This is a genomic window from Mesorhizobium sp. M1050 (assembly GCF_040318715.1).
GTDB lineage: Bacteria > Pseudomonadota > Alphaproteobacteria > Rhizobiales > Rhizobiaceae > Mesorhizobium.
The window spans coordinates 1-55,997 of the sequence record NZ_JAMYMV010000039.1 but is presented as its reverse complement, the minus strand read 5'-3'; the positions used below and the strand labels follow the sequence as shown (position 1 = coordinate 55,997).

The following is a 55,997-nucleotide window of genomic DNA, read 5'->3' as shown; positions in this document are numbered from 1 at the left end:
AGCGGCAGTGGGGGTTGCGATTTTCCGGCCAGGCCGGATTTGTCCGCCTTGGCGCAGGACGTTCTGTGGTCGCCTGACGTCGACCCAGCTGTGGTTTCTCTCGTGCCGGCGCTGGAATTCCTGTCGTCCTTGCGATCGGCGCCTTTGACCGGCCTGGGCGTGCTCCACGACAGCCCGGAAGGACGCCACACTGTCCATAGTGCAGGTGTCGCGACCCAACTTCTCCTTCTGCCCGGCAGTGACCCGCACGGCCACCTCGCGGCGCTGGTCCCCTTGGATGCAGAAACGTTGGGACGGATCGAAGCACTCACCCGTTTCTGGCGTTCCTTGCAGGGGCGCCCCACACCTTCGGACACGCGGATGACCCCGCAGCAGCGCCGCCGCTTTCGACTGATGATACAGGCCGCTGACGGCCACTCGAATGGCGCTAGCTACCGCGACATTGCGATCGCCCTTTACGGGTTTAAGCGCGTCGCCGCCGATCCTTGGAAAACCTCCGCGCTGCGCGATGCGGTGATCGGTCTCGTCGAAGGCGCCACCGCCATGATCGGCGGCGGCTATTTGCAAATCCTGCGTCATCGCCGTCGATCCTAGCGGGTCTGGCCGCGCAAAAGGGGTGGAGTTTTAGCCCCCCTCAACTTCCCCATCCCTGACGAAGCTTACTCTCCGCCACCGTGGTCTCCGTCCACCGCTGAACGCCAGCGGCTGCCCAAAACCCCACGGAGGCTCGACCCATGCGACCCGATATCGCCGTTTTGCCGCCGCGCTTCCTGCGCACCAAGGAAGCCGCGGATTTCCTCAGCCTGTCCGCCCGCACGCTCGAAAAGCACCGGACCTATGGCACCGGTCCTTCCTACCGCAAGCTCGGCGGCCGTGTCGTCTATGCCGTCGACGATCTTCAGGTTTGGGCCGAACGCGGCGCTGTCACCTCTACATCCGATCCGCGTGGGTCGGTCCTGCCCGCCAAGCGTCACACGCCGACGCCGCCGGCGCATGGCGGACGATACGCACGCTGACCGCGCGCGGATTTCCAGATGGTGGCGCGAAACCAAACCCTTTCGGAGCGCGGGCAGCTCGACCTGTTCCGGGCGCTGCCTGGCGACTTCGCCCCACGAGACGCGCAGGATCTCATGGCCTATCCGTTCTTCGCCCTTTCCAAGACCCATCGCATCACCCCGATCGATTTTGCGGCCGGCAACGTCACGATCCGGGTCGAGGCCGTACCCGATCACGGCATGGCGACCATCTGGGACGCCGACATCCTCATCTGGGCCGCCAGCCAGATCGTCGAGGCGCGTGACAGCGGGCTTCGCACTTCGCGGCTGATGGCCACCACGCCCTATGAGATCCTCACCTTCGTCGGCCGAGGCAAGAGCCTGCGCGACTATCAGCGCCTGAAGGCGGCGCTTGACCGGCTGCAGTCGACCACCGTCTCGACGACCATCCGTCAGCCCGCTGAAGGCCGGCGTCACCGCTTTTCATGGATCAATGAGTGGCAGGAGCGCATCGACCGCCATGGTAAACCCGCGGGGATCGAGTTGATCGTCCCCGACTGGTTCTACCAGGCGGTCCTCGATGATGCGCTCGTGCTGACGATTGATCGCACCTATTTCGACCTGACTGGCGGGCTGGAGCGCTGGCTCTATCGGCTGGTGCGCAAGCATGGCGGACGCCAGCGCGACGGCTGGCGCTTCGACTTTCGTCACCTTCACCAGAAATCCGGCAGCCTGTCGCCCTACAAGCGCTTTGCCTTCGAGCTGCGCGACATCATCCGCCGCCAGCCGCTGCCCGGCTACACCCTTGCGCTGGAAGTGGAGATTGGCGGCCGGGTTCTGCTTGCCTTCGAGCGGATCGGCTCCTGTGGAAAGCCTGTGCTATCGGGAACCGGACCTATCGTGCCATCGGGAACCGCAGGCTCGTGCTATCAGGAACCAAAACGGAGCCTAACCCTAGGAAAGCAAAGCCGAAATCGCGCCCTTAACTTAGAATCTAACCAAGATTCTAACTTTGAAGAGCGCGCGCGCAATGTGCAGAGGCTCATCCGACGAACCAGCGACGCACTCAGCATAGACACCGACAAGACCTCGAATGGGCCATCGGTTTCTGGCGGCAGCAGCACGGCAACCATCGGCTCCGAAGTCCCGAATCCGCCTCTTGATCCGCGCCCGGGAGCCACCCGATGATCGCCGCACTGCTCAATCAAAAGAGCCGTGTCGGCAAGGCAACTTTGACGCTGCATCTCGCCGGTGAATTGACCTCCAAGGGAAATCAGTTCGCGACCTTGGTCGTGCGCCCGACCACCGACATGACGACTCAGGAGCGCGACCGCATCGCCGCCTTCGAGCACGACGTCATCGTCGCCAACACTCGGCGCGAGATGCTCGTCCCAGCAACATTAGGAGAACCCTCATGACTGGCATCGCGGCTCCCCGCATGCGCGGCACGTTCCCGGCCACGCACCACGCTACCGACAATCTCATCCATGTCGAACTGACCTGGGTCGAGAAGAGGATTGAGAACTGGATACGGTTCGGCACGCACGCCCACGAACAGATCATCGATCGTCGCCGGCGCATCCTGTCCTATCGTCCCGGCGCGGTCTTCGCCTTCGTGCGCTGGGCGGCGAACGATTTTGGAACGATCATCTCACGTGTCGACATCGTGCGTGCGGTCGCGTCTGGCGAACACTATCAGACACTGCCCTTCGTGCGCCCCGGAGGCGACATCCTCCTGAAGGTCGAGAGCTGGCCCAAGGTCGAACGCGTGCTGCAGGCGATCGACGCCATCCAGCGCCTCGACATCGAGCCTGAGTTGGTGTCGCCCGATCATTGGCGGCACATCCACAACCGGATAACCGCCGGCCACGCGCCGCGCAGCTACACACTCGACCAACATCGCGCGTTCCTGCTGCGCAAGAGGACCGAGCCGTGACGCGCGCCGGGATCATCCTCGCTAGCGTTCTCGCAACCATGGGCGTCGGTTATCCCGGCCTCACTTCGATGCCCGCGAAGCTCATCTGGAATGCGTCAGCTAGCGCACCGATCGGCTTCTACACGATCGACTTCGACGGACCCTTCGAGGTCACCGATCTTGTCGCCGTCGACGCGCCCGAACCACTCGCGGCGTTCCTCTCTGATCGCGGCTATCTGCCGAGGGGCGTGCCACTCTTGAAGCGCATCCTTGGCGTTTCCGGGCAATTTGTCTGTCGCTCGAACCTCACCATCACTGTCGACGGTGTCGAGGCGGGCGCGGCGCTCGAGCGTGATCGGGCCGGCCGTGACCTGCCGGTCTGGCAGGGCTGCCGCCGCATTCCGACCGGCGAGGTCTTCCTGATGAACTGGCAGGTCCGCGACAGCCTCGACGGACGTTACTTCGGCCTCCTTTCCACCAGCCAGATCATCGGCCGTGCCGTCCCGTTGTGGACAGACGAGGAGGGCAACGGACGCTTCGAATGGCGCGCGCCAACGCGGTGAGCGCGCGACCGGCGGCGCGCGTCGTGCCGCCAGCCTTCATCACCGCACCACTGAAAACAGGAGCCTGACATGCAACAGATCGGGGAATTCACGCGCCAGAAGACTGGCTATAGCGGGCGGATCCACACGCTCAGCCTCAACCTGGATATCGCCATTGTGGCGGCAGAGGCGAGCGAAACGGAGAATGCGCCTGACTACCGCGTTCACGCCGGAAACGACGACGGCCCCGAGATTGGTGCCGGCTGGAAACGCTCCAGCGAAAAGGCCGGAGACTATGTCTCGATCCAGCTCGACGACCCGACCTTCGCGCAGCCGATACGCGCGAACCTCTTTCGCAATGGCGACGACAAAACCTCCTGGTCGCTGCACTGGGCGCGACCGCGCGACCGTAGCGAGAAGGATTGAACGATGCGCGCTCGCCGTCCGTCGACGAGCCATCGCGGTGCGCCCGGGCCGCTTCGCGCTGCCCGGCGCATGGCTCTGCTCCTCCTCTGCGGCCTGACCGTCGCGACCGTCATGCCGGCGGCGACAGTGGCGCAGGACTTGGCCGTCCCAAGCCCGTCCCAACGCGATCCGTTCGGCGCGCATATCGCAGAAGCCTCGCACCGCTTCGGCGTTCCAAACGCATTGATACGCGCCATCATGCGCAAGGAGAGTGCGGGCGATGTGCGCGCCGTCTCCAGCGCAGGCGCCCGCGGCTTGATGCAGATCATGCCCGGCACATGGGATGATCTGCGCGCCCGCTGGTCGCTTGGCCGCGATCCGTTCGATCCCCGGGACAACATCCTGGCAGGAACGGCGTATCTGCGCGAACTGCACGATCGCTTCGGCTCACCGGGGTTTCTGGCGGCCTACAACGCGGGACCTGCGCGCTACCAAGCCTACCTCACTGGGCGTCAATTACCGGCCGAGACCCGCGCCTATGTCGCAGCACTTGCCCCCCTGTTCGGTGAAAGCGAGGGTATGCGCCCTTTCGCAGTCACGTCTGTCGAGGCCATTTCGTGGAAGCACGGCTCGCTCTTCGTCGGTCAGCCGGATCGCATACAAGCTGTCGCTCACGTGCCGACCGAGCGACCACCAAATAACGCGAGCTCCGCATCCACCGTGCGCGATGTCTCCGCCATCGTGCCGCTGTCCGAAGGCCTCTTCGTGGCGCGAGCGGGCGAAGGGATCCAGCCATGAGCGCGCATGGTCGTCTTCGCGCAACCGCAAGCTCCAGCGCACCGTGGCGTGGGTGGAGGCGGAAGGTGGGCAGAACAACCGGAAGATGGCTAGATAAAAGGCCGCGAGGTGCGGCGTCGATCGGTTGTGTTGTTTCAAGAGGTTATGCAGGAGTTCCGCGAGGTGCGAAGATCTGCCGCACCTCGCCGGAGCACTGTTTTCGCTGTGATTTCCATGCCTTGATACGATGTGCAGATCTTCGCCATGAACGGTGAGGATGGTTTCCGAATCCGCCCCGGCCGCATCCGCTCGTCTGGAACCCAGCGCGCCAGGCCCTTCATCGCGCAGGCGCTTGCCGCCGCTCAGAAGGCCGGCGCCCGCATCTCTCGCTCCGGCCGGATCAGTCCGGGCAATCGCTCGACGTTCGGGCGTGGCCGCTCGGCGAGCGTGCGCGCCAATCGTCTCCTCACCGGCCCCTCGCGAACCGTGATCATCAAGACACGGCTGGTGCGCCATCACGCGCGCGGCGCGCCGCTTGCGGCCCATCTCACCTATCTGCGCCGCGAGGGCGTCACCCGTGACGGGGAGAAGACAAGGCTGTTCGGGCCGGAGACCGGTGAGGTGGATGGGGGTGCTTTCGCCGAGTGGTGCGGCGATGATCGCCACCACTTTCGCTTCATCGTCTCGCCGGAAGATGCTGTAGACATGGCGGACCTCAAAGCCTTCGCCCGCGATCTAATGGGCCAGATGGAAAAGGACCTCGGCACAAAGCTCGATTGGGCCGGCGTCGATCACTGGAACACCGACAACCCGCACCTTCACATCATCCTGCGCGGTCGCACTGATGACGGGCAGGATCTCGTGATCTCCCGCGATTACATCAAGGAGGGAATGCGCGCCCGCGCCGCCGATCTCGTTACCCAGGAACTCGGCCCGCGCACAGATCTCGACATCCGCCGCAATCTGCAGCGCCAGGTCGAGGCCGAACGCTGGACCCAGCTTGACCGGCAGCTTGTTCGCGATGGCCGCGACACAGCCGTTGTCGATCTTGCGTCCCCGACGAACGCCCAGCCCGACGAGTATCACGTGCTGAAGGTCGGGCGGGTGCGCAAGCTCCAAACCCTCGGCCTTGCCGAACAGGTCGGCCCGGGCCAGTGGATCATCGACGACAAGGCCGAGGCGACGCTGCGCGAGCTTGGCGAACGCGGTGACATCATCAAGCGGATCGCCCTGACCGAAAAGGGCATCGAGCGCGGCTCGGCGACCTATGTGCTGGCGGCGGAGCGCCTCGACACACCGATCGTGGGTCGGCTGGTCGACCGCGGTCTCGATGATGAGCTGAAGGGCAGCGCCTACGCCGTGGTCGATGGCACCGACGGTCGCACACATCACATCAAGCTGTCCGATCTCGATGCCGCCGGCGACAGCGCTCCGGGTTCGATCGTCGAGCTGCGCAAGTTCCATGACGCGCAGGGACATTCGCGCGCAGCACTTGCCGTCCGTTCCGATCTCGATATTGAGCGGCAGGTTTCCGCCGCCGGCGCGACCTGGCTTGACCGTCAGAATATCGCCCGCGAACCGATTGCGCTGTCGGAAGGCGGCTTCGGCGCCGAGGTGCGGCAGGCAATGCAGCGCCGCGCCGACCACCTCGTCGAACAGGGCCTCGGCGAGCGGCAGGGCCAACGCATCAGCTTTACGCGCAATCTGATCGACACGCTGCGTCGCCGCGAGTTGGAGGCGCTCAGTGAAAAGCTCTCGGCCGAAACCGGCCAGCCTTTCAACCGCACCCGCGGCGGCGAATATGTCACGGGTTCCTACCGGCAGCGCTTCACGCTCGCGTCGGGCCGCTTCGCCATGATCGATGACGGCCTCGGTTTCCAGCTGGTGCCTTGGACGCCGTCTCTCGAAAAGCATCTTGGCCGCCACGTCTCTGGCGTTGCTCGCAATGACGGCGGCATCGACTGGAGCTTCGGCCGCAAGCGAGGCCTCGGCCTCTAACCTCACGTTGAAGAAAGGACCGTGACTATGTCCGCCACCAAGATTCTCTGGGGCCAGATCCTCGCGGTCTTGATGATCGTGCTGATCACCACCTGGAGCGCGACGGAGTGGGTGGCCTGGCGCCTGGATTTCCAGCCCGAGCTCGGCAGGCCATGGTTCCATGTCCTGGGTTTTCCGTTCTACCTTCCGCCGTCCTTCTTCTGGTGGTGGTATGGCTTCGATGCTTACGCGCCGTCGATCTTCGTGGAGGGAGCCTTTATCGCGGCGTCGGGCGGTTTCGCGTCCGTCGCCGTCGCCATCGGCATGTCGGTATGGCGGGCTCGCGAGGCCAAGAAGGTCGAGACCTACGGCTCCGCCCGCTGGGCAGACAAGCAGGAGGTCAAGGCATCTGGCCTTCTCGGCTCCGATGGAGTGGTGCTTGGGCGGTTTGACGGCGCCTATCTGCGCCACGACGGACCGGAGCACGTGCTGTGCTTCGCGCCCACACGTTCGGGCAAGGGTGTCGGCCTCGTCGTCCCGTCACTGCTGACCTGGCCGGGCTCAGCCGTCGTTCACGATATCAAGGGCGAGAATTGGCAGCTCACCGCGGGCTTCCGCGCCAGGCATGGCCGTGTCTTGCTGTTCGATCCAACCAATTCGAGATCCTCGTCCTACAACCCGCTGCTTGAGGTGCGTCGCGGCGAATGGGAGGTCCGCGATGTTCAAAACATCGCCGATATCCTGGTCGATCCTGAAGGCTCGCTCGAGCGGCGAAATCATTGGGAGAAAACCAGCCATGCCCTTCTGGTCGGCGCGATCCTGCATGTCCTCTACGCCGAGCACGACAAGACGCTTGCCGGCGTTGCCGGTTTCCTCTCCGATCCAAAGCGTCCGATCGAATCGACGCTGTCCGCGATGATGAAAACTGCGCATCTGGGTGAAGCGGGTCCGCACCCGGTCATCGCCAGCGCCGCGCGGGAGCTCTTGAACAAATCAGACAACGAGCGCTCGGGCGTGCTGTCCACCGCCATGTCGTTCCTCGGCCTCTATCGCGATCCTGTCGTGGCCGAGGTCACGCGCCGCTGCGACTGGCGCATCACCGACCTTGTCGACGACGACCATCCGACGACACTCTACCTCGTCGTACCGCCGTCCGACATCAACCGGACCAAGCCGCTCATTCGCCTGATCCTCAATCAGATCGGTCGCCGCTTGACTGAAGATCTGCAGGTGAGGGCCAAAGGGCACCGGCTGCTCCTGATGCTCGACGAGTTCCCGGCGCTTGGCCGCCTCGACTTTTTTGAGTCGGCGCTCGCCTTCATGGCCGGCTACGGCCTGAAAAGCTTCCTGATCGCTCAATCCCTCAATCAGATCGAGAGGGCGTACGGCGCCAACAACTCGATCCTCGACAACTGTCATGTCCGGGTAAGCTTTGCCACCAATGACGAGCGCACCGCCAAGCGCGTGTCGGACGCGCTGGGAACAGCGACCGAGATGAGGGCCATGAGGAACTATGCCGGCCACCGGCTGTCGCCGTGGCTCGGTCATCTCATGGTGTCCCGTTCGGAGACGGCTCGGCCTCTGCTGACGCCTGGTGAAGTGATGCAGCTGCCGGCCACCGACGAGATTGTCATGGTTTCGGGTGCGCCGCCGATCCGTGCCAAAAAGGCGCGCTATCATGAGGATGTTCGTTTCCGGGAACGTATCCTGCCGCCGCCGGTGCTGACGGCGGCGGCGGAGGAGGGGAGGCCCGACGACTGGACCAGACTGCCTCTGCCTTCGCGTCCGCAGATTGGTGAAGCCACGTCGGCGCCGTCGGCCACGGATGACGACACAACTGATTCCGAGCGTCGTCGACAACCTGAGCTCAGTCGCGTCGAGCAGGTCGTGAAGCCTTCGACCGAGAACGAATTCGAGATCGATCACCTGGATGACGTGGAGGACGAGGTTGCCCGCAACCGTCGACTGACGCGCCTCATGCAGGGCATTGCGCGGCAGGCGTCGCTCGACCCCGGCGACGGCGTGGATATGTGAGGCTCCCATGATAAAGGCACCCCGCAAACAACGCCTGTCCGTCTATCTCGATCCGAAGGTCATGAGCAGGCTGGCCGAACATGCGGCGCGACGAGATCTTTCACGATCACTCGTTGCCGAGGCGGCCATCGAGTCGTTCCTCTCGCCCGATGCCGCCGAGCGCCAGGAGGCGGCGATCACCAAGCGGCTCGATCAACTCGATCGCCGTACGGCACGCCAGGAGCGCGATCTCGGGATTGCCGTGGAGACGCTCGCTGTTTTCGTCCGCTTCTGGCTGGCGACAACACCAGCGTTGCCCGAGCCCGCGGCACAGGCAGCCCACGCCAAGGCTGGCGAGCGCTATGATGCCTTCGTCACCGCGCTCGGCCGGCGCCTGGCGAAAGGTCCAAAGCTTCGGCAGGAGATCTCCGAGGACATCGATGGCGGTCTGGACACAAACCAGCCCGGCACGCCCGCGCGCTAAATGGACTGGCGGACCGAGATTTCGCAAGCATCAATATGTAAAATATATCAAAGCGTTGGAACGATATGTTGTCATGGAACGTGCGTTGCCAACCTGTCGGGTTTGGCAGACGAGAACTAGACAGCCGCAGGGTGGGGTCGCTGATACGGGAACCATGTTGGGCGCGAAATCCGCAAATTAAGATCCGTGATTGCATGAGGGACCACCCCTTCATGAGCTTCTATGATCACTTGGAAGAAACAGCCGTCTGAGCCGAACCAGTCATTTTCAGTGGCTAGGCGGTGACAGGATTTTTCGTTGAAAATTATAGTCTGTATGCTATAAGGCAAAGGGCGAATGAGAAACCAAAAGCCCACGGTATGGATGGGGTCGTCGAAGGACGACCTGCGCGAGTTTCCGGTCGAGGTTCGCCGGTTGATGGGTGTCGCAATCAACGACGCCCAGAATGGTGAGGAGCACCCGGCTGTCAAAGCCCTGAAAGGGTTTGGGGGCCGCAGCATCCTTGAGGTGGTCGACGACTTCGACGGAGATACCTACCGGGCCGTCTACACAGTCCGTTTCGCTGGTGTGATCTACGTGCTTCATTGTTTCCAGAAGAAGTCGAGGAAGGGCAGGGAGACGCCCAAGCACGAAATCGATCTCGTGACAGTGCGATTGAAGGCGGCCGAGGCGCACTATCGCGAAAACTATGGGAAGGGAACAAAGTTATGACAGAAGACATCACCGCCGAAGTGAGCAGCGGCAATGTGTTTGCGGACCTCGGCTTTGACAATCCCGAAGAGGAATTGCTCAAGGCCAAGCTGGCCCGCGAGATCCGCGCCATTATCAAGCGCCGGCGCCTGACCCAGGCGAAGTCGGCTGAACTGCTCGGAATGAAGCAGCCCGACGTCTCCGCGATCACCACCGGGCGGACGGGTAAGTTTTCGATAGACAGGCTGGTTCGCTGTCTGGACCGGCTCGACTACAAGGTCGACGTGGTGGTTCGCCACAAGCCTCGCCGGTCAACTCGTGCTGAAGCCGCGTGATCTGACGGCTTTGCCGACGAGCGCACAATTGATTATCCAGGTTCGGATGGGCGCCACCGCAACCAGGACGGTAGGATTAGCGAAAAGCACGGGAACACGAAGGCGGACACCCTTCGTCAGACCTACGGCGACAATTTCCCAGCTGGGCTTCGCAGCGACTCGAAGCTATCGACGGTGTTGCAGCGCGCCAGCGTCGGGTCTCTAAGCCCCGTACCTAAGGCGCGCGCTTAGACCTCAATCCAAGCGTAGGCGGCACCAAAGATCCCGAGCGTCAGAGCAATAAACCAAGCCCATCCCTTCAACGAGGCGCGCACGTCTTCACGCTTTGCGCCTTTTTCGTTGTCGTAGTCGTCCATAATCAGCCTCCATGTTTTCGATCATAGGGTTGGTACAAAATCAAGAGACGCTGGGCAACCCTCGTAGCTGTCGCAGCGGATTCGCCTGATATGCGCAGTCTAATACGTGGATTACGGGTCCCGGCCTGTCGAGGACCATATAGATAATCGCCGTACCTAAAGCAGAACTAATAATCGCCGACTTGCGCCGTTTACGTCGGCACCGCCAATCTCCTGTATTTGCACGCTAAGCCACTACGCCTCGACATAGGTGTTGAAACCTCTCGAGATACGGCTCTCTTAATCATCCCCGTCCAGGGGCCGCCAATGTTCCCCCGGATCGAAACGGGGACAGGATGGCAGCTTCGCCTCACAATTCAGAAGGTCTGGCTCGCGGCGCACGCATGTTGCGCACAGCGCTCGGACCCGCGATCGCCCGCTATCTCGACGACGCCGGCATCGTCGAGGTGATGCTCAATCCCGATGGGCGTTTGTGGATAGATCGCCTGTCCGAGGGATTGTCCGACACAGGAGAGCGCCTGTCGGCTGCGGACGGCGAACGCATCGTTCGCCTCGTCGCTCATCATGTCGGTGCCGAAGTCCATGCCGGCGCCCCACGCATCTCGGCCGAGTTGCCCGAGACGGGGGAGAGGTTTGAGGGGCTCCTTCCTCCTGTCGTCGCAGCGCCCGCCTTCGCGATCCGTAAGCCCGCCGTCGCCATCTTCACCCTTGAGGACTATGTCGCGGCCGGGATCATGTCGGTGTGCCAAGCGGACACGCTGCGCCAGGGCGTTGCCAACCGCGCCAACATTCTCGTTGCAGGCGGCACATCCACCGGCAAGACCACGTTGATCAACGCGCTGCTCGCTGAAGTGGCCAAGACCGCCGATCGCGTCGTCATCATCGAGGATACGCGCGAACTGCAATGCGCCGCCCCAAATCTCGTGGCAATGCGCACGAAAGACGGTGTCGCGTCGCTCTCCGATCTCGTTCGTTCGTCGCTGCGCCTGCGCCCCGACCGCATTCCGGTCGGCGAGGTGCGCGGAGCCGAGGCACTCGAGTTGCTCAAGGCCTGGGGCACCGGCCACCCCGGCGGCCTCGGCACGATCCACGCCGGCAGCGCCCTCGGCGCGCTCCGACGCATGGAGCAACTCATCCAGGAAGCCGTCGTCACGGTCCCGCGCGCTCTGATCGCCGAGACGATCGACCTGGTTGCCGTCCTTTCCGGCCGCGGTTCCGCGCGCCGGCTGTCCGAGCTCGCTTGTGTCGATGGCCTGCGCCCGGACGGTGATTACCGGGTCGCGCCAGCCGTCCTCGCAAGCGGCGACAGCCCGACCTTGCTCATCCAAAGCCCTGAAGGAGAAAATCCATGATCCAACGCCTGCGCCTCGCGCGCCATCGTCTCGCCATGACCGTTTCGGGTGCCACGCTCCTCCTGGTGATGGCCGCGCCCGCCCATGCCTCCGGCTCGTCGATGCCGTGGGAACAGCCACTGCAACAGATCCTCCAGTCGATCGAAGGCCCGGTCGCCAAGATCATGGCGGTGATCATCATCATCGTCACCGGCCTGACGCTCGCCTTCGGCGACACGTCGGGCGGCTTCCGCCGGCTCATCCAGATCGTGTTCGGCCTGTCCATCGCTTTCGCGGCGTCGAGCTTCTTCCTGTCGTTCTTCTCGTTCGGCGGCGGAGCGCTGGTCTGATGGGGGGCGCTGTCGAACAGGGCGGCCCAATGCCGGACTACGCAGTGCCGGGTTATGCGGTCCTCGTGCACCGGGCGCTGACCGAGCCGATCCTGCTCGGTGGCGCCCCGCGTGCCATTGCCATCATGAACGGGACGCTCGCCGGCGCCGTGGGGCTGGGGCTGCGTCTGTGGCTCGTCGGCATCGCCATCTGGGCCATCGGCCATGTCGCCGCCGTCTGGGCCGCCAAGCGCGATCCGCTTTTCGTCGACGTCGTTCGCCGGCATCTGCGCATCCCTGCGCATCTCACGGTCTGAGCGAGGTCGCGCCAATGATGAACCTTGCCGAATACCGCAACCGTAGCAGCCGGCTCGCCGACTTCCTGCCCTGGGTGGCATTGGTCGGCGCCGGCGTTGTCCTCAACAAGGACGGCAGCTTCCAGCGCACCGCGCGCTTTCGCGGTCCTGATCTCGACAGCGCCGTTCCGGCCGAACTGGTTGCCGTCGCCGGCCGGCTCAACAATGCCTTCCGCCGTCTCGGCTCCGGTTGGGCGATCTTCGCCGAAGCGCAGCGCCATGCCTCGACCCGCTATCCCGACAGCAGCTTTCCGGATGCGGCCTCCACGCTGGTCGATGCCGAGCGAAAGGCGGGCTTCGAGGAGGCCGGCGCGCATTTCGAGTCCAGCTACTTCCTGACGCTCACCTATCTTGCGCCCGCCGAAGACGCCGCGCGAGCGGAAAGCTGGCTATACGAAGGGCGCGCGAAGAAGGGGCTCGACCCCCATGAGGTGCTGGCCGGGTTCGCCGACCGCAGTGATCGCGTCCTGCGCCTCGTCGAAGCCTTCATGCCGGAGTGCCGCTGGCTCGATGACGCCGAGACGCTGACCTATCTGCATGATTGCGTCTCGACCAATCGCCACCGTGTCCGCGTTCCCGAAACGCCGATGTATCTCGACGCCATGCTGGCCGACCAGCCGCTGACCGGGGGGCTCGTGCCGCGGCTCGGCGCCTCGCATCTGCGCATTCTCACGGTCACGGGTTTCCCGACCGCGACCACGCCGGGTCTGCTCGACGAACTGAACCGGCTGGCGTTCCCGTATCGCTGGTCGACCCGCGCGATCCTGCTCGACAAGACCGATGCCACCAGGCTGCTGACAAAGATCCGGCGTCAATGGTTCGCCAAGCGCAAATCGATCGCGGCGATCCTCAAGGAGGTGATGACCAACGAGGCGTCCGTCCTCGTCGACACCGACGCCGCAAACAAGGCCGCCGATGCCGACATGGCGCTGCAGGAGCTCGGCGCCGACTATGCCGGCATGGCCTATGTCACCGCGACGGTGACGGTGTGGGACGATGACCCCGGCATCGCCGACGAAAAACTTGCGCCTGGTCGAAAAGGTCATCCAGGGCCGCGATTTTACCGCGATTATCGAAACCATCAACGCCGTCGGCGCGTGGCTCGGCAGCCTGCCGGGTCATGTTTACGCCAATGTCCGTCAACCTCCCATCTCCACGCTCAATCTCGCCCACATCATTCCGCTTTCCGCGGTGTGGGCGGGGCCGGAACGGGACGAGCATTTTGCAGCGCCCCCTCTGCTCTTCGGCAAGACCGAAGGCTCGACCCCGTTCCGGCTTTCGCTTCACGTCAGTGACGTCGGCCATACGCTGATCGTCGGCCCGACCGGCGCGGGCAAGTCCGTGCTTTTGGCACTGATGGCGCTGCAGTTCCGCCGCTATGCAGGGTCACAGGTTTTCGCCTTCGATTTCGGCGGTTCGATCCGCGCGGCCGCACTCGCCATGGGCGGCGACTGGCATGATCTCGGCGGCGAACTCAGCGATGGGGCGATCGATAGCGTCAGCCTTCAGCCGTTCGCCCGCATTCATGATGTCCCCGAGCGCGCCTGGGCCGCCGACTGGATCGTCGCGATCCTGACGCGCGAGAATGTGACGATCACGCCTGAGGTCAAGGAGCATATCTGGACGGCGTTGAGCTCTCTGGCGTCGGCGCCTGTCGAGGAGCGCACCATCACCGGCCTGGTCGTGCTGCTTCAATCAAATGATCTCAAGCAGGCACTGCGCCCTTACTGCGTAGGTGGTCCATACGGACGCTTGCTTGATGCCGAGCGCGAACATCTCGGATCGGCCTCGGTTCAGGCATTCGAGACCGAAGGGCTGATCGGAACGGGCGCCGCTCCCGCGGTCCTGTCCTATCTCTTCCATCGCATCGAGGACCGGCTCGATGGCTCGCCAACCCTCCTCATCATCGACGAAGGCTGGCTTGCGCTGGACGATGAGGGTTTTGCCGGCCAGCTCCGCGAATGGCTGAAGACGCTGCGCAAGAAGAACGCCAGCGTCATCTTCGCCACGCAGTCCCTCAGCGACATCGATGGTTCGGCAATCGCGCCCGCGATCATCGAGAGCTGCCAGACTCGGCTTCTCCTGCCGAACGAGCGCGCCATCGAGCCGCAGATCACCGCGATCTATCGCCGCTTCGGCCTCAACGATCGGCAGATCGAGATCATCGCGCGGGCGATTCCGAAGCGCGACTACTACTGCCAGTCCCGTCGCGGCAACCGGCTGTTCGAGCTCGGTCTGTCGGATGTGGCACTCGCGCTTTGCGCTGTATCCGCGAAGACCGACCAGACGGCGATCGCCCGCATCTTCGCGGAACACGGCCGCGACGGTTTCCTCGCTGCCTGGCTCAACCACCGTGGCGTCGGCTGGGCCGCTGAACTCGTTCCCGCCCTAACCAGCCCCGCCCTCACCAACAAGGAGAAGTTCCCATGAAACTGCGTCGCTCCCTTGGCATGCGGCTCGCTGCCGCACTGCTTGTCGCGCCCGCCGCGCTCTCGCCCATGCTGGCGACACCCGCGCAGGCCTTGATCGTTTTCGATCCGTCGAACTATTCGCAAAACGTCCTGACCGCAGGGCGCTCGCTCGAGCAGATCACCAACCAGATCACTTCGCTTCAGAACGAAGCGCAGATGCTCATCAACCAGGCCCGCAATCTCGCAAGCCTGCCGTTCTCCTCACTGCAAGAGCTCCAGCAGTCCGTGCAGCGTACGCAGCAATTGCTCGGTCAGGCGCAGAACGTTGCCTATGACGTCCAGCAGATCGATCAGGCGTTCCAGCAGAAATACGGCAACGTCTCGATGTCGGCTTCGGACCAGCAACTTGTCGCCGAAGCGCGCTCGCGCTGGGGCAACACGGTTGGTGGCCTTCAGGATGCCATGCGGGTGCAGGCGGGCGTCGTCGGCAACATTGACACCAATCGCAGTGAGATGTCGGCGCTGGTCGGCCAGAGCCAGGGTGCGACCGGAGCGCTTCAGGCAACACAGGCCGGCAACCAGCTCCTCGCGCTTCAGGCGCAGCAACTCGCCGATCTCACCGCGGTCGTCGCCGCGAACGGTCGGGCGCAGGCGTTGCAATCGGCCGAGCAGGCCACCGCCGCGGACCAGGGCCGGGAGCAGCGCCGCCGCTTCCTGACCCAGGGCTCGGGCTACCAGCCCGGCAGTGCGCAGATGTTCTATGCCAAGAACTGAGGCCGGCGCGATGGAAGGCAAGCTCCTCGCTCGCATCGGCGCAGTCGTCTTCATCGCTGTCGCTTTGACAGTGACCGCAATCGAGATGAGCAGCAAGGACGATGAGCCTGACGCCCTGGCGACGCGGGACCGTTCCATCGCGTCACAAGATCCGCTCGCGGCCGAATTGTGTCGCTGTTCCGGGATCGGCGAGGCCGGTCCTCGCGATCCTGGTTGTCTGAAAGCCTGGGCAGAAAGCCGGCGCTGGTTTCTCGGTCAACGTGACTCGGCAACCGCGCCTGCTCCGGAGGCGCCGACAACGCTGTTTCCGAATGTTGCGGCGTCGGCTAACCGGAAAGAAGGGAAGCGGCCGGATGTGACCGCTCCCGCGATACAGATTGAGCCGCCCCGGCCGGAGGCTCGCTGACATGGGCGGCATGGGCGTCATCGACCATTTCCTCGAAGTCTTCACGCGCTACATCGACAGCGGCTTCGGCCTGCTCGGCGGCGAGGTCGGCTTCATCGCCACGACCCTGATCGTCATCGACGTGACGTTGGCGGCACTCTTCTGGTCCTGGGGTGCCGACGACGACATCATGGCGCGCCTCGTCAAGAAGACGCTGTTCGTCGGCGTCTTCGCCTACCTCATCTCCAACTGGAACAATCTCGCCCGCATCGTCTTTGAAAGCTTCGCCGGGCTTGGCCTGAAGGCCTCGGGTACGGGTTTTACCGTCAACGATCTCATGCGCCCGGGCAAGGTGGCGCAGACCGGGCTCGATGCCGGCCGGCCGTTGCTGGACTCGATCTCGAACCTGATGGGTTATTGGTCCTTCTTCGAGAACTTCATCCAGATCGCCTGCATGTTCTTCGCCTGGGCGCTGGTGCTGCTGGCCTTCTTCATCCTGGCAATCCAGCTTTTCGTCACGCTGATCGAGTTCAAGCTGACGACGCTCGCCGGTTTCGTGCTGATTCCCTTCGGTCTGTTCGGCAAATCCGCGTTCATAGCCGAGCGGGTGCTCGGCAACGTCATCTCGTCCGGCATCAAGGTGCTGGTGCTCGCCGTCATCATCGGCATCGGCTCGACGCTCTTTTCCGAGTTCACTTCGGGATTCGGTGGGACCACGCCGTCGATCGACGATGCCATGGCGATCGTGCTGGCCGCGCTGTCGCTGCTCGGCCTTGGCATATTCGGACCTGGCATTGCCAATGGTCTCGTCTCCGGCGGCCCGCAGCTCGGCGCGGGTGCGGCGGTCGGCACCGGGCTCGCCGCCGGCGGCATGGTCGCAGTGGGCGCAGCGGCCGGCGGCGCCGTCCTATCCGGCGGCGCGGCTGTCGGCGGCGGTGCGGCAGCGGCGGCCCGTGGCGGTGCCGCAACGGCGGGCAGGGCATCCACAGCCTACGGCCTCGGCGCGGCCGGACAGTCAGGCCTTTCCAGCGTCGCATCCGGGCTCGGCGGTGTCATCAGCGCCGGCGCCCAAGGGGCCATCTCACCGTTGAAGCGCGCGGCCGATCATGCAGCAGGCAGCGTGAAGCAGAGCTACCAGTCCGGCGCTCGCGCTGCCTTCGAGACGACGGGCGGATCCTCCACCGCCGGCACTATCGGCGCGAACGCCGGCGAAGCCGGCTCCGCTCCCGTCGCGTCCTACGCCACCGAAAGTCAGCCCGCCTGGGCGAAGCGCATGAAGCGCTCGCAACAGATGACCCATGGCGTCCAGGCCGCCGCCCACGCCGTTCGCAGTGGTGACAGCCATGGCAGCGGCTCCTCGATCAACCTCTCTGAAAGAGACTGACCATGTTCAAACGACCGTCCACGCACTATGGCAAATCCCCACAACCCGAGACGCCCTACCAACGCGCTGCCCAGGTCTGGGACGAGCGCATCGGTTCGGCTCGCGTGCAGGCGCGCAATTGGCGCACCATGGCCTTCGGTTGCCTGGCGCTCGCCGCGGGCTTCTCCGCCGCACTCATCTGGCAAACCGCCAATGGCTCGATCGTGCCCTGGGTGGTGCAGGTCGATCGTCTCGGCCAGGCGCAGGCTGTGGGGCCTGCCGTCGCCGACTATCAGCCGAATGATCCCCAGATTGCCTTCTACCTGGCGCACTTCGTCGAGCAGGTCAGGTCGATTCCCGCCGATCCGGTCATCGTGCGGCAGAACTGGCTGCGCGCCTATGACCTCGCGACGCAGGGCGGGGCGCTGGCTCTCAACGACTATGCGCGCGCCAATGACCCGTTCACCAAGGTCGGTAAACAGCAGGTCGCCGTCGACGTGTCGTCGGTCATCCGCGCATCGCCGGCAAGCTTCCGCATCGCCTGGGTCGAACGCCGCTATGAGGATGGCTCACTCGCTTCTACGGAGCGCTGGTCCGCCATTCTCACCATTGTCGTGCAGCAACCGCGCGACGCCGACACGCTGAGGAAGAATCCACTCGGCATCTACATCAACGCCATCAACTGGTCGAAGGAGCTTGGACAATGACGCCCACAGCCTGCAAAGCCGCCCCCTGGAAAGCAGGGCGTCAGGCATTCCTCATCCGCGCAATACCGGCTTTCCGCAAGACAGCCTTCCCGGCATTCCTGCTTTGCACTTCGGTGGTTAGTGGGTGCGCCACCAGGGAGAAGCCGCCGGAGATATCATATGACGATCCGATCCCGGCCGTGCAGGCGGTCGATCCGCCCCCGCCCGTCAAGGTGGTGGAACTGTCAAAGCCGCTGCCGCTTCCCGGCCAGCTGAAGCCGGTCGGCAAGGAGGCAAAGCCGGAGCCGGAACCGACCGATCCGACCGCGCGCGTGAACCTGGCCAATGCGGCCGCGCGGGTCCAGCCTGTGCGCAATGGCTTCATCAACTCGATGCAGGTCTATCCGTTCGTTGATGGTGCGCTTTTTCAGGTCTATGCATCGCCGGGGCAGATCACCGACATCGCGCTCCAGTCCGGCGAGCAGCTCGTCGGCTCCGGTCCCGTTGCCGCCGGCGACAACGTGCGCTGGATCATCGGCGATACCGAGAGCGGAGCGGGCGGGGCCAAGCAGGTCCACATCCTCGTCAAGCCGACGCGCGCCGACCTGATAACCAATCTCGTCATCAATACCGATCGGCGCACCTATCACATGGAACTGCGCTCGACGCCGTCGACCTATATGGCGTCGGTTGCCTGGCAATACCCGCAAGACCAACTCATCGCCTTGCGCAGGCAGAACCAGCAGGCTGAGGCTGCACAGCCGGTCTCGACAGGCATCGATCTTTCTCGCGTCAATTTCCGCTACCAGGTGACTGGCGACCGCGCACCGTGGCGGCCGCTGCGCGCCTTCGACGATGGCAAGCAGGTGTTCATCGAGTTCCCGCGGGGCATCGGCCAGGGCGAGATGCCGCCACTTTTCGTGGTCGGGCCGGAAGGCGACACGTCCGAACTGGTCAACTATCGCGTGCGCGGCAACTACATGATCGTCGACCGGCTGTTTACCGCCGCCGAGTTGCGCTTCGGCGCAGGCAAGAACCAGCAGCGCATCCGGGTCTCTCGTACTGATGGGGCAAGGAGCAGTCGATTTTCATGGATGCGTGGCGCTGGTGAGACCCCGCCAGCGACGTTCCTTCGAACAGACAGGGGAGGGCCGTCATCATGAGCGACAGATTGGATCCCGGGAAGCAAGAAGGCCGGGGGCCGGCGGATGACGCCCGGCCGGAGGCGTCGGTCGAGGATGAGGCCCGGCCGTTGACAGGCGATCCGGCCGCGGCCATGCGGCTGCGCGCCGAGCCGCCGCGCGTAACACGTCTGTCCCGCAAGGCGCTGGCCGGACTGGGGCTCGCCGCTAGCCTCGGTGTCGGCGGTGCGCTGATTTACGCGCTTCAGAACCGTCAGCAAGGCCAGGATCAGGAGCTGTATTCAACCGACAATCGTTCGACCCCCGATGGGCTCGCCGGCCTGCCAAAGGACTATGCCGGCGTTCCAAAGCTTGGCCCACCGCTTCCCGGCGATCTTGGCCGCCCGATCCTCGCAGCGCAGAATGGCGGCCCCTCGCTATCGACAGGTCCCGTTGGACCGGACCAGGAGGAGCAGCGCCGGGAACAGGAACTGGAATCGGCAAGAACCGCGCGTCTGTTCGCGTCCACTCAAACGCGGCCTGCAAGTGACGCGGCGGCCGCTCAGCCTGGAACAGGCACGACAGGCACCATCCCACAGACCGACCTCGCCAGCCTTGGCCTCGCGCCGCAACCTGCGACGCCCTCGGCGCAGGATCGCCAACTCGCGTTCCTCAATCAGCCGCCGGACAAGCGCACCGTCTCGTCGGATCGTGTCGCGCCGCCGGCGTCGAAGAACGTCCTGCAGGCGGGCGCCGTCATCGCGGCCGCCCTCATCACCGGCATTCGTTCCGACCTGCCGGGTCAGATCACCGCGCAGGTAACGGAGAATGTCTATGACAGCCCCACCGGCCACATCCTTCTCGTTCCGCAGGGCACGCGGCTCATCGGCCAGTATGACAATGGTGTCGGCTTCGGCCAGCGTCGCGTGTTGCTGGTATGGACCAGACTGATTTTTCCTAACGGCCGCTCCATCGTTCTGGAACGCGAGCCTGGCGCGGACGCCGAGGGCTATGCTGGCCTCGAGGACGGCGTCGATTATCACTGGGGCGAACTGTTCAAGGCTGCAGCACTTTCCACGGTCCTCAGCATCGGCGCGCAGGCAGGCTCATCAGGCCAGGAGAGCGACATCGTGCGCGCTCTGCGCCAGGGTGCGTCCGACAGCATCAGCCAGACAGGCCAGCAGATCGTCCAGCGACAGCTCAATATAGCGCCGACACTCATCATCCGACCGGGATACCCGGTGCGCGTCATCGTCACGCGCGATCTCGTGCTCGAACCTTACGGAGGCTGAAATGGCGAAGCTGAAACTGGGGCCAATCGCTGACGACAAGCCGGTCAAGGTCATGGTGGAACTCCCCGCGTCACTGCATCGCGACCTGGCCGCTTATGCCGAGATACTCGGCCGCGAAGCGGGGCAACGGCCCGCCGATGCGCCGCGCCTCATCGTCGCGATGTTGGCGCGGTTCATTGCGACGGATCGGGGCTTTGCCAGAGCAAAGCGTTCGGAGGGTGGTTGAGGGCCGGACGACTGAAGTCGAACCGCGTTAGTCGCGCCTCCGAGTCATGGCGTGACTTCAGAAATCGCGCCGCGGCGTCCCGAACTTCCTGCATTGAAAGGGGTAGGCCCGGGTCGCGTTACTGCCACCATGTTTCTTGCGGTCCCTACCAGCCGCAAAAGCGCGCGCTTTGGGTTCGATTCCAGCCACACTGCCTTGATCGAACTGACGCTGCTCTGGCCACTGATCGGTTTCCAAACCATGGCGTCGATGGCGACTGTCCTGGCAAAACCCTCGCCCGCCAGAGTCACGCCTTGACCGAGTTGCACCTTGAGGATGACCGTTGCTTCGCTGGCGCGACATATCTGGACAGTGGGGCCACCATTCGCAGCGATATGCTCCAGCAAACGCAGATCCCGGGAGGATCCGCCTGAAACCAGTAGACACGTACCTGCAAGATCTGCCCATGTAACCGCAGCCCTTTCAGCAAGCGGATGGCGGCAGGGCAGGAGAACGAACAAGCGCTCGTGCGCAAATATCTCGCTACGGCATAAGGCGGCGTTCTCAAGCCCGTGCGTGAAGACGATGTCGAGGCGCCGGCGGCGTATAGCCGCCAGGCACTGTTCGAGTGGAACGTCTTCGATCACGACGCACACGTCCGGATGCAAATGGCCAAAACGATCGATGAGACGTGCCACGAACGTGCGCCCCATCTGGGCGCATAACCCTATTCTGATCGTTTTGGCATCCTGGTGACCGCGACTACCTGCAGCCAATGCATCCTGCAAGCCTTCATAATGGGCCCGGACAAGATCGACCCAGGCCCGGCCTGCCTCGGTCAGCCGAACGCCATGGACGTCGCGGTCAAATAACTGCATGTCCAGCAATTGCTCGAGAGCGACGATGTTGCGGCTGACACAGGACTCCCTCACTCTGAGAACTCTTGCGGCCTGCCTGAGGCTACCATGATCGACAGCTGCGAAGACATGGTCCAAACGGCGGAGCGTGTTGTCGACCTGTCCCAAAGCGCAGGAGCCTATTCCTGCGCGGCGGGGACGCTAACGGGCAGGGGCGGACACAAGCTCGTTTCGTAGACGTACTCGTGCGGAATGGCCGGAGTGGCCATCTGGGAGAGGTACCGGTTTAGGTTTTCCTCGCTATTGCTCGCCGCGAGGCTGCAGAAATTTCCGCTGTTCCACGTCAGGGCGCAGTAGGTGAAATGCGCGCGTATTGCGTCAGCCATCTCTGCCAAAGTCACCTCATTGCCGAACATCGTGTCCAGAACGAGGGTTTGCTTCTTCTCGATTTCGTCTGGGGGAAAATAGCGCGCCTTGAAGCCGAAATCCTTCTGGTATTCGCGACGCCTGTAGTCCGGCTCCTCGGTTGCCCGGAACTTCTCGACGAAGACGAAGATTCCGTCTGCCTTGAGGTGCTGGGTCACGAACTCGATCTGTCCCGATCGATTGGGCGAGTACATCTGAAAGGTCGTATCTTCGAGAATAATGTCGAACCCGTGAGCGAAATTTGCCAGTCGCGGATCCGAGCCCAGGACGTCCTTGGTCAATTTGTGGAAGGGGCCGATGAAGAAGTCGGCGTGCGGCGGTTGGCCATAGGCCATGAAGCATTTGTAATTCTCCGCGTTCGGGCTGCACGACAGGGAGCGTACCTGTCCATCGGACAGTTCCGACAGTGTTCTCGCCATCGTGCCTTCCGCTGTTCCAAGGCTGTATAGCGAAAGCGGCGCGCCACGGTGCCGTGCGTATTTCAGCACTGCGTAGGCCATCCGGCACTCTTCCTCCAATCTATAAGGAATGCTGCCGTGATAGTGCTGGTCGAAAAAACCTTGTCGTGCCGCGTGCAGGCTGACCAGGTCGCGCAGCAGTTCATCGCTCGGAAGAAGGCGGGCGTCGGCGACGGGCTTGCGGATTGGCATCCCGCTCTTGCCAGCGGCGATCGCGGCGAAAAAGCCAGCCAGTCCGTTGATCCGTGGGCCATGGTCGCACTCAGCCAGAAAGTCGTTGAGTCCACGCATCGCAGTATGCCTCCAGCACCGTTCCATTGGTGAGATGCCGATACGTCGACGGGGGAAATTCCACTAAGATAAGTGTGGTCTAATATTTCGCCGGGCTCAAGTATTGGCTAAGCCAACTGGTAGGCATGCCGGATACAGGCGGCTTTCACTCGTTTGCCATTTTTTCGCTAAAGTCACATCTTCTACCAATCCAGAGTTATTTGCGTGTTGTTCAGCAACTCATGGTTCGCCACATCATGCGACGACTGGCCACTCGCCAGTAAGGAGGCTGTGGATACGTGAATACTCTTGCGCTCGACCCGACCGAGAACCGCCGTTCACGGCATCAGTCGCTTGCCCACAAATATGAGAATTGGGGGAGCGTGCGGGCGGACGTGGTCAAAAGAACCGGGCTTGAGCGCCAGGAGACAAGAATCCTCCAGCCAAACCATGTGTTCTTGATGAACCTGAAGGGCACGGCGTGCCGCGGAGAAGACATTGTGGATGGGCGCCGGATTGCCTTTTTGCCGCGCCGGGCCGGTTCGACAATCTTCATGCCCGCCGGCAGTGATTGGAGTGGGTGGGACGAGGGGGACGCGACCGCTTCCTACCTCCTGGTGTCGATTGAAAAAGGGTTCGCCGACGATGTGTTTGCGGGAATGGCTCGCCATCGCCCGGCAGTGCTGCCGCCTTCGATCGGATTTCGGGACGGCACTGTAGAGTTGGCGTTGCAGAGGATTGCCTTGGAGCTCAAGCAGCCTGACCCCATCAGCGCAACGATGGTGGAGTGCCAGGCCACGCAATTGCTCGGGCAAATGTTCAGGTTGAACGGCTTCCATCAGGAGCCGGCAAAAGGCGGTTTGTCATCGTTCGATCTCAAGCGGGCGGTGGACATGATCGAGACGTTGTCGGACGGCAGACCTACGCTCGCCGATCTGGCAAAAGAAATTGGGGTTAGCCGGTTCCATTTCTGGAGGGCGTTCAAGCAGTCGACAGGCATGACGCCGCATGCATTCATTGCGCAGCGACGGTTGGAGCAGTCCGCGGACATGCTGCGATCGACCAATCTGTCGGCGACGGAAATCGCGATGGAATGTGGTTTCGGCAGCTCGAGCCATTTCACGACCGCCTTTAAGCGGGCTTTCGGCGCAGGCCCCACGGAATTCCGTCGTAAGTGCAGAATCTAGGTCGCCGCCTGTCGGTTCTCAGCAAGTATCGGAAAACCCCAACGTCACAGTAAAGCAGGCTTGGCGGAAGAAGGTATCCATCGGCGGTCAGCCCGGGATACGCCGCTCATGTCAAACCTGGTTCGAAATCATCATGCCAAAGGACGGGCCGGCCGGTCCAATCTATGCCTCGGGTTCCTGGCCAGCACGCTATCGGCGGCCGTTGCCCGAAACGGCTTCTACATCGCCTCCGCCTGGATTCTCGTCGAGCGAGGATACGGAACCGCCGGCGTGGCGACGTTCCTTGCGATCGTCAGCGTTGTCGAATTCATCGCGAGCCCTTTGGCCGGCGCAGCGGCGGATCGATTTGACAGGCGATGCTTGAACGTTGCGGCAGACCTCAGCCGCTTTCTCGTTATGCTGGCTACCGCTTGCGCGCTCCTCTACATGGACGTGTTTCTGATCATCTGCCTGTCAGCGGCCCTCTTTTCGTTTTGCGACCGTGTCGCGCTAACGAGCTCTCAATCAATGATCCCCGTGATAGCTGACGGCCGCGATCTTGTAGCCACGAATTCCGCCGTCTTCTTCGTCATGCAGTTCGGCAACCTCGGCGCAGCTCTGCTTGCAGGGCCTTTGCTGCATGAGCGCTCCCCAGTCCTGCCATTCACCGTTCTTGCTGCCTTCTTCCTGTTTTCAGCGGGCTGCCTGACCATGATGCGGCTGGAACCGGTTTCGCGCGATGTCCGCATCGCCAAAATCCCTGCAGCCCAAATCGATCCGAGCCTGCGTCGTCTCAATGTCGTCTACACGCTTCTCTATACAAGCGCGGTGCTTGTCAGCGTCATGGGATCGAGCTTCGTCTTCCAGGAGCAGAAGGGTACGGCCGTGGATTTCGGCTACCTCGAGGCTGCATGGTCGGCGGGCTCACTGATCGGTGCGGTCTCTCTATTCCGGATTGAAAGAGCGATGAGTAGCAACGCGCGGCATCTCATGCTTTTGGGCTTAACGGCGCTGGTCCTCATGGCGCTGACATCTCTGCGCACGCCCTGGACAGCAATCCTTTTTGCAGCACTCGGATTTCTATACAATCTTGGACGCGTCAGCGTTGAAGTCACATTGCAGTCGCGTGTGTCGGTCTATCTGTTGGGCCGGGCAAAAGGCATTATGCACAGTGTGGCCGTGGCGCTCGGATTAATCGTCTTCGGCGTTGCCGCCGCTGTAGGAGATCGAGCATTTCCCTCGACGATTTTCTTCGGCTTCGGAGTGGTGCTCCTCATCAGTGTTTCGTGTTTGAGCGTCGGTGTAATTCAGACACAAGAAAAAGGTGAATCGTGAGGTGGAAGAGCTTACAGCAGGCGTAGATGCGAAACAGGCAGTCCTGGGGTCGCTGACGGCACTCTACCCCTGGATGAGCCCATACCATTCCCGGCCGATCCGCGATTATGCGTTTCGCGTGTTTACAGCGCCGGCTTCGGTTCCCATGCCAGAAATCCGGCTGCGAGCCTTCACCAAACTCCTCGACATCATCAGGAAGGCAGCGACACGAAACGGGTTGTCTGCCAATACGGCCTTGGAAATCTGCAGGGATTTCGAAAGGCGCCGCGTGTTGCAGACAGGCCCTCATTTGTTTCTCCTCATGGAGCCGGAAGCCTATTACACGCATATCTTCAGCCTCCTTGGTCTCTCGGCGCATGGCTGTTCGACCTATGTTTCCTACGCCGTCTCGACGGTGAACCTTGTTGAAAAGCCACGCAAGGGACCAGGCTGGCTCACCGTTGGCGGGAAGCCGGTCAACGTCTTCGGCCTCAGCCGCAGCCGGATGATCGGATACAGCCTGCTAGCCGGGCCGGGACCCTATAGGTTCGAGTTGTTGCCGAGGGAGCCGAACACTGAGGGCGACGCGGTCACGCTGCTTCGTAGCCTTCTGCCGAAGACGCAATTCGAGCGGCCCTCGCACGCCATCAAGGCAGCCAATCTCATCCTTTGGCCAAAAATGTTCGGAGGCCGCTTTGCGTTCCTGCAGATCGACGACGAGGATATCGCCGACCTGGTGGCCGACCATCTGTCGGACGAAAATTCCTGGCTACGCATGAGACTGCTGGAAGAACCGAAGTTCGCCTCCAATATCCTTGCCGTTCTCGACGGACTTGCGTCCGGCCCCTGGAGTGGCTGGCTCGCGCGCGGTACCGATTTCTTCTGGCTCTATGAAAATGGAAAACGCCTTCCGCTGCGTCTGATCGCGGGAGAACTCATCGATCCTGCGACCGGTATGAAGGTGGCGTGCTTCACAGCCCCCGACATCATCGAGCGGCTGGAAAACCGCAGCCTTATCCCGAATCTCCTGCTGATGTTTCTCGTGTTGTCGATCCTGCCCGGCGTGCGCGCGCTTGGAGGCAGCTATCAGCCGATCTACTATCCTCTGATGCGTTATGTCGTCTGCCGAGCGCTCGAGGCCGCAGGCGTGGATGAAGATCTTCGCCAGGCTCTCGCAACCGACGACGTACCGGGTGCTTGGGGACATCGGGTAATCGAGTGTGATGATGATCCGCTCGAGCTATTCCTAAATGGCAGGAACGGTGGATTGAGTGATCTTATCGGCCGTCTGGGCGACATTTCCTTCGCCGAGGCATGTGGAAGCATGAAAGGCTTCGTGACGGACCCGTCGTGGCATGGACTTCACAAACGACTTCGGAACGGGCTGATTGCGCCGACCGATGCGGAGTGGGCTTTTTCCTGAAACGTCTTATGCACTTCCAGTAACTGGCAGTTGTATGCCGGTGCGAATGGCTGCTTCGCGCCAATGTGGGTCGTTGAGCAGGCCATAGCCGCATCCCAAAAGCGGAAATCCGGGCGAACAGGCGAGAAGGCGCGTTGCGCCAGAGGCGGCCATTGGTTGTCACTTGCGGAACGACCGCTTTCTCCCCGTTGCGGCGATTTCGAGATAAGTCGGTGGCTTGGCTGCTTTGTGCCGACGGTTCGATGGGCCGTGTCGTGCGAAAGAGACCAGCGTGCATCCGACGCTAGCTTGGCCGATCGATCCACCGCACGATTTCATAGGCAGGCATCGGGCGGCGAAAACCCTTCAGCGTCAGTTCGCCAACAAGAACGGATTCGACCAGCGACTCGACAACTCCGAGGACCCGTTGGCTAACAAGAATCTGGCGCGATTTGGCCTCCTCGCACAATCGGGCGGCATGGTTCGACACAGTGCCGATGACGGCATAGTCCGAGCGCTGATCAAAACCGATGCGCCCGATGGTTGCGTGGCCCCTGGCAATGCCGATCCCAAAGCCAAGCAAATAGTCCCGCTTCCGCCATCGCTCCGAATGCTCGTCAATCGCGTCGCGCATCGCCGCAGCCATAGACACGGCCCTCTCGGAATGGTCGGCGCACGGGAGTGGATCGTTGAAAACCACGACGATACCGTCGCCCACGAACCGCTCCAAAGTCCCTTCGTAGCGCACGATCTGTTCGCCGAGACAGGCGTGATACTCGGCAAGAACTGTCATGACTTCTTCGGGTTCGGCGGTCTCTGCGAAAGCAGTAAAGCCGCGCAAATCGCAAAAGACAACGGTCACCTCGCGACGGTGACTTTGCAGAAGCGCGTCTCCATTGCCCGCCGCAACGATGAGGTCGGCGACCTGCTCGGGCAGGAATCGCCTGAGCCGCGCCATCCGCTCGAGCTCCGTCACCTGGTCAGCCACAGTTTGCTCCAGCGAGCGGTTCCAATCGGAAAGCTGCGCGGCCTGATCCTGAAGCAGTTGGGCCTGGGTTGCGACGGTGTCGTGAAGCGCCTTCTGGCGCAGCATCGAGCGCACCCGCGCCAACAGCGCCCTGTGCTCGAAGGGCTTTGTCAGGTAGTCGTCACCCCCAGCGTCCAGCCCCTCGACAACATCACGCGTATCGGCCTTCGCGGTGACGAGGATGACCGGAATCGCCTGCAGGGAGATATCCTGCTTGAGCAGGCGCACCACACTGATGCCGTCCAGCTTCGGCATCATGATGTCGAGCAGGATCAGATCCGGCGTGAGTTCGCGAGCTTTCGCAAGGCCCTCTTCACCATCTGCGGCGGTCGCCACTTCGTAGCCATTCGCCTCGAGGCGCATGCGCAGGATCTCGAGGTTTTCCGGAGTATCGTCGACCGCGAGAATGCGGGGCGGATTATGCAAGACCTTGTCTCCTTCAGGACAGGAACTGCCGAACCTTTGCGAGCAGCTCGCGCGGACTGAAGGGCTTGGCAATGTAGCCATCGCAGCCTGCAGCAAGGGCTTTGGCCTCATCGCCCGACAGCGCGTAGGAGGTGACGGCGATGATGGGGATGTGCCGCAGCGTTGGGTCGGCCTTGATGCGGCGGGCAGCTTCATACCCGTCGATCACCGGCAGCTGAATGTCCATGAGGATCAGGTCTGGCTTCTCGGCCGCGGCAGCAGCGACGCCGGCGGCGCCGTCCGCCGCCTCGATCAACTCGTATTCGGTGGTGCCGATGAGGTCACGGATGATCTGGCGGTTGTCCTCGGTGTCTTCCACCATCAGGATTCGTTTGCTCATGCGGCCCTCACGTCCTCTTGAACCCGGATCGGTATCTTCAGGCGGAATGTCGACCCTGACCCTAGGACGGACTCGACGTCTATGCTTCCGCCATGCATTTCCACGATACGCTTCGAGATCGCCAGGCCAAGACCTGTGCCACCCTTCTGCCTGGTGCTGCTGTTGTCGACCTGCTGGAATTCCTCGAAGATGAGAGCCTGGTCCTTTGACGCGATGCCGGGACCGGTGTCTCGGACGGTGATCTCGAAATGTCCGTCTACCGCATCGGCAAGAATGTCGACCGCACCCGTTTCGGTGAATTTGACGGCATTGCCTACAAGATTGAGCAGGACCTGCGTCAAACGGCGTTCGTCCCCGCGGCCGATTGGAAGGTTCTCGGCAACAGTCGTTGAAAGCTCAAGACCCTTCGCTCGTGCCAGCGGCTCGACAGCCGTAACGGTCGATCGAACAATCTGCGCGACGGAGTACTCCTCGATCGCTAGCGTGAGCTGGCCTGCTTCGATTTTGGACAGGTCGAGTACGTCGTTGATGAGCCCGAGGAGGTGACGGCCGTTTGCCTGCACGCGCGCGACGGTCGTCTTTGCCTTGTCCGGGAGTTCGCCGTAGATGCCGTCGACCAGCAGTTCTGTGAAGCCCAAGACAGAATTGAGCGGTGTCCTGAGCTCGTGACTCATATTCGCGAGGAACTGGGACTTGTGGCGGCTGGCTGCCTCCAGCTCCCGGCCTTTCTCCTCGATCTCGCTGAACAGCTTGGCATTCTGGATCGCGAGCACCGATTGGGCAGCGAAGGTCTCCAGCAGGTGGACGACTTGCTCATGGAAGGCACCTGGCTTGTGGCGCCTGACGACCAGTGCACCTACGATCTTGTTGGGCCTCAGCAGCGGGACGATCAGGATACCGCGATATCCGGCGTCGACGACCGTCTTTCTTACAACGAAGGACGAGGTCTCCTGGCTCAGGTCGGGAAACTGCACCGGCATGCAACGCCCGGGTGCGTCGCCGATCCCCATGTCGGCCAGCCCGATCGTCTGGTGTGAGACTGCGGCGATAAGCTCATCGCTCATACCGAAGTTTGCGCGCGGACGGAATTGCTGCCGCGTGCTGCTGAACACGTAGATGGTACCAGCATCCGTTTCCGACAACTGGACCGCCTTGGCAACGATCGTCTTCAGCACCGTGTCGAGATCCAGCGTCGAATTGACCGCCTTGCTCACCTCACCAAGCGCCTCGAGCTCACCAACAGACGCGGCAAGCTCGCGCGTTCGTGACTGCACCGCCTCGAAGAGCCGCGCATTCTCGATGGCGATCACCGCCTGGTCGGCGAATGTCTCGACGAGCGCGATCTCCTTGGGATTGAAAGATTGCGGCTCAACCCTCGTCATGACGAATACGCCAACGAGATCACCTTCCCGCAACAGCGGGGCAGCGAGGACGGTGCGGAATCCGCCTGCCTCAGCGATCAGCGCCACGCGGTAGTCCGGATCAGCGGTCACGTCTTCGATTTGCACGATCCGCCGTTCTTCGATTACGCGCCCTACGGCGGAGCCCCGGCCTGCGGCAAGCGCTGGAAGTGGATTGGCGTCGACATAGGCGCGGAAACTGGGCGGGTAGCCATGCGTCGACACATAGCGGAATACGCCATCCAGCAACTGCACGATACCACCCTTGTCGGCACGGCAGAGCCTGACAGCCGATTCCACCAACGTATCGAGCACGACCTGCAGATCGAAGGTAGAGCGGCTGATGACCTTCAGAACGTCTGCGGTGGCTGTCTGCTGCTGAAGGGCTTCGTCGAGCTGCTGGGTGCGCGTCTCAATCTCCTGATACAGGCGCCCCAGCTGGTCGGAGGTCCGGTTCACGTTAGCGGCGAGCACTCCAAGTTCGTCGCGATTGGCGACGGCAACTTGTTGGGCGAAGTCGCCAGCCGCTATCTGACTGAGACGCGCTTCGATCTTCTTGACTGGTTCGATCAACGACCAGGAGATGATGTAGCCGAGCCCCAACGCCAGCAGGATACTGCCCACCGCAAACGAGACCACGATCAGTCTGGACGTGCCGTACGCACCCTCGGTCGTTTCGATGGCCGCCACCATGTCGGCTTCGGCGATGTTGACCAGCTGGTTTGTCAGCCGCTCGAGGCGATCAGCCGACGGTATGATTTCATCAAGCTGAACCTTGCGCGCCTCCTCAGTGCGGCCGGCGCGAACAAGTTCTGCCACGTGCGTCACCCCGGCCGTCAGCCGTTCGTACTCTTGCCTGACCTGGCCAAGCACTTCCGCCTCGGCTTTGGCGACGAACTCCATGCGGTCTAGGTCGTAGCCGAACTGATTGAGCTGGCGCAGCGCCGCATCCAGCATCCGGTCGTCCTGAAGCAACAGGGCGGTGGAGATGCCGTAGAGCTGGGTGGTCGTATCGTGCTGTACCTGGCGGTAGGCCGCGATCCTGCGCTGCAGCTTGATCAGCTCGTTGGTCTGATCGTTCACCCCACTCAGCACCTGCAACCCGACGGCCCCGAGCACGATCAGCAGGCCGACGATCGACAGGAACGCGATCAGGAGCTTGGTCTGGACGCGCGCCGGCAGCCGGGCAACCCAGCCAACGAGCCGGTTCGTTATGCTATTTGGATTCGTCCACGAGGCTGACAAGGTCATCCCGGAACTCCTCTAGGTCGAACCGGACGCCAAGATACTGTACTCGCAAGATGCCATTGGGGTCTACGAGCGACGTCAACAAGGTATGGTCGACATCTCCGTTCGCCGCCTTCTTCGCGATGACCCCGTATTTCCGTCCAACCTCATGGACAATCGCCGGATCACCGGTAAGAAACGACCAACCCTTCAGATCGGCGCCAAAATTCTGCGCATATTCCTTCAAAACATCGGGCGTGTCGCGCTCCGGGTCGACGGTGATCGAAACGAAGGCGATCTTCGATCCGAACGTCGAGCCCAGCTTCTCCTGCACGCTGGCCATATGAGCGGTCAGCATCGGGCAGACGTCGGTACAGTACGTATAGATGAATGCAACGGCGACCACCTTGCCACGAAAGTCGTGCAGCGACACCGGCTTGTGGTCCTGCGATATCAGCGTGAAATCCGGTGCAGCGCCCATCATCGGCAGGCGCTCGCTGTCCCCGACGTGCGCTGACGCTTCGTGCGCAGAGGTGTGCGCAGGCTCAGCGACGAGGGCGAGGAGCAGCAACGCGCGCGTCGGCCAGCGGCTCACGTCTTCATCTCGCGCTTGAGCTCCTTAAGGAAACGCCAGTCGGTGCCGCGGTCCAGGATCTCCTGTGGCCTCATCGTGACCGCATTTGTCTCCTGCATACGCAGCGCATAGAAACGCAGGGAATCCTCGGGGTCATATTCGCGCCATTTGTCGTAGCGTATGTCGGAACGGATAGCCTGAAGCGTGTAGTCGCTGGCGTAGCCTATATCGACCGCACTTTTCGCAACCGCTTCCGGATTGGTTATGCAGAGGTCCACGGCCTTGAGTAGCGCGCGCATGACTCGTTTGGTCGCAATCGGGTAACGTCCTGCATAATCTGCGGTGCTCGCGAGCATGCAACAAAAATACTGCGACCATGGTTTGTCGATCGCCGTGCTGACAAGTACATGGCCGAGCTTTCGCTCCCGCGCCTGCTGGGGCGTGGGCGGTCCGCCGAGGAACGCATCGATCTTACCCTCCGCGAGGCTTTGAACCGCATCGGGGGTTACGAGAGTTTCGAAATCCTTTGCCGGATCAAGGCCAACATAGGAAGACATCACATTCAGCAACAGATACTGGATGGTGCTGCCATCCACTCCGACCGTCTTACCCTTCAGATCAGGGATGCCAACGACCCGATCGTTTGCGATCAGCTCAAGACAGCCGACATGCAAGCCGGTCAAGACTTTTATCGGCGCGCCTTTTGCGATGTTAAGCACATGCGCGAGCGGGTAGTTCCAGTCGAAGTCGATCTCGCCGTGGCCGATCCAGTCCGACGAATCCGGGCCGGTGCCCGAAGACACGAACTCAACGTCGGTCAAGCCTTCGGCATGCAGAAGCTCGGTGGCCGCATACATCGGCGATTGGCAGTCCGAGACCTTGGCGAACACCGGCAACCGGACTTTCGTCGTCTCTGGCGCCGGCTCGGCGAGCCCCAGCCTCGGGGCTGCGACTAATCCCGCGGCACCCGCCGCGAGGCCGGCCATGAAGCGGCGGCGATTCAGGATGGTGTGCATGACGTTCTCCTCTTCAGCGGTCCTTCGCGCTGCGCCTCTCACGTCTTCAGTTCGCGCTTGATCTCTTCGAAGAAGTGGAAATCCGTCCCTTTGGCGATGATCTCCTGCGGGCTCGACTTGATCATGCCCGTCTCCAGGAGGCGCAGCGCGTAGAAGCGCACCGAGTCTTCAGCGTCGTATTCCCGCCACCTGTCGTGCCCGGTGTTCTGCAGAGTGGTCAGCGCAACGTCGTAGCTCGGCAGAAAGCCTCGATCGACCACCGCGCGGGCGGCCGATTTCGGGTTCGACACGCAGAATTCGACAGCCTGGAGGATGGCCCGCAGCACGCGCTTGGTGGCGACCGGATACTTATCGACATAGTCGGTCCGGCCGGCGAGCATGCAACAAAAATACTGCGACCAAGGACGGTCGATAAGATTGCTGAAGACCGTGTGACCTACCTTCTTGTTCCGAACCTCGGAGTATTGGCTGGTGTCTACCAGGAAGGCATCGACCTTGCCGTCGATGAAGTTCTGCATGAGCGAGCCGTTCTCCTGGACGCCTACGACCCACTCAACATCGTGGTTGGGATCGAGCCCGACATAGTTGATCAGCAGTTGGAGAAACACCTGCGGGTGGTCGTTCATCGCCCAGACCCCCACCCGCTTGCCCTTTAGGTCGGCAACGCTGTTGACGCGGTCGTTCGCCCGCAACTCCCAGCAGCCGGAATGCACGCCGGCCAGGATCTTGACGGGAACCCCGGCCTCGACGCTGCGGATGTGCATCGGCGGCATGTTGAAGTCGAAGTCCGTCTCACCCGCTGCAATCCATTCGCTGCTGTCGAAGTACTTTTGATTGCCTTGCACGTACTGGACGTCGGTCATGCCGCCGGCGCGGAGCAGTTCGCCAGCGAGGTAGAGCGACTCCCAGCAGTAGGCGCCTCCGACCCACCGGCCCAGCCGGACACTGGTCGTCTCGGGCTCCGGCTCTGCAAACGCCAATCTCGGGGTTGCGACAATTCCCACGGTGCCGGCTGCCAGGCCGGCCATGAAACGGCGTCGATTCTGAATGATCCGCATGTCACGCTTCCTCCCTGGGACAAAGCAGGCTCAGGTTTTCAACTCACGCTTCAGCTCCTCGATGAAGCGCCAGTCCGTTCCATCGGCGATGATCTGCTGTGGGCTCGACTTTATCATTCCCGTCTCCTGCATGCGCAGCGCGTAGAAGCGCATCGAGGCTTCGGCATCGTAGTCCCGCCAGACGTCGTACCGCGTGTCGCTCAGCGTTTGCAGCGCGATTTCGTAGCTGGGGACGAAACCTCGATCGACCATCTGCGCTGCACTCCATGCGGGATCCGAAATGCATAGGTCGGCGCCCTTGACGATGGCCCTTAGCACGCGCTTGGTCGCCACCGGGTATCTGTTCACGTAGTCCGCAGCGGCCGAAGTCATGCAGCAGAAGTACTGCGACCAAGGGCGGTCGAGGGTCGTGTTGAGGATCGTGTGGCCGATTTTCTTGGCGCGCAGTTGCTGCGTCTCTGGCGGCGTGAAGAGATATGCATCGAACTTCCCGTCGGCGAAGGCTTCCACCGGCTTGCTTTCCTGGACCCATTCGATGTCGTTGACGGGGTCCAGTCCGATATAGGCGGCCATCAGGGCGACCAGCACGCGCGACGGCGCATCGATGTCGTGCATGCCCACCCGCTTGCCCTTGAGGTCCGGGATGCCTTGGATGCTGTCGTTGGCGATCAGCTCGAGGCACCCGGAGTGCAGACCGCCAAGCACCCTGATTGGCACGCCGGCGTCGATCGACGCGACATGGACCGGCGCGTAGTTCATGCTGAAATCCGTGTCGCCGAGTGCAATCCACACCGCCTGATCGACTTTCTCGTCGCCCTGCACGTAGCGGACGTCGGTGAAGCCCTCCGCTTTGAGGAGCTCTCCGGCCAGGTACATCCCCGCCCAGCAGTAGGCACCATCGATCCACCGCGGCAAGCGGACGGAGGTCGTTTCAGGGGGTGCCTCGGCCCAAGCGTCAGTCGTTGCGCCGATGAGACCTGCAGCGCCTGCTGCCGCAGCACCGGCCAGGAAGCGGCGGCGGTTCTGGATGATCTGCATGGGGTTCTCCCTCCCATTGAAAATGGCACGAGGCTGGCTGCCCCTCACGTCTTCAACTCGCGCTTCAACTCGTCAAGGAAACGCCAGTCAGTGCCGGTGGCGATGATCGTTTGCGGGCTCGACTTGATCATGCCCGTTTCGTGCATGCGCAGCGCGTAGAAGCGCATCGAGGCTTCGGCATCGAAATCCCGCCACCTGTCGTACCGGATGTCGTGCAGCGTTTGCAGCGCGTAGTCGTAGCTGGGCACGAACCCTCGATCGACCATCTGCTGCGCTACCAATGGCGGATCCGACGCGCAGAGGTCGGCGCCCTTGAGGATGGCCCTGAGCACGCGCTTTGTCGCCACCGGATGCCTGTCGACATAATCCGCAGTCGCGGAAATCATGCAGCAGAAATGCTGCGACCAGGGCGGGTCGGTGGTCGAGTTGAGGATCGTATGGCCTACTTTCCTGGAGCGAAGTTCCTGCGTGCGGGGCGGTTGGCCGAGGACTGCATCGTATTTTCCTTCGAGGAAGCCTTCCGCAAAATTGTGTTCTTCGATGACCCATTCGATGTCGTTGACGGGATCGAGCCCAACATAGGCGGCCATCAAAGAAACCAACACGTGTTGCGGCGAATCAAGCGTAAAGACCCCAACGCGCTTTCCCCGCAGGTCCGAGATGCCATTGACGCTGTCGTTGGCGATCAGTTCGAGGCACCCGGAGTGCAGTCCGCTTAGTACCCTGATCGGCACTCCTGCATCGATCGACGCCAGATGAATCGGCACGTAGTTCACACTGAAATCCGTCTCGCCGTTTGCGATCCACGCCGAATGATCAACCTTCTTGTCGCCTTGCACATAGCGGACATCGGTGAACCCCTCGGCGCGCAGCATTTCTCCGGCGATGTACAGGCCCGCCCAGCAATAGGCGCCGCCGATGTACCTTGGCAGGCGGACGGAGGTGGTCTCCGGCGGCGGCTCGGCCCAGGCGGATGTCGAGGAGTCGAGAAGGCCCGCGGCGCCGGCTGACGCAGCGCCGGCTAGGAAACGGCGGCGGCTCTGGATGATCTGCATGTCACGTCTCCTCTCCTCGAGACGAACGGCTCAGGTTTTCAGCTCGCGCTTGAGTTCGTTGAGGAAGCGCCAGTCCGTACCTTCCGCGATAATCCTCTCCGGTGTGGAGCCGATCAAACCGACTTCCTTCAGCCGCAGAGCATAGAAGCGGACGCTGTCAGTGGAGTCGTAGTCCCGCCATTCGCGGTAAGGCAACCCGCTGATCCCTGCGAACGCATCATCGTAGTGGCTGGCGAACCCGCCCGCGACCAAGCGCTCGGCAACCAGGGCCGGCGCGGCGGTGCATAGATCCGCAGCCTTGAGGATGGCGCGCAGCACCCGCTTGGTAGCAACCGGATGCGCGGCCACGAAATCACTGTTGCCGGACAGCATGCAGCAAAAATATTGCGACCAAGGTCGGTCCACTGTGCTGTTGACGATCACGTGCCCGACCTTTATGCGCCGCAATTCCTGCGGGTCCGGCGGAAAGCCCAGGAACGCGTCGATGTCGCCCCGCGCGAACAGCTCCTTGGGCTTGACCGCCGGGTCCACCACCCAGTTGATGTCGCGCGCCGGATCGAGCCCGACATAGGCGGCGATGCTGGCGAGGAACAGATGCGGCCCCGAACCGAGCCCCTGGACGCCGACGTTCCGGCCTTTCAGATCGACGACGCTGTCGATCCCGCGCTTGGCAAACAGCTCGAAGCAACCGGGATGGACGCCGCCGAGCAGAGTGAGCCGCGCACCGGAGTCCAAGGCGACGATCGAATTTGTCACGAAGTTGAGGCTAAAGTCGATCTCGCCATTCGCCACCGCGGAGGCCGTGGGCGCACCGGGGCCTGTGACCACATAGTCAACCTCCGTGAAGCCTTCCGCACGCAGAAGTTCCTCCGCAACATACTGTGGCGCCACGCAGATGCTGGGAATCTTCGCCAGGCGAATGCGCGTGATCTCCGACGGTGGCTCGGCATGAGCTCGAGTTGGAGCCCCGACGAGGCTGGCGGCGCCCGCAGCCGTCAGGCCAGCCAGGAAACCGCGGCGGTTCTGCATAGGAATCTCCTCCGGTTGAACGCAAATCAAGCCCTCAGTTCTCTTTGAGAGGCGCCAGCCATTCTTGGTCCAGGCGGAAGCGGCATCCGGAATGGGTGCCACCGCCAGCCTTAGTCCTACCTCTCGTCTTGAGCGGCGATGCACGGTCGCTCACGTCTTAAGTTCGCGCTTCAACTCTTCAAGGAAGCGCCAGTCCGTTCCGTCGGCGATGACCTTCTGCGGACTCGACTTGATCATGCCCAGTTCCTGCATGCGCAGGGCATAGAAACGCAGGGAGTCTTCGGGATCGAATTCCCGCCAACGGTCGTACCGGATCTCCTGCAGCGTTTGCAGCGCGTAGTCATACGACGGAACGAAATCGCGATCGACCATCTGCTGCGCCGCCATTTCCGGAGCCGACACGCACAGGTCGGCGGCCTTGAGGATGGATCGCAAGACCCGCTTGGTCGCCACCGGGTACCTGGTCACGTAGTCCGTCGTCGCGGAGATCATGCAGCAGAAATACTGTGACCAGGGGCGGTCGACGGTGTTGTTGAGGATCGTGTGGCCGATCTTCTTGGTGCGCAGCTCTTGCGGCTGGGGCGGCGTCCCGAGGAATGCGTCGATCTTCCCTTGCATGAAGAGTTCCGTGGGCTTGACGTCCTTAGTCAAGACCCACTGGATATCCTTGACGGGATCGAGCCCGACATAGGCGGACATAAGGGACAGCCACACGTGTCGCGAGTTATTGAGACCATCAACGCCCACCCTCTTGCCCCGCAGGTCCGTGACGCTGCGGATGCTCTCGTTGGCGATCAGTTCGAGGCATCCGGAGTGCAACCCGGTTAGCACCTTGATCGGCACGCCGGCATCGATCGACGCGATTTGCTTCGGCGAAAAGTTGACCGAGAAATCCGTCTCACCGCGTGCGATCCACTCCGATTGGTCGACGCTCTTATCGCCTCGTACGTAGCGAACGTCTGTGAAGCCATCCGCACGCATCAGTTCCCCGGCGATGTACGCACCTGCCCAGCAGTACGAACCACCAACCCAATGCGGCAGACGAACAGTGGTCGTTTCTAGCGCCGGTTCCGCGTGGAGTGACTTCGGAAGACCGACGATACCGGCAGCGCTTGCCATTGCAGCGCCGGCCAGGAATCGGCGGCGGGTCTGCATGATCTGCATCGGAACGTTCCCTCTCCGAACTGCAAGGCAATTTCGGCCCGAACCGAACAAAAGAGGTTTCGGCAGAGGCAGATGGTCTCGTGGGCGCGACGAGTAGTTGTGGATTCTAGCGCGCCCAGTCCGCTGCGGGAGTCTTGCGCTCTCAGTCGCCGGGTCATGAATTAGCAACCGACGATATGCCAACGTACGCCCAATTTGCGTTGGTTGCGAGCGCAAAACTTACTACGCCAAACGTCCCACCAGCATCTCGCTGTCAGGGAGACTGTTTGCGCGGTTGTGAATAGCCACTTCGAGTTTACCGCGCGGCCGGACCGACTGATCGACGCAAAAGTCTGTAACGGGTCAGTTCCAGAGCTTGGTCCACCGGCTGAACGTCCGCTTGTCGTTCTTCGGACTACGGAAGCTGTCAGTCCGCTGTTGATGCGGTGGACGGCTCTCCTCCCTCCTGCGGTATCATCGCGGGATTAGAGCTGGAGGAGCGCTATGATGAGCAACGTTACGACAATCGGTCTGGATATTGCGAAGTCCGTGTTTCAAGTCCACGGCGTGGATGGGGCTGGTGAGGTCGCAGTTCGCAGGAAGTTGACGCGTGGGCGTGTGCTGCCGTTCTTTGAGAGCTTGCCGCGATGCCTTGTCGGGATCGAGGCGTGCAGTTCGTCGCATTATTGGGCTCGCGAGCTAATCGCACGTGGCCACGATGTGCGGCTGCTGCCGGCACAGTATGTGAAGCCGTATCTGAAGCGACAGAAGAATGATGCTGCAGATGCAGAGGCGATCTGCGAGGCCGTGACACGACCGACGATGCGCTTCGTACCGGTGACGTCGCCCGAGCAGCAGAGTGTGATGATGCTGCACCGGGTTCGTTTGATGCTCAATCGCCAGCGCACACAGATATCGAACGCGTTGCGGGCGCACCTATCCGAGTTCGGGGTCGTGGCGCCGATCGGGCGTAATGGAATTGAGCAACTTCTCGTGGTCATCAACGACGAGAACGATGCCAGGATACCGGCCGACGCACGGCTTTGCCTGAGGATGCTTGAAGCACAGCTTCGTGTCGTGAAGGAACAGATCCTCGAAAATGATCGCCGGGTCCGTGCGAGTGCGCGAGAGACTGAACTGGGTCGCAGGTTGATGGAGATTCCGGGCGTTGGCCCGCTGCTGGCGAGTGCGTTCGTGGCGACCGTCGCCGATCCGCACGCATTCAAGTCGGGGCGATGCCTCTCGGCTTGGATCGGGCTCGTGCCGAAGCAAAACTCGAGCGGGGGTAAGGAGAAGCTCGGCAGCATCTCCAAGGCAGGTAATCGCTACCTGCGCCAGCTGCTCGTCGTCGGGGCGATGGCCGTCATCCGCTACGCGGAGCGGAACGGGACCAGGCGCCCCTGGCTCGTGCAGTTGATGGCACGACGAACGACCAAGGTCGCGGCGGTTGCGCTGGCTAACAAGACAGCCCGCATGGTCTGGGCATTGATGACCGGCGGCGAGCGCTATAGGGAGCCGGTCATCGCGTAGAACGAAACAAGGCGTGCTATCGCCGACGAGGTTGGAAAGGGCGGACAGGAGCTAATGCACAAAGCCGGTTGAAACCGCCGGATCGGGAAAACCCACTGGGGCCGTGCACCATAAGTGCGAGCTTTCGATCGGGACCTGAGACGCGCGAATGGCATTATGGCCAGCGGCACATGAAAGGCCGCACCTACAGGTCGGATACATGGCCGCACCAACCAGCAACTGCAAAAGCTCACAAATCCCTTGCCAACGGAGAGCCGTCCATACACGGCCCCATTTCGGCCGTTCGATGATCTGCTTCAGGACGCAGCTATCCGCCGTTTTCGGCGTCTCGCGCCTTAACACCACGACGTTCTGCATACTCGATTAATGCGAGCTCAATGACAGCGGTTATCGAACGACGTTCGGACTCTGCGAGTTGCTCAGCCAGAGCTAGCACAGATGGGTCCAAACGCGTCGTGAATGGTTTTTTTATCATTGTCACTTTTCGGCTTGAATTTGGCGCAGAAAAAATGCATAAGCACGTGCAATGCACATGCATCGCGCGTGCTACGGCCGATCGAGGTGCGGGAACACTTTGATCGGCCTGACCACAACCGCGCTGTCAGGAGTTCGGATCATGGCTGATTCCGACAATACCACGACTTTGCCTCTCGTCATCCGCAGGGAGGGACTTGTGACAATTGCGATGCGAGAACCTGGCTTTCTGCCAACGAGACATTCAAACCAAAGGATCTAACAGCCGTACTCCTTCACCCTTTTGGCCAGCAGACAAGAACTCGACACCCGCTTTTGTCAGAGCCGCCTCAATGGCCTGCAAAGTACTGATGCGCGAATCGACCTTGCCATTTTCCAACCGGGTCAGAGCATTAAGCGAGACGATTGCCTTGTCAGCGAGCTCCTGCTGCGACCAACCAAGCAAAGCCCGTGCGGCTCGAATCTGTCGTGGACTGACCATGAGTCCACAATCGGCAGGCAGATTTTCTTTGCCACCTATAGGGTTATTTTGCACCCTATAAGGTATATTAAATGGCGATTCGACCTGGAGATAACATCGGTGCGAAGAGCGCGGATCGTACGCAGCAGACATTCTATCCGACTGACTTGCGGAGGATCAAAAGGCCTTGTTGAAACCGCAACGCTCTGTCCTCCGTCGGACGGGGCCGAAGCCAAAGATCGACAGTGATCCTCATCCCGCCGATCAGCACGTCGGCAGGCAGATTGCGACCGTTCGCGTCCAATCGGACGTCTCGCAAGCCCAGCTTGCTCGATCCATAGGCATCAGCTTCCAGCAGCTTCAGAAATACGAGAACGCGCGGAATCGCGTGAGCGCGTCGATGCTCTACGAGATCGCCAGCTCGCTCGGCGTCCCTGTCGGCCGCTTCTTCGAAGGCCTGCCGGGAAACGATGAGACCTGCGTCGACGCCCGGGCCCTGCCGGTCGATGAGCGCCTGGATTTCATCGCCAGCGCGGAAGGGCGGCGTCTGATTGCAGGGCTAGTGAACCTTCCGCCGCGTGTGCGCGGTCGCGTGTCGTCCCTGATCTCAGCGTTAGGAGAAGAACTGGCCCAGCAAGACACAAAGGCGGATAGCGAGACGGCCGGCGATCCCGCGCCGGCCGAATGCAAGACCGTCTGAGAGCCGGTCGGGCCCGTCAGCCGAATTTTCGTGCGGCGGGCAGGGCGATGCGGCCGCAAGTCGAGGACACTTCTATTTCGACGCCGAACGCCCGAGAGCGCATTGCGAATCCCTCAAGGATGTCTCGCGCCGCGCTTCCAGTGACGGCGACGGGCACCAATCTGCCCGTTGCCGATCCGAGCGACTGAGCTTCCGCCCCGATCACGACGGGCAGGAGATTTATTTCTGCGAGGTTCCCGCCCGCATCATAGCGGCACGCAGCGACAATGCTTTGCCAGACTTCCGGTGGATCCCATTCGTTTTCGTCTGGGTGGACGTGGAAGAGGAAATTTCCGAGGCCGTAGAAGATCGGCGAGCCATTGTAGATTTCCACCGCCTGCAGCACCGGGGCGCCGTGGCTGACGAACAGGTTCGCGCCGGCGTCGATGCACATCCTGGCAAAGGTCTGCACCCAGCGCGGCACGTCCTGCCAACCTGGTTCCCAATGATGGTGGTGCAGATAGGCGATGATAAAATCGCCTTGGGCCGCCGCGTGACGGATGGCGGACAGATGCATGGCTGCGCTCCGCTGGTCGACTTCGATCAGACGGCCGAAATCGGCGGCTTGCGTGAACACGGTGCCGTAGAAATTGATCTCCGTGCCGGCCGACACCTCTACCGGGTCCTCCGGTTGGGCATAGTTGGCCAGTTCAAAGCGGGAGCTTTGCAAATGAGCGCCTAGCCTTGCCAGTCTGCGGAAATGTCCGTCCGGCACCCCCATCTTGCGAACGGTGTTCAGATGATTGACGCCGGGCCGAGCCGGTCGGAAGGCCGTGCGGTCTTCGGCATACATGTTGGTCGGGCCGGGGCCTGCATCCATCGCAAGAAGCGCGACCTCGCGCGCGCCCAGCCTGCGGCGGCCCGGTTTCCTGGCGTCAGTCTCGTCGGCCCCGATGCCGGCATGCAGGAAGCCCCGCGCTTCCACCTCCTCCAGCGTCGAGAGGATGCCGCCGGCGCCGAGATCGAAGGCGTGGTTGTTTGCGAGCGCAAGCGCATTGAAACCGATGGCCTGCAATGCGTCGAGCACCTCAGCCCTGGAATATCCGAAGTACTTGCCCTTGGTCGGCCACCCGCCGTGCTTGCCGAGGATAGTCGATTCGAAGTTGGTGAAGACGACATCGCCTTGGCGCAGGAAGTCCGTAACCGCGATGAAGCGTTCGTCTTTGACGTCGCGGATGTCGTGCTTGATTAGGGATTGGCCGGTAACGACCGCGCAGAACTGGTCTTTCATGGAGCTCGCCTTGAAGGAGGGGAGGGCGCTGGCGCGTCGGCCCCCCCCACGTCAATGTCGAAGTCGGTTGCCGCTATTGCGAAAGCGCCGGTGAGATATCGCTCTTGAACCATTTCAGGCTCAGCGCCTTGATCGTCCCATCCTTGGTAGCCGCTTCGATTGCCGCGTTGAATTTGGCGAGCAACTCGGTATCGTCTTTGCGCAGACCGGCGCCGACGCCCGGCCCCCAGAGCCCACCCTTCAATTCCGGCCCGAAAAACACCGCATCCGAACCGGAAGGTGTCTCCAGAAAATCCCGCCAGGTGAAATAATCGGCGAGGCCGCCGTCGATGCGACCCGCGGCAAGATCGAGCTTCATATTGTCCAGGCTGTCATAGCTGCGGACGGTCACGACATCGCCGAGGATTTCCTTCACGACTGCTTCCGAATTCGACGAGCGCAGGGCGCCGATCGCTCTGCCGGCGAGTGTCGATCTGAGGCGTTCGATGGTCGCCTTCTCCTTGTCCCCGATGGTCGAGAGGTTGACCTTTTCCTTGGTGTCACCGGCGTCGAGACCCAGGTCTTTGCGCACCACGAACTGATTGAAGCCGGTGGCGTAGGGGATCGAGAACGCGATCGACTGCTTGCGTTTTTCCGTGATCGCCATGCCGGACATGATGACGTCGAACTTGCCGACAAGCAGTGCCGGGATGATCCCGTCCCAATCCTGCGGGACGAAGGTACATTTGATCTCAATGCGACGGCACAGCTCCTGTCCGACATCGATATCGTAACCGTAAAGTTGACCGTTCGCGTCGGTGCCGTCCCAGGGCGGCGAGGCGCCTTCAGTGGCAATCGATATGACGCGCTCGCTTTGCGCGCCCGCGGGGAATGCCGACATCAGGGATGCGACAGAAACAGCAATAGCCAGTGGTATGCGCATGATGCACCTCTTCGTTGGTTTGGATGGAAAGGGGAGCCCAGAACCTGCGGCGTCAGGGCAGGGGCGTCGTGATCTCTGGGTCAGGTAGGGCGGGGCGCAATCGCGCCTTTCGTCGGCGCACTGGATGGCCGTCGGTCGACAGCCATCGCTCCAGCAACTGGATCGCTTTCACCGCGATCGAGGTGAGCGATAGGTAGATCGCTCCGGCGACGATGAAGATCTCGTACGGCGCGAACGTGGTCGACACCATCTGTCTCGCCATGCCGGTGATCTCGAGCAGCGTTACGGTGCTCGCGAGCGACGAGCCCTTGATCATCCCGACGATCTCGTTGCCGTAGGCCGGGAGCGATATCCTGAAAGCGATCGGGAAGGTGACCAGGCGAGCGATCTGGAAGCGTTTCAAGCCGAGAGACGTGGCCGCCTCTGTGACACCCTTAGGCACGGACTGGAGACCACGGCACAGGATCTCGGTGGTGTGTGCCGCGCTGTTCAGCGAAAATGCCAGAAGGGCACACCAGAAGGGGTCGCGCAGGATCACCCAGAAGATGCTGGCCCGCACCGCCTCGATCTGAGCGAGGCCGTAATAGAGCAAGAAGAGCTGAACGAGCATCGGCGTGCCGCGAATGACATAGGTGTATGCGAGCACCGCGAGCGAGAGGCCGGGACGTCCAAATGCGCGCATGAAGGCCAGCGGCACGGACAGAAGGAACCCGGCCGTCAGCGACAGGACCGTCAGGGTCAATGTGAGGCCGACACCCGAAGGCAGGACCACCATTGCGTCAAGCATTAAGCCGAGGTTCATGGTTCGCTCCCTCCTACCGGCCGAGTGCCGGATAGCGCCGCTCAGCCAGCCGGATCGACAGCAGCGTGACGGTGGTCAGCGAGAGGTAGAGAGCGGAGGCCGCAAGGTAGAAGGTCAATGGTGCGCGCAAGGATCCGGCCCCCAGATACGCAACGCGCATGATATCCGTCAGGCCGACGATCGAGACCAAAGCGGTATCCTTGAAGAGCGAAATCCAGAGATTGCCATAGGCAGGCAGCGCCAACCGCAGCATCTGAGGTCCGATGACGAACATCCAGCGCTGCCAGGCGTTCAGTCCAAGCGACTTTGCCGCTTCTCTTTGACCCGCCGGCACTGCCGCAATCGCGCCGCGAAACACTTCGGTCGCATAACCGCTGAAGACGACCGAGAGTGCGATAACCCCTGCGGTGAATGCGTTCACCTCCACATAGTGGCCGGCGACCTTGCTGGCGAGCGTCGTTCCGCCGAAGTAGATGAGCAGGATAATGAGAAGTTCTGGTACACCACGGACAACTGTCGTGTAGGCCGTCACGACACCGTTGAGCCGCGGTTGTGCCGTGCCCTTCGAAATGGCCAAAAACAGGCCAAATGCCGTACCCAGGCAGCCGCTGACAAGGGCCAGGCTGATGGTCACGGTGAGTGCGACAATAAACTGATTAGTAAAACCACCCATGGGGCGCTTTCCTCGACTCGCAATTACCGCAGAATACGCCGGTCTTTATCGCCAAGACCAAGCCGTATAACCCAAGGTTGCGAATTGTTATATTTGTAATCTCAAGTTAATTCGAGATATTGGCTAATTCTAGCGTTTGGAATTACACACTCAATCTATAATTTTTATTATTTTATCTATAACGAACCGTTATATACTGAGGCGGTTCGTTGCTCCCCAGGTTGGCGCCATCTGCTTGCCGGGTGGCGTTGTCAGGGAAAGGAGCGCAGGGAATGGAGTTGCTGCAGAGCGACCTGAAGCTCCGTCAGTTGAAGGTCTTCCGGGAAGTGTTGCGGGCCGGTTCGACACGGCGAGCAGCGGTTGCGCTCGGGATAAGCCAGCCGGCCGTCAGTCAACATGTGAAGCAACTCGAGGCCACGCTCGGCATCACACTGTTCAAGAGATCAGCCAACCGCATCGTCCCCTTGCAGGAAGCCTGGGAACTCCTGCGAAACGTAGAACTTGCCCTGACGTCTCTGGATCGGCTGGAAGCGTCGATCTTCGCAATGAAGAACGAGGAAAAGCAGAGGATTGCAATTGCCGCCCCCTCCGTTTTCGGTTTCGTGACCTTGCCCAAGGTCGTGGCGATCATCCACTCAAAGACCGCTTCGAATGTCCGCTCGATTTCGGGCAGCTACGAGCAGATCGGCGAGCACATCCTGACTGGGCGCGCGGATCTCGGAATCTCGAGATTGCCGCTGGACCCAAGTCTGTTTGAATGGGCGCCCCTTGGGTCAGCTCGCAACGTATGCATCTTTCATCCCGAGCACCGCTTTTCAAAACAGACCTGTATCGAGGCGCAAGACCTGGCAGGCGAAACGATCGTCGATATCGATCCCCAGTTCGCGGCCCACCAAATGAACTTTAATGCCTTGCGCTTCGCCGGCGTTGAGCCAGACATACTGGTGGAATTCGATTGCAACGGTCACGAAGCCGGATACGTTTCGGCCGGCCTGGGCATTTCGATAACCAATGAGATCATTGCGCGTGAATACGCGGCGTTTCACCTCGAGGCAAAACCGGTGGAACCGTCTGCGCTCTATCACTACGTTGCGATTTGGCAGAAGGGCAGGACTTTTTCCAACGCACTGAACGTGTCGCTCGAGGCGATCATCGCCGCGTTTTCCACGGCGCCGCTTGCTGCCTGAGGCGCACGGGCTTCTTTACCCCGGCTCTCTTCAAAATTTGTAGTTGATCCTGGCGACGACAGTATTCTCGGTCTCGCGAGCTTTGATTGCGAATGCCGGACTTAGGCTGCTCGCGCCATCCTTCGAGCCGAAATCGTAATAGTTCCATTCAACGCCAGCGGTCCAATGGTCGGTGAAAGCATATTCAGCGCCGAGCCCTGCCGTCCAGCCAACCCTGCTCCCGCCACCAAACGACTGCGGAAAATCGGTCTCCGCGAATTTGTATTTCGTGAAGGCAACACCGGCATCGCCGTAGATCAGGAAACGGTCAACCGCGTAGCCGAGGCGTCCGCGCACCGAACCCAGATAGTCCTGCTTGGTCTCGCAGGTTGTACCTACGGCGGTCGAACATTGATCGTCGCCCTTTACAGACGAGCCTGCGAAGTCGCCCTCGATGCCGATGACGAATTGGTTGATCTGATAATTGTAGCCGATCTGGCCGCCGTACACGACCCCAGACCCGTTTGTATTAAAGGAAGCGAAGCCCGGAGTACCTGCTGGCGACCAACGGCTGTCATTCCAGCCGCCTCCGACCTGTGCACCGACATAGAAGCCGGTCCATGAGTACGGCATGGCAGCCACCGGCTCAACGAGATCGGCCGCCAATACCGGAGAAGAGGCTGCCAGGAATACAGCGGAACAGATGAGCGCAAGTTTCATGCCGTCGTCCCCAAATCACCAGCTTCTAGCTTTGCGCAGTTGCTCGCCAAGAGTCCGCGTTATTTTTGCAACAGAATGGAAAATTTTCGAGCTAGGTTTCGCGATTGCCCTCCCACTGAATACGTTGACAGTCGGGCTCGAAGGTAAAGAACACCGGCCGGTTATCGCGGCCGCCGCCTTGCAATCTGAACAGAAAATGAGCTCGACCAGATCCTGATGCATGGGACCGTGATCAGGCCCGAGGCGATCGATCATCGCCGCGACGTCGAGCCTAGTCGACTTGCAGCACATGGGATGCCCGCAATTCACGTAGACGGTTTCGCGAGCGGCCAGGGTGTCGGCGAGGGTCTTTTGGGCATGGCGATTTCCATTGAAGGTCGCCGCAACGTAGGATTACATTGCTGATCCCGATGACCTCGGCAAGCGCTGTCCTATTCTTGTGGCCGACGACAAGAGCAAGCCCGCTTCCCGCGATCGCGTATCTGGATATCAAGAATATGAGGTAGGCTGTTTCGCAGACAAGTTCGGCCTGTCGATACGTTAGGTACGAGAGTTCATCGCGGAGCAGGTCATTCTCGAAGCTTTCCGGCCTCATGTTCAAGCGTCTTGCGATCATTGCCATGCTGTCTGATGAGAGCGCGTATCTGCTGCACCGTCAGGCCAACTTTGTTGGCAAAATGGCGGACTTCAGAGTCCTCTTCTGCTGACACTCGGTCACGATCACGGCTGCCGCCCATACTCTTGTCGTCTGCCATTGCAGTTCCTCCTAGTCTGAAGGGAACATTGGCCATGAAGGATAGCTCCGTTTTATTTTAGCGCAAGCTAACGGAACGCCGACCGCCGCTTGCCGTTCTCCTACATCTCGCTGTTTTCGATGATCCCGGCTTCGCCGTCGGGTAACTGAGTGGTAGGCGTCGGCGACTTCCGCAGCCTAGCCCCAGTGCCTTCGCCATTAGTGATTTCGACATTGTGCACCGCATAGGCAGCGACAATCTTTGCCTTGGTGGTCTCCGTGGCAGTGCCAGTTGAGGCGGCGGCGACGCCACTTCCGTGATCACACCATAGGCTAACGCGATCACGCGGTTCACAAATATAACTACTAGCGGTCGATTCCTTCAGGATATAGCCGCTCCCATCATAGGTCCGTCGCGTGGGGCACGCGGTGGACCGCTGGTGGCCGGCGTCGAGTTCATCCCCGAGAATGGCGGCGGCGCCGGGAGGTTGAGGAAGGGTGGCCAGGACGGTGGCGGCTAACAGCCGGTCGGGCACCGGCTTGCGTTTTGAGCAATTGGCCCTGTGGAAACCGGGAACTCAGCCGTTCTTGCTTGATCTTAGGCTCAATCCTCCCAGATCGTCTGAAATATGCCGATTCGATACCCTTTGGGTCCAAAAACTCTCGTGCTTTGTCACTATGCTACGGGCGGGTTCCGGGAACCTGAGATGGTGAAGCGGCGACCAGCGATCATAGTTTCTCCTCGATTGCCCTATCGCGACGGCCTGTGCTGCGTTGTCCCGAAATCGTTGACGGCTCCGGCTCGAGACGTTCGGTATGTGGTGCGGCTGGACTTCGCTGAACCTTAACGGCGCCGTTTGAATTCGGTAGTCGCTTGGGTGAAGTGCGATATGGTGGCCACGGTCTCATTCGATCGGCTAGATTTGTTTCGAACCGGCCGCGACAACGACAGCAAACGCAAGCATCTGACGACCAAGGTATCTGACGACGATTTCGAGCGCGTGAAGCAAGGAATTCTTTGCGGGCTCGGCTTTCAGTAAATTGGCATTAACCCGCGAACCCCAATATTGAGGCCGATCGCTCGCGGTGAAAGCCGTTGAGCCTCAAGACCTCGAGAGAGGCGAGCCCCACCACGGCGACACCAAGCCCGGTGGGGCTTTTTTGGCGCCTACCCAGCCGTGGGAGGCCGCACCGATCCGGTGGTGTTCCACTTGATGAACTCGACTTCCTTGCCGGTCACATCCCGCACTGTTTTCAACAGTTCCTCATGCAAGCCCGCGCGTTGAGCGGTAGTGGTCGCAATGTGGGGATATAAACGGCTTGATGATGCTCTTGTGCAGCGCTTCCGCTGCCACCAGGAAGCACTCGATTTCAGCCTGCGATAACTGCTTGGAAGGTTTTGCTCTGGCCATCGGCGAACTCCGTTGAATGGGTCGCCGCAACAAGAGGAACATAATCCTCGTCCTCTGACCCAGGCAAGGGCACTCGCTCATTCTTCCCTGAAATCTTGTAGCGAGGCATGCCGTAGGTCTTCCTCGCCGCGGAGATGCTTCACGCGGCCGATCAGGCCGGGCTTGACCCACTGCGTCGCCGGCCGCTTCATGCACTTGGGCGCCGTCCCCGGGTGCTCCTGGACGCGTTTCCATAGCCGCTCGCGCAGTTCCCGGTTCAAGGTGATAAAGGCGCTGCCGACATAGCGCCCTGTGCCGCGCTCGGCCATCAGAGCGAAGGCCGGCTTGCCAGCCTCACGTTCAACGCCGAGCAGCTCGTATTCGTCGATCGTGAAGGCCTTCGTCTTCAACCATGCCGTCGAAGTGCCGCTTCGGTATTTGCTACCCTTGCGCTTCGAAACCATGGAAGATCGCTTTGGCTTCGCCCGGCAGCGACCCACTGAACTGAATACGCCCGCCCGACTCAATCATGCTGGCCAGGATATCGCGGCGATCCTCCAGCGCCATGTCGCGCAGATCGTGGCCGTTGAGGTGGAGCAGATCGAAGGCGACGAAATAGAGGTCATGCTGCCGACGGGTGATCGCCTTGCGCAATTCGCCAAAGTCCGACAGGCCCGCCTCGTTCAGCACGATGATCTCGCCGTCGATGATGGCGCTTTCGGCGGCAAGGCTCCTGGCCTCTTTCACCAGGTCGCGATATTTCGACGTCCAGTCGTGGCCGTTGCGCGTGTAGATCCTCGTGCCGTCCTCATCGATGATAAGCTGTGACCGGTACCCGTCGAACTTCACGTCGTGAATCCCACCTTCGCCCTCCGGAGGCTTCTCCACTAAGGTCGGCATCAACGGCGCGACGAATTTCAAACGCATGCAATGACTCGCAAAGGCCGCGATTCAATTAGCGTGGGCTTAAATAGTTCCGGAACTTTTTAGACGAATTGCATGTTTGAAAGGTAATGAAGATCGAAGCCGACGAATGCCGGGCAGCGTTGACCCTGATCCGACGCACAATCGAGGAGCACTGCCCGCCCGGCGTGCTGCCCAGCGAAGAGATGGTGAATGGGCTGTATGGTCCGGAGATCATCCACGAGGCGGAAGCCATTGCCGCGGCCATCGTCGCTACAATCGAGCAGATGCAACTGCGCGTGATGATGAAACCGCGTTCCCCCAGCATCAAATCGTAGACCGCACACGGGAAGCTCGCCAGCGGCGTTCTTGCCGGCCGCTGTCCTACACCGCCGAAGCGCCTCGCGTGTCCAAGCGCACGCGTGATCGACCTCTCTGCAAAAACAGCTCGGCCGTGATTTCGTCTCTGTCCCCACTATGCCTGGCGATCAGATCCAGCGCTTCCTGGCGGCCCAAGTTGCCGAGCTTCATGAGGTACGGAACCTCAAACGTTCTCTTTTTGAGGCGCCATTCTGGCACGCGGCGTGTTGCTGCTTCCCGTACTGTTGTTCCATCTTGACGCATCATTTGATTGCTCTTTCCCGATACGGTGGTGCAGTCGCAAATTCCGTGCCTCGTCCCGCGTTGGCCCTAGCCGGCGCGCTCTGCAGCTTTGGCCAGCGCCATGCATTGCGAAGCCATGTGCCGGGAAAGCCCTTCCTGCTCGTCCAGCCATGGCCCGAAATGCCCATGGGGCAGAGAGGTCTTGTTGCGGAGTAACCAGCGGCCGATCGCCATCTTCTGGTCATGCGCCGCGGGGCACTCGAGTCTCGGCCGGCGCAGGATTCGCCAGCGGCGTGACATTGCTCGGCGACATGAGCGTCAGGTAGGCGCGGTGCACCTCTTGCTGTTTTTCCGCCGGCAGATGGTTGAACTGCCGGTCAGTCATCCCGCAGCCGAGCGCCAGAACGGCCGTATGCCGCTGATCGCCGCGGAGGCGCTTGAGGCGATGCCCCTGCCATTGGTTTGGCAGCCGATAGGTGCCGATACCCTCGATCTCGACTTCAGTGAAGGGAGTTCTTGCCAGCATGCCGCGCCTCGCTTGGGCGAACTGGCGAATATTGCATAAGTCACGGCTTATAGGCAAGGGGTCCAGCCGCGGCCCAACGCTCGGTGACTTCGTGGTCACGCATCCACCGCCTGCGAGGAAAAGTAATACGCCGGTATGTATTTTGAGATGGCCGAGACTATACGTTCTATGACCGGTGTCGACGGAAATTTGTCAGAATAAACGTGATCTCTTGCAACCCTCGAGGGCAAGGGGCAAGGCGCGGCGCTGGCTAGAGGGGGGTGGCGGGGTGGCACCCCCCGAAAATCGGTGCGTCGTGATAAACCTGCATACCTCGATAAGAATTTGCGAGCCTCGCGCGCGGACCGATCTGCCTCCCTCAATGGCAATGTTTTTTCGCGCGGCGAGGACCGAAGGTAACACAAAGTTTGTTTTTGATTGCTACTTGATTGGTCGAGGTAGGATGGCTAGGTTCAGCATCGTGAGCACCACCCAGATCAAGCAGAAATCAGATTGGCCAGTCGTCGACGCGGCGCTTAAGGCGATGGCGGAGGGATCACAGCTTGCGCCTTCGACGTTCGCCGCAATTGCCGATCGTCTGCGAACCGCGATCGAGGCGCAAGACGCCGCGAGCGTCCAGGTTGCAGCTGAGCTGCTTGAAAACTTCTACCGCGACGCAGCGGCCGCCGCTTCGCCTTCGGTTCAGGCGGCATCGCGCGGTGAAGCTGGCGGCGATTTGGCCGAGAGCTATGCGCTCGGCAAGCTCGCATTCGCGCAGCTGATCGCGGCGCGCATAGCCGACACACGAGCGGACAGCCGGTTTGTCGATCATATCCGCGACAATAGGTACCTTCCCTATGTCCAGGCGATCTTCACCGAGCCGCTCAGCGTGTCGGCGATACGAGAGAAGGTCGGTACGCGGCTTGAGACGGTCAGCCGCAAGCTCGCCGTGCTGCGCGCACTCGGCATCGTCGCCTCACGCAAGCAAGGCAATGTCGTGGTCAACATGCTTACTCCCGCAGCAGCGGCGACCGTTGAGATGCTCGGTCTCGCGCCGACTCGGGAGGCGGTCCCGGTGGTCAAGGTGCCAGACGTGCGCCAGGCGATTGACAAAGAGCGCGAGACGCTCAAGCTGCATATGCAGGAGACACCGCTTTTCGTGCGGCGGTCGACGACGTCCCGCCACAAGGTCGCGTAATGGCTCGCAGGGCCCGGCCTACGGGCAAAATCTCGACCTTTTTCTCTTACAAAGGCGGCGTCGGGCGAACCATGGCAGTCGCCAATGTCGGCTTTATAGCTGCACTGGCAGGCAAGCGCGTGCTGCTGATGGATTGGGACCTCGAGGCACCGGGACTTGCAGTCTATTTCCGGGGCGTTACTGAGCACGAGGCGTCCGGTAATATTCGCAAGGCGCACGGAGTGCTCAACCTGTTCACCAAATGGCGAGATGGGCTGCTAAGCGCTGCCAAATCCGACCAGGTTTCGGAAATCTTCAAACTGTTCGCGTCAGGCGCCCCATTCAAAGAATGCGTCCGCCCACTACTGCCGACCGCAAGACTTCCTAAGGGCGGCAAGCTCGATATCATTGGCGCTGGGTCGGCAATGGTCGGTGAATTGGATCCTCTGCCTTATCCCGAGGCTTTGGCCCGTTTCCATTGGCCGAGTTTCTTCGCAGAGTTCGCGGGCGGGGCAATGCTCGACTCGCTGCGAACCTGGGCGCGGCGAAACTATGACATGATCCTCATCGACAGTCGCACCGGCCTCGCAGATGTAGCCGGCATCTGCACGATGCAAATGCCCGACGAAGTTGTCCTCTGCTTCGTGCTCAATCGACAGAATACTGAGGGGGTCGCCGATATCGCAGCCTCAATCCGCGCCGCGCGTGGCGATGAGGTCAAAATCCGTCTTTCGCCGATGCGTGTGTCGAAGGATCGGCCAACCGAGGAAGCGGACGCGCGTGCGCGCGCACACCGCGAGATACGCAATGCAGGTCTCGACCCACAGCGGATCGAGTATGATATGGCGAAGCTTTCGATCGCGGCTGCCCCCAACATTCCTTTCTATGAGACGCTAGCGCCCTTCGCAGCCGCCAGCGCCACAGCCGACCCCCTAACCTTCGAATATTTGCGCATGACGCAGGAGTTAACCAACGTGGCATTCGACGCGCCGCGGGTCGAGCCTGCTTGGATCGAATCCGTACGACGGCGGCTCCAACCGCGGATGACAACGGTCGACTATCTAAACACGCTCGAAACCGCCGACCCGGATCGCGCCTATGAGGAGCTGGAGCGATTTCTCGACGGCGCGCTGGACGCCGATCCCAGCCGTGAGCTCGATGCCGATTATGTCGAGGCTTTGGTCTCGGCGGCATTTGATGTGTCGGACTGGTTTACGGATGATGAAACAGAAAGAGAGAGGCCCGTCTTGGCGGAGAAGGCACTCCTACTGCTTCGCCAACTGCACGAGATTGGCGAAGGCGACTGGCGAGTCATGCTGGTCGATGCGCTCGACAATTACGACGTTCGGTGGGGCGGCTTTAGCGCTCGGACAAACGATAAGGGGAACATCGAGCGCGACGCGATTCTCGCGGCCGGTCACCAATCGCCGAGCATCGTCATCCAGCGGGCACATTTGCGCGTGCAGAATGTGCGATCCCGCCCAGATAATTCGTTCGAACAGAGCGAGGTCGAACTAAGAGACGCTGAAAGCCTACTCAACCAGATAGCGGGTCCGATCCAGCCGGAGGAAATTGAAAGGGCTGCGCTCGAACAAGCCGATATCGCTGCGTATCGCGCTGAAGCCTTCGCTCGGGAGCCGTCTCTCGGTAGTGCCGTCGAGCAATGGCGGCGCGTGCTCGATTTATTGGAGAGGCCTGCCAGCCCTCGAGGCCGTAGACTCTTGGCCGAGGCGCACCTCGGCCTTGCCATTTCACTGGAAGGTAGCCCGGAGGCAGTCGAGCACGTATTGTCGGCTGCTCGGCTCTCCCGGTCCAGCGTGCTGCGGGACGCAAAACAATTCGCTCGTGCATGCGCAATAGTCGTTAACGGACCCGACGCCGAGGTGCAGAGCGTCGCCTTCGCGATCGCGGCATTCGCGCGCGAGAAGGAGACGCGGTTGTTTCCGCTCCGGAGCGGCGTAGTTAGTGGTGGGGATGCCATCTTATTTGCGAAGGAGTTAGAGCAACTAGCCGTCGCGATGGGCTCCGATGAGCCGCGACGCTCCGAAGCGCTGGCCGCGATAGCGGAAGGAGCCGAGCAACAACTGCATAGATTTTCGAGGACCAGAGCAGGCGCAAGTGACCGTGCTGCAGCCAGTTTCGGCAAGATTATCGCGGCGTATTCCTCGCTTAGCGAGACGCTAGCTGTTGCTGGCGCTTCCAACAGGGCGATTGCTTCGCTGCAAAAGCGAATTGAATTTTCGCGGCAACGGCCGCATCGACCAATCACATGACCCACCCCCGCGCCTGGCGCGGTATAGGTGATCCCGCGCACCTTTTCCTGGCGTTGTGGCGCTATTTGAATGCGATGGAGCGGGAGCGGCTTTCCAGCGCAGTTGATGTACCACCAACGCTGAGTACCGCTCTGGCCGCAGCGCTTGCAATCGGCGACGCTGCGAAATGCATTGAAGCCTTCTGCGATGCCCTTGAGGGCCATTGGGATGAGAGCACGCATTGGCGTGCGCGCAGGGAACGTGCGAGCGTCGCGCTAACTGCCATGCGGGCGATCGACGAGGTGATGCTGGCGGTGCATCCTCGAACGATTGTGCCCACCATAAGGTTGAAGCCACTGCCAGTTTGGCTCGACGATGTCCGTGAACGGCGCACAATATACGGTACCTTCGCAAGCGACGCACAACTGTCGCTGATCGCGCGGGGACCGTTCGCTCGTAGCCCCAAACTCCCATTCGAGGAATCGACCTTCGTGCTCGGCGACCAGTTCGCAGCCCTCAAGGTTATCGACTTGTCGGCGTTTATCGAGGACGGTCGACAACTCCAAATGAGCATTAAGGTTGTCGATCAGTCTGCCGATCGCGGCGTGCCACATCGCAGCGACCGAGCGGCGAGTGAAGTTGTCAGCTTTGTCCCGTTAGCAGAAGTCGGCGGAGACCTGGTCGCTAGCGTCACAACGGACGGAGCAACTACGTTTATCGACGTGTTGAAGGGCGCAGCATTTGATGCTGCAAAGCGCTTTCTTAACGCAGTCCACGACTGCGCGGATAGCGACATCTTTGTTGCCCCAGAGCTCACCGTTGACGCCGCAGACATCACACGCATTGCAGCTGGCTTATCCGCAATGAGCGGCAGCCGTCCACGTCTGCTTGTATCAGGTTCAGGCTTGGTTCCTGGGAACCCGGCCAAAGGTGGGCAGCCGTTCAATCAGGCAACTATGCTAAACGGGAACGGAGCGACGCTATGGCAGCATCAAAAGGTTTCCGCATATGCCATGCTCGAGGAGACCTCTAAGGGACTCAAAATCGATGGTGCCGAGGGCATGGTTCGGTTGATGGAGCGGATATCGTGGTCAAGTTCTATTACCGTCGCAGACTTGGATGGGCTCGGCCGGTGCATAGTCCTAATCTGCCAGGACATGATGATGGGTGTGGTGCACAGGCTGCTCGACGAGTTTCGGCCTGACTGGTTGATAGTGCCGATCCTTGACACCGGCACCTCGCTACAGCGTTGGCCCGCTAGGCGCGCCCGAGAACTCGCTCCGACATCCGAGGCACGCTTCGTAGTCGTGAGTAGTCTCACAATGAAGGAATGGCAAGTTGACAAATATCCGGGCGAGGAGATGGGGGTTGCGATAGGGCCCACGTATACCAATCGCAGCGATCCAGATGAACCGCCCGCACTTCAAATTGAGGTTGCACCGGAAAGCTCGTCGCGCCGTCATGGCTCGGTCCGGTGGCGAGCGGTACACGGGTGGCAAAAATACCGGTAAAGGAACCAGGTCAACGTGAGGTGAATGGTACGCCTCCGGCGAGGGCCGCCTTGCGCGAGCATGGCACGGTAGCGAGGCTGCGCTCTTAAGGTCGTCCTTACGAGCGAAGTTAACAGCACAGCATGAGCCATGTGACATTATTGACCGGGCCGGAGCGTCGTCGTCGTTGGAGTGAAGAAGATCAGTGCCGGATACTGG

Annotated in this window: 56 protein-coding genes and 3 pseudogenes (1 of these 59 running past the window's edge); 35 read left to right on the top strand and 24 right to left on the bottom strand. The window is 61.4% G+C overall.

What is annotated here, in order from left to right; all coding sequences use genetic code 11:
- The 14 genes from NKH57_RS20750 to NKH57_RS20685 all read left to right on the top strand — a co-directional run.
- On the top strand, positions 1–77 hold the final stretch of the coding sequence (locus tag NKH57_RS20750; protein ID WP_352946789.1) for a transcriptional regulator domain-containing protein. The gene continues 583 nt to the left of window position 1, outside the view; only the last 77 of its 660 coding nucleotides appear in the window; its start codon lies off the left edge, out of view; the stop codon is at positions 75–77.
- Complete coding sequence (locus tag NKH57_RS20745) at positions 49–594, top strand: DUF2285 domain-containing protein (RefSeq protein ID WP_352946787.1); 546 nt, start codon at positions 49–51, stop codon at positions 592–594. Before NKH57_RS20750 ends, NKH57_RS20745 begins: the two co-directional genes overlap by 29 nt.
- Before the next feature lie 140 nt (positions 595–734).
- Positions 735–1,016 (top strand): helix-turn-helix transcriptional regulator, encoded by a 282-nt coding sequence (locus NKH57_RS20740; protein WP_352946784.1) that lies wholly within the window; start codon positions 735–737, stop codon positions 1,014–1,016.
- An 18-nt stretch (positions 1,017–1,034) separates the two neighbouring features.
- A complete protein-coding gene (locus tag NKH57_RS20735; protein WP_352946782.1) occupies positions 1,035–2,183 on the top strand; it encodes a replication initiator protein A in 1,149 nt (382 codons plus the stop codon).
- Positions 2,180–2,413, top strand: coding sequence for a hypothetical protein (locus NKH57_RS20730; RefSeq protein WP_352946779.1), 234 nt, complete (start codon positions 2,180–2,182; stop codon positions 2,411–2,413). The genes NKH57_RS20735 and NKH57_RS20730 overlap by 4 nt, the downstream gene beginning before the upstream one ends.
- Complete coding sequence (locus NKH57_RS20725) at positions 2,410–2,931, top strand: DUF2840 domain-containing protein (protein ID WP_352946777.1); 522 nt, start codon at positions 2,410–2,412, stop codon at positions 2,929–2,931. The genes NKH57_RS20730 and NKH57_RS20725 overlap by 4 nt, the downstream gene beginning before the upstream one ends.
- Complete coding sequence (locus NKH57_RS20720) at positions 2,928–3,473, top strand: S26 family signal peptidase (protein ID WP_352946775.1); 546 nt, start codon at positions 2,928–2,930, stop codon at positions 3,471–3,473. The genes NKH57_RS20725 and NKH57_RS20720 overlap by 4 nt, the downstream gene beginning before the upstream one ends.
- 69 nt (positions 3,474–3,542) lie before the next feature.
- Positions 3,543–3,878, top strand: a complete 336-nt coding sequence (locus tag NKH57_RS20715) for a DUF736 domain-containing protein (protein ID WP_352946773.1) — start codon at positions 3,543–3,545, stop codon at positions 3,876–3,878.
- 3 nt (positions 3,879–3,881) lie between these two features.
- Positions 3,882–4,655 carry a lytic transglycosylase domain-containing protein gene (locus tag NKH57_RS20710; protein ID WP_352946770.1) on the top strand — a complete coding sequence of 258 codons (774 nt, stop codon included), beginning with the start codon at positions 3,882–3,884 and terminating at the stop codon, positions 4,653–4,655.
- A gap of 243 nt (positions 4,656–4,898) precedes the next feature.
- Entirely contained in the window at positions 4,899–6,632 is a 1,734-nt protein-coding gene (locus NKH57_RS20705) for a relaxase/mobilization nuclease domain-containing protein (protein WP_352946768.1), read from the top strand.
- Between the two features lie 27 nt (positions 6,633–6,659).
- Positions 6,660–8,645: a conjugal transfer protein TraG gene (locus NKH57_RS20700; protein WP_352946766.1), complete on the top strand. Its 1,986-nt coding sequence runs from the start codon at positions 6,660–6,662 to the stop codon at positions 8,643–8,645.
- A gap of 7 nt (positions 8,646–8,652) precedes the next feature.
- Positions 8,653–9,108, top strand: a complete 456-nt coding sequence (locus NKH57_RS20695; protein ID WP_352946764.1) for a ribbon-helix-helix protein, CopG family — start codon at positions 8,653–8,655, stop codon at positions 9,106–9,108.
- 363 nt (positions 9,109–9,471) lie between these two features.
- The gene (locus NKH57_RS20690) at positions 9,472–9,819 is read left to right on the top strand and encodes a type II toxin-antitoxin system RelE/ParE family toxin (protein WP_502907320.1); all 348 of its coding nucleotides are present in this window, start codon (positions 9,472–9,474) and stop codon (positions 9,817–9,819) included.
- Positions 9,816–10,133, top strand: a complete 318-nt coding sequence (locus NKH57_RS20685) for a helix-turn-helix domain-containing protein (protein ID WP_352946760.1) — start codon at positions 9,816–9,818, stop codon at positions 10,131–10,133. Before NKH57_RS20690 ends, NKH57_RS20685 begins: the two co-directional genes overlap by 4 nt.
- A 227-nt stretch (positions 10,134–10,360) precedes the next feature.
- Here the strand turns inward: NKH57_RS20685 and NKH57_RS20680 are convergent, their stop codons facing one another.
- The gene (locus NKH57_RS20680) at positions 10,361–10,489 is read right to left on the bottom strand and encodes a hypothetical protein (protein WP_352946756.1); all 129 of its coding nucleotides are present in this window, start codon (positions 10,487–10,489) and stop codon (positions 10,361–10,363) included.
- A gap of 335 nt (positions 10,490–10,824) precedes the next feature.
- On the opposite strand from NKH57_RS20680, the gene trbB reads away from it, so the two are divergent.
- The 11 genes and pseudogenes from trbB (at position 10,825) to NKH57_RS20625 (ending at position 20,763) form a co-directional block, all read left to right on the top strand.
- Positions 10,825–11,841 carry a P-type conjugative transfer ATPase TrbB gene (gene trbB, locus NKH57_RS20675; protein WP_352605034.1) on the top strand — a complete coding sequence of 339 codons (1,017 nt, stop codon included), beginning with the start codon at positions 10,825–10,827 and terminating at the stop codon, positions 11,839–11,841.
- Positions 11,838–12,170: a TrbC/VirB2 family type IV secretion system protein gene (locus NKH57_RS20670; protein WP_502900556.1), complete on the top strand. Its 333-nt coding sequence runs from the start codon at positions 11,838–11,840 to the stop codon at positions 12,168–12,170. The genes trbB and NKH57_RS20670 overlap by 4 nt, the downstream gene beginning before the upstream one ends.
- The gene (locus NKH57_RS20665; protein ID WP_352605036.1) at positions 12,170–12,466 is read left to right on the top strand and encodes a VirB3 family type IV secretion system protein; all 297 of its coding nucleotides are present in this window, start codon (positions 12,170–12,172) and stop codon (positions 12,464–12,466) included. Before NKH57_RS20670 ends, NKH57_RS20665 begins: the two co-directional genes overlap by 1 nt.
- Before the next feature lie 14 nt (positions 12,467–12,480).
- Positions 12,481–14,935, top strand: a pseudogene (trbE, locus tag NKH57_RS20660) (conjugal transfer protein TrbE).
- Entirely contained in the window at positions 14,932–15,690 is a 759-nt protein-coding gene (gene trbJ, locus NKH57_RS20655; RefSeq protein ID WP_352946753.1) for a P-type conjugative transfer protein TrbJ, read from the top strand. Before trbE ends, trbJ begins: the two are co-directional and overlap by 4 nt.
- Before the next feature lie 10 nt (positions 15,691–15,700).
- On the top strand, positions 15,701–16,096 hold the full coding sequence (gene trbK-alt, locus NKH57_RS20650; RefSeq protein ID WP_352946751.1) for a putative entry exclusion protein TrbK-alt: 396 nt from the start codon (positions 15,701–15,703) through the stop codon (positions 16,094–16,096).
- 1 nt (position 16,097) lies between these two features.
- Positions 16,098–17,459 (top strand): P-type conjugative transfer protein TrbL, encoded by a 1,362-nt coding sequence (trbL, locus tag NKH57_RS20645; RefSeq protein WP_352946749.1) that lies wholly within the window; start codon positions 16,098–16,100, stop codon positions 17,457–17,459.
- A gap of 2 nt (positions 17,460–17,461) precedes the next feature.
- Entirely contained in the window at positions 17,462–18,145 is a 684-nt protein-coding gene (trbF, locus tag NKH57_RS20640; protein WP_352946746.1) for a conjugal transfer protein TrbF, read from the top strand.
- Positions 18,142–19,287 (top strand): P-type conjugative transfer protein TrbG, encoded by a 1,146-nt coding sequence (trbG, locus tag NKH57_RS20635; RefSeq protein ID WP_352946743.1) that lies wholly within the window; start codon positions 18,142–18,144, stop codon positions 19,285–19,287. The genes trbF and trbG overlap by 4 nt, the downstream gene beginning before the upstream one ends.
- Positions 19,284–20,537 (top strand): TraB/TrbI/VirB10 family type IV secretion system protein, encoded by a 1,254-nt coding sequence (locus NKH57_RS20630; protein ID WP_352946741.1) that lies wholly within the window; start codon positions 19,284–19,286, stop codon positions 20,535–20,537. Before trbG ends, NKH57_RS20630 begins: the two co-directional genes overlap by 4 nt.
- A gap of 1 nt (position 20,538) precedes the next feature.
- Complete coding sequence (locus NKH57_RS20625) at positions 20,539–20,763, top strand: DUF2274 domain-containing protein (RefSeq protein WP_352946738.1); 225 nt, start codon at positions 20,539–20,541, stop codon at positions 20,761–20,763.
- Between the two features lie 44 nt (positions 20,764–20,807).
- On the opposite strand, the gene NKH57_RS20620 is transcribed toward NKH57_RS20625, so the two are convergent.
- Both NKH57_RS20620 and NKH57_RS20615 read right to left on the bottom strand, forming a co-directional pair.
- Complete coding sequence (locus NKH57_RS20620; RefSeq protein WP_352946736.1) at positions 20,808–21,767, bottom strand: LysR family transcriptional regulator; 960 nt, start codon at positions 21,765–21,767, stop codon at positions 20,808–20,810.
- An 11-nt stretch (positions 21,768–21,778) separates the two neighbouring features.
- Entirely contained in the window at positions 21,779–22,774 is a 996-nt protein-coding gene (locus tag NKH57_RS20615) for a class I SAM-dependent methyltransferase (protein ID WP_352946733.1), read from the bottom strand.
- 278 nt (positions 22,775–23,052) lie between these two features.
- Here NKH57_RS20615 and NKH57_RS20610 point away from each other — a divergent pair, with 278 nt between their 5' ends.
- The 3 genes from NKH57_RS20610 to NKH57_RS20600 all read left to right on the top strand — a co-directional run bounded on the left by NKH57_RS20610 (position 23,053) and on the right by NKH57_RS20600 (position 26,656).
- Positions 23,053–23,940 carry a helix-turn-helix transcriptional regulator gene (locus tag NKH57_RS20610; protein WP_352946730.1) on the top strand — a complete coding sequence of 296 codons (888 nt, stop codon included), beginning with the start codon at positions 23,053–23,055 and terminating at the stop codon, positions 23,938–23,940.
- Between the two features lie 108 nt (positions 23,941–24,048).
- Positions 24,049–25,254 (top strand): MFS transporter, encoded by a 1,206-nt coding sequence (locus NKH57_RS20605; RefSeq protein WP_352946727.1) that lies wholly within the window; start codon positions 24,049–24,051, stop codon positions 25,252–25,254.
- Positions 25,244–26,656 carry a hypothetical protein gene (locus NKH57_RS20600; RefSeq protein WP_352946725.1) on the top strand — a complete coding sequence of 471 codons (1,413 nt, stop codon included), beginning with the start codon at positions 25,244–25,246 and terminating at the stop codon, positions 26,654–26,656. Before NKH57_RS20605 ends, NKH57_RS20600 begins: the two co-directional genes overlap by 11 nt.
- A gap of 283 nt (positions 26,657–26,939) precedes the next feature.
- Here NKH57_RS20600 and NKH57_RS20595 read toward each other — a convergent pair whose 3' ends face one another.
- The 10 genes from NKH57_RS20595 to NKH57_RS20550 all read right to left on the bottom strand — a co-directional run bounded on the left by NKH57_RS20595 (position 26,940) and on the right by NKH57_RS20550 (position 38,028).
- Positions 26,940–28,088, bottom strand: a complete 1,149-nt coding sequence (locus NKH57_RS20595; RefSeq protein WP_352946802.1) for an adenylate/guanylate cyclase domain-containing protein — start codon at positions 28,086–28,088, stop codon at positions 26,940–26,942.
- 13 nt (positions 28,089–28,101) lie between these two features.
- Positions 28,102–28,467 (bottom strand): response regulator, encoded by a 366-nt coding sequence (locus tag NKH57_RS20590; protein ID WP_352946722.1) that lies wholly within the window; start codon positions 28,465–28,467, stop codon positions 28,102–28,104.
- Complete coding sequence (locus tag NKH57_RS20585) at positions 28,464–31,118, bottom strand: GAF domain-containing protein (protein ID WP_352946720.1); 2,655 nt, start codon at positions 31,116–31,118, stop codon at positions 28,464–28,466. The genes NKH57_RS20590 and NKH57_RS20585 overlap by 4 nt, the downstream gene beginning before the upstream one ends.
- Complete coding sequence (locus tag NKH57_RS20580) at positions 31,084–31,689, bottom strand: SCO family protein (RefSeq protein WP_352946718.1); 606 nt, start codon at positions 31,687–31,689, stop codon at positions 31,084–31,086. The genes NKH57_RS20585 and NKH57_RS20580 overlap by 35 nt, the downstream gene beginning before the upstream one ends.
- Positions 31,686–32,684 (bottom strand): ABC transporter substrate-binding protein, encoded by a 999-nt coding sequence (locus NKH57_RS20575; protein ID WP_352946716.1) that lies wholly within the window; start codon positions 32,682–32,684, stop codon positions 31,686–31,688. Before NKH57_RS20575 ends, NKH57_RS20580 begins: the two co-directional genes overlap by 4 nt.
- Before the next feature lie 38 nt (positions 32,685–32,722).
- A complete protein-coding gene (locus NKH57_RS20570) occupies positions 32,723–33,712 on the bottom strand; it encodes an ABC transporter substrate-binding protein (protein WP_352946714.1) in 990 nt (329 codons plus the stop codon).
- Between the two features lie 60 nt (positions 33,713–33,772).
- Entirely contained in the window at positions 33,773–34,780 is a 1,008-nt protein-coding gene (locus tag NKH57_RS20565) for an ABC transporter substrate-binding protein (RefSeq protein ID WP_352946712.1), read from the bottom strand.
- A 44-nt stretch (positions 34,781–34,824) separates the two neighbouring features.
- On the bottom strand, positions 34,825–35,835 hold the full coding sequence (locus NKH57_RS20560; RefSeq protein ID WP_352946709.1) for an ABC transporter substrate-binding protein: 1,011 nt from the start codon (positions 35,833–35,835) through the stop codon (positions 34,825–34,827).
- A gap of 30 nt (positions 35,836–35,865) precedes the next feature.
- Positions 35,866–36,864, bottom strand: a complete 999-nt coding sequence (locus tag NKH57_RS20555; protein ID WP_352946707.1) for an ABC transporter substrate-binding protein — start codon at positions 36,862–36,864, stop codon at positions 35,866–35,868.
- Positions 36,865–37,014: 150 nt separating this feature from the next.
- Positions 37,015–38,028: an ABC transporter substrate-binding protein gene (locus NKH57_RS20550; protein WP_352946704.1), complete on the bottom strand. Its 1,014-nt coding sequence runs from the start codon at positions 38,026–38,028 to the stop codon at positions 37,015–37,017.
- A 486-nt stretch (positions 38,029–38,514) separates the two neighbouring features.
- On the opposite strand from NKH57_RS20550, the gene NKH57_RS20545 reads away from it, so the two are divergent.
- Positions 38,515–39,537, top strand: a complete 1,023-nt coding sequence (locus NKH57_RS20545) for an IS110 family RNA-guided transposase (protein ID WP_352946702.1) — start codon at positions 38,515–38,517, stop codon at positions 39,535–39,537.
- Between the two features lie 718 nt (positions 39,538–40,255).
- On the opposite strand, the gene NKH57_RS20540 is transcribed toward NKH57_RS20545, so the two are convergent.
- Positions 40,256–40,624, bottom strand: a complete 369-nt coding sequence (locus NKH57_RS20540) for a helix-turn-helix domain-containing protein (RefSeq protein WP_352946699.1) — start codon at positions 40,622–40,624, stop codon at positions 40,256–40,258.
- A 37-nt stretch (positions 40,625–40,661) separates the two neighbouring features.
- Between NKH57_RS20540 and NKH57_RS20535 the strand changes: the two genes are divergently transcribed.
- Positions 40,662–41,171 carry a helix-turn-helix domain-containing protein gene (locus NKH57_RS20535; protein ID WP_352946697.1) on the top strand — a complete coding sequence of 170 codons (510 nt, stop codon included), beginning with the start codon at positions 40,662–40,664 and terminating at the stop codon, positions 41,169–41,171.
- A 16-nt stretch (positions 41,172–41,187) separates the two neighbouring features.
- Here the strand turns inward: NKH57_RS20535 and NKH57_RS20530 are convergent, their stop codons facing one another.
- From NKH57_RS20530 to NKH57_RS20515, 4 genes are all read right to left on the bottom strand, one after another.
- Positions 41,188–42,441: a CapA family protein gene (locus NKH57_RS20530; RefSeq protein ID WP_352946695.1), complete on the bottom strand. Its 1,254-nt coding sequence runs from the start codon at positions 42,439–42,441 to the stop codon at positions 41,188–41,190.
- Between the two features lie 73 nt (positions 42,442–42,514).
- Entirely contained in the window at positions 42,515–43,363 is an 849-nt protein-coding gene (locus NKH57_RS20525; RefSeq protein WP_352946693.1) for a transporter substrate-binding domain-containing protein, read from the bottom strand.
- 52 nt (positions 43,364–43,415) lie between these two features.
- Positions 43,416–44,165 (bottom strand): ABC transporter permease, encoded by a 750-nt coding sequence (locus NKH57_RS20520; protein WP_352946691.1) that lies wholly within the window; start codon positions 44,163–44,165, stop codon positions 43,416–43,418.
- A 13-nt stretch (positions 44,166–44,178) separates the two neighbouring features.
- Entirely contained in the window at positions 44,179–44,838 is a 660-nt protein-coding gene (locus tag NKH57_RS20515; RefSeq protein ID WP_352946688.1) for an ABC transporter permease, read from the bottom strand.
- Positions 44,839–45,110: 272 nt separating this feature from the next.
- On the opposite strand from NKH57_RS20515, the gene NKH57_RS20510 reads away from it, so the two are divergent.
- Positions 45,111–46,025 carry a LysR family transcriptional regulator gene (locus NKH57_RS20510; protein ID WP_352946686.1) on the top strand — a complete coding sequence of 305 codons (915 nt, stop codon included), beginning with the start codon at positions 45,111–45,113 and terminating at the stop codon, positions 46,023–46,025.
- A gap of 30 nt (positions 46,026–46,055) precedes the next feature.
- Here NKH57_RS20510 and NKH57_RS20505 read toward each other — a convergent pair whose 3' ends face one another.
- The 4 genes and pseudogenes from NKH57_RS20505 to NKH57_RS20490 form a co-directional block, all read right to left on the bottom strand.
- Complete coding sequence (locus tag NKH57_RS20505) at positions 46,056–46,724, bottom strand: outer membrane protein (protein ID WP_352946683.1); 669 nt, start codon at positions 46,722–46,724, stop codon at positions 46,056–46,058.
- Positions 46,725–47,293: 569 nt separating this feature from the next.
- Positions 47,294–47,479 (bottom strand): DUF3606 domain-containing protein, encoded by a 186-nt coding sequence (locus tag NKH57_RS20500; protein WP_352946680.1) that lies wholly within the window; start codon positions 47,477–47,479, stop codon positions 47,294–47,296.
- A gap of 1,146 nt (positions 47,480–48,625) precedes the next feature.
- Positions 48,626–48,869 (bottom strand): annotated as a pseudogene (locus NKH57_RS20495) (hypothetical protein).
- Positions 48,870–48,946: 77 nt separating this feature from the next.
- Positions 48,947–49,775: pseudogene (locus tag NKH57_RS20490) on the bottom strand (ATP-dependent DNA ligase).
- A gap of 86 nt (positions 49,776–49,861) precedes the next feature.
- On the opposite strand from NKH57_RS20490, the gene NKH57_RS20485 reads away from it, so the two are divergent.
- The gene (locus NKH57_RS20485) at positions 49,862–50,089 is read left to right on the top strand and encodes a hypothetical protein (protein ID WP_352946677.1); all 228 of its coding nucleotides are present in this window, start codon (positions 49,862–49,864) and stop codon (positions 50,087–50,089) included.
- Positions 50,090–50,441: 352 nt separating this feature from the next.
- On the opposite strand, the gene NKH57_RS20480 is transcribed toward NKH57_RS20485, so the two are convergent.
- Entirely contained in the window at positions 50,442–50,588 is a 147-nt protein-coding gene (locus NKH57_RS20480; protein WP_352946674.1) for a DUF3102 domain-containing protein, read from the bottom strand.
- Positions 50,589–50,595: 7 nt separating this feature from the next.
- Positions 50,596–50,880 carry a hypothetical protein gene (locus tag NKH57_RS20475; RefSeq protein ID WP_352946671.1) on the bottom strand — a complete coding sequence of 95 codons (285 nt, stop codon included), beginning with the start codon at positions 50,878–50,880 and terminating at the stop codon, positions 50,596–50,598.
- A 460-nt stretch (positions 50,881–51,340) separates the two neighbouring features.
- Here NKH57_RS20475 and NKH57_RS20470 point away from each other — a divergent pair, with 460 nt between their 5' ends.
- From NKH57_RS20470 to NKH57_RS20460, 3 genes are read left to right on the top strand one after another with little or no spacing between them, the layout of a single operon-like run.
- Positions 51,341–52,057 carry an ArsR/SmtB family transcription factor gene (locus tag NKH57_RS20470; RefSeq protein WP_352946668.1) on the top strand — a complete coding sequence of 239 codons (717 nt, stop codon included), beginning with the start codon at positions 51,341–51,343 and terminating at the stop codon, positions 52,055–52,057.
- A complete protein-coding gene (locus NKH57_RS20465) occupies positions 52,057–54,309 on the top strand; it encodes a KGGVGR-motif variant AAA ATPase (protein WP_352946666.1) in 2,253 nt (750 codons plus the stop codon). The genes NKH57_RS20470 and NKH57_RS20465 overlap by 1 nt, the downstream gene beginning before the upstream one ends.
- Positions 54,306–55,799, top strand: a complete 1,494-nt coding sequence (locus NKH57_RS20460) for a hypothetical protein (protein WP_352946663.1) — start codon at positions 54,306–54,308, stop codon at positions 55,797–55,799. The genes NKH57_RS20465 and NKH57_RS20460 overlap by 4 nt, the downstream gene beginning before the upstream one ends.
- Positions 55,800–55,997: the final 198 nt, after the last annotated feature.

Coding starts and splice junctions, on each gene's coding strand:
- NKH57_RS20740 (WP_352946784.1), top strand. CDS start 735: ATGCGACCCGATATCGCCGTTTTGCCGCCGCGCTTCCTGCGCACCAAG.
- NKH57_RS20735 (WP_352946782.1), top strand. CDS start 1,035: ATGGTGGCGCGAAACCAAACCCTTTCGGAGCGCGGGCAGCTCGACCTG.
- NKH57_RS20730 (WP_352946779.1), top strand. CDS start 2,180: ATGATCGCCGCACTGCTCAATCAAAAGAGCCGTGTCGGCAAGGCAACT.
- NKH57_RS20725 (WP_352946777.1), top strand. CDS start 2,410: ATGACTGGCATCGCGGCTCCCCGCATGCGCGGCACGTTCCCGGCCACG.
- NKH57_RS20715 (WP_352946773.1), top strand. CDS start 3,543: ATGCAACAGATCGGGGAATTCACGCGCCAGAAGACTGGCTATAGCGGG.
- NKH57_RS20710 (WP_352946770.1), top strand. CDS start 3,882: ATGCGCGCTCGCCGTCCGTCGACGAGCCATCGCGGTGCGCCCGGGCCG.
- NKH57_RS20705 (WP_352946768.1), top strand. CDS start 4,899: ATGAACGGTGAGGATGGTTTCCGAATCCGCCCCGGCCGCATCCGCTCG.
- NKH57_RS20700 (WP_352946766.1), top strand. CDS start 6,660: ATGTCCGCCACCAAGATTCTCTGGGGCCAGATCCTCGCGGTCTTGATG.
- NKH57_RS20695 (WP_352946764.1), top strand. CDS start 8,653: ATGATAAAGGCACCCCGCAAACAACGCCTGTCCGTCTATCTCGATCCG.
- NKH57_RS20690 (WP_502907320.1), top strand. CDS start 9,472: ATGGGGTCGTCGAAGGACGACCTGCGCGAGTTTCCGGTCGAGGTTCGC.
- NKH57_RS20685 (WP_352946760.1), top strand. CDS start 9,816: ATGACAGAAGACATCACCGCCGAAGTGAGCAGCGGCAATGTGTTTGCG.
- NKH57_RS20680 (WP_352946756.1), bottom strand. CDS start 10,489: ATGGACGACTACGACAACGAAAAAGGCGCAAAGCGTGAAGACGTGCGC.
- trbB (WP_352605034.1), top strand. CDS start 10,825: ATGGCAGCTTCGCCTCACAATTCAGAAGGTCTGGCTCGCGGCGCACGC.
- NKH57_RS20670 (WP_502900556.1), top strand. CDS start 11,838: ATGATCCAACGCCTGCGCCTCGCGCGCCATCGTCTCGCCATGACCGTT.
- NKH57_RS20665 (WP_352605036.1), top strand. CDS start 12,170: ATGGGGGGCGCTGTCGAACAGGGCGGCCCAATGCCGGACTACGCAGTG.
- trbJ (WP_352946753.1), top strand. CDS start 14,932: ATGAAACTGCGTCGCTCCCTTGGCATGCGGCTCGCTGCCGCACTGCTT.
- trbK-alt (WP_352946751.1), top strand. CDS start 15,701: ATGGAAGGCAAGCTCCTCGCTCGCATCGGCGCAGTCGTCTTCATCGCT.
- trbL (WP_352946749.1), top strand. CDS start 16,098: ATGGGCGGCATGGGCGTCATCGACCATTTCCTCGAAGTCTTCACGCGC.
- trbF (WP_352946746.1), top strand. CDS start 17,462: ATGTTCAAACGACCGTCCACGCACTATGGCAAATCCCCACAACCCGAG.
- trbG (WP_352946743.1), top strand. CDS start 18,142: ATGACGCCCACAGCCTGCAAAGCCGCCCCCTGGAAAGCAGGGCGTCAG.
- NKH57_RS20630 (WP_352946741.1), top strand. CDS start 19,284: ATGAGCGACAGATTGGATCCCGGGAAGCAAGAAGGCCGGGGGCCGGCG.
- NKH57_RS20625 (WP_352946738.1), top strand. CDS start 20,539: ATGGCGAAGCTGAAACTGGGGCCAATCGCTGACGACAAGCCGGTCAAG.
- NKH57_RS20615 (WP_352946733.1), bottom strand. CDS start 22,774: ATGCGTGGACTCAACGACTTTCTGGCTGAGTGCGACCATGGCCCACGG.
- NKH57_RS20605 (WP_352946727.1), top strand. CDS start 24,049: ATGTCAAACCTGGTTCGAAATCATCATGCCAAAGGACGGGCCGGCCGG.
- NKH57_RS20590 (WP_352946722.1), bottom strand. CDS start 28,467: ATGAGCAAACGAATCCTGATGGTGGAAGACACCGAGGACAACCGCCAG.
- NKH57_RS20585 (WP_352946720.1), bottom strand. CDS start 31,118: ATGACCTTGTCAGCCTCGTGGACGAATCCAAATAGCATAACGAACCGG.
- NKH57_RS20575 (WP_352946716.1), bottom strand. CDS start 32,684: ATGCACACCATCCTGAATCGCCGCCGCTTCATGGCCGGCCTCGCGGCG.
- NKH57_RS20570 (WP_352946714.1), bottom strand. CDS start 33,712: ATGGCCGGCCTGGCAGCCGGCACCGTGGGAATTGTCGCAACCCCGAGA.
- NKH57_RS20565 (WP_352946712.1), bottom strand. CDS start 34,780: ATGCAGATCATCCAGAACCGCCGCCGCTTCCTGGCCGGTGCTGCGGCA.
- NKH57_RS20560 (WP_352946709.1), bottom strand. CDS start 35,835: ATGCAGATCATCCAGAGCCGCCGCCGTTTCCTAGCCGGCGCTGCGTCA.
- NKH57_RS20555 (WP_352946707.1), bottom strand. CDS start 36,864: ATGCAGAACCGCCGCGGTTTCCTGGCTGGCCTGACGGCTGCGGGCGCC.
- NKH57_RS20550 (WP_352946704.1), bottom strand. CDS start 38,028: ATGCAGATCATGCAGACCCGCCGCCGATTCCTGGCCGGCGCTGCAATG.
- NKH57_RS20545 (WP_352946702.1), top strand. CDS start 38,515: ATGAGCAACGTTACGACAATCGGTCTGGATATTGCGAAGTCCGTGTTT.
- NKH57_RS20540 (WP_352946699.1), bottom strand. CDS start 40,624: ATGTCTGCTGCGTACGATCCGCGCTCTTCGCACCGATGTTATCTCCAG.
- NKH57_RS20530 (WP_352946695.1), bottom strand. CDS start 42,441: ATGAAAGACCAGTTCTGCGCGGTCGTTACCGGCCAATCCCTAATCAAG.
- NKH57_RS20525 (WP_352946693.1), bottom strand. CDS start 43,363: ATGCGCATACCACTGGCTATTGCTGTTTCTGTCGCATCCCTGATGTCG.
- NKH57_RS20520 (WP_352946691.1), bottom strand. CDS start 44,165: ATGAACCTCGGCTTAATGCTTGACGCAATGGTGGTCCTGCCTTCGGGT.
- NKH57_RS20515 (WP_352946688.1), bottom strand. CDS start 44,838: ATGGGTGGTTTTACTAATCAGTTTATTGTCGCACTCACCGTGACCATC.
- NKH57_RS20510 (WP_352946686.1), top strand. CDS start 45,111: ATGGAGTTGCTGCAGAGCGACCTGAAGCTCCGTCAGTTGAAGGTCTTC.
- NKH57_RS20505 (WP_352946683.1), bottom strand. CDS start 46,724: ATGAAACTTGCGCTCATCTGTTCCGCTGTATTCCTGGCAGCCTCTTCT.
- NKH57_RS20500 (WP_352946680.1), bottom strand. CDS start 47,479: ATGGCAGACGACAAGAGTATGGGCGGCAGCCGTGATCGTGACCGAGTG.
- NKH57_RS20485 (WP_352946677.1), top strand. CDS start 49,862: ATGAAGATCGAAGCCGACGAATGCCGGGCAGCGTTGACCCTGATCCGA.
- NKH57_RS20480 (WP_352946674.1), bottom strand. CDS start 50,588: ATGGCGATCGGCCGCTGGTTACTCCGCAACAAGACCTCTCTGCCCCAT.
- NKH57_RS20475 (WP_352946671.1), bottom strand. CDS start 50,880: ATGCTGGCAAGAACTCCCTTCACTGAAGTCGAGATCGAGGGTATCGGC.
- NKH57_RS20465 (WP_352946666.1), top strand. CDS start 52,057: ATGGCTCGCAGGGCCCGGCCTACGGGCAAAATCTCGACCTTTTTCTCT.
- NKH57_RS20460 (WP_352946663.1), top strand. CDS start 54,306: ATGACCCACCCCCGCGCCTGGCGCGGTATAGGTGATCCCGCGCACCTT.